Annotated in this window: 51 protein-coding genes and 1 pseudogene (1 of these 52 only partly in view); 32 read left to right on the forward strand and 20 right to left on the reverse strand. The window is 68.3% G+C overall.

The annotated features are described in order from the left end of the window. Positions 1-79: 79 nt before the first annotated feature. The 4 genes from QLQ15_RS16790 to QLQ15_RS16805 all read right to left on the reverse strand — a co-directional run bounded on the left by QLQ15_RS16790 (position 80) and on the right by QLQ15_RS16805 (position 6389). A complete protein-coding gene (locus tag QLQ15_RS16790; protein WP_283214054.1) occupies positions 80-634 on the reverse strand; it encodes a fimbrial protein in 555 nt (184 codons plus the stop codon). Positions 635-1046: 412 nt separating this feature from the next. Next, entirely contained in the window at positions 1047-2465 is a 1419-nt protein-coding gene (murD, locus tag QLQ15_RS16795) for a UDP-N-acetylmuramoyl-L-alanine--D-glutamate ligase (RefSeq protein WP_283214055.1), read from the reverse strand. Further along, positions 2446-3807: a UDP-N-acetyl-alpha-D-muramoyl-L-alanyl-L-glutamate epimerase gene (murL, locus tag QLQ15_RS16800; RefSeq protein WP_283214056.1), complete on the reverse strand. Its 1362-nt coding sequence runs from the start codon at positions 3805-3807 to the stop codon at positions 2446-2448. Before murL ends, murD begins: the two co-directional genes overlap by 20 nt. Then, entirely contained in the window at positions 3804-6389 is a 2586-nt protein-coding gene (locus QLQ15_RS16805) for a bifunctional aspartate kinase/diaminopimelate decarboxylase (protein ID WP_283214317.1), read from the reverse strand. Before QLQ15_RS16805 ends, murL begins: the two co-directional genes overlap by 4 nt. Before the next feature lie 193 nt (positions 6390-6582). On the opposite strand from QLQ15_RS16805, the gene QLQ15_RS16810 reads away from it, so the two are divergent. Then, a complete protein-coding gene (locus QLQ15_RS16810) occupies positions 6583-7479 on the forward strand; it encodes a PhzF family phenazine biosynthesis protein (protein ID WP_283214057.1) in 897 nt (298 codons plus the stop codon). Between the two features lie 9 nt (positions 7480-7488). On the opposite strand, the gene QLQ15_RS16815 is transcribed toward QLQ15_RS16810, so the two are convergent. The 3 genes from QLQ15_RS16815 to QLQ15_RS16825 form a co-directional block, all read right to left on the reverse strand. Beyond that, positions 7489-8100 (reverse strand): glycine zipper 2TM domain-containing protein, encoded by a 612-nt coding sequence (locus QLQ15_RS16815; protein WP_283214058.1) that lies wholly within the window; start codon positions 8098-8100, stop codon positions 7489-7491. 102 nt (positions 8101-8202) lie between these two features. Next, a complete protein-coding gene (locus QLQ15_RS16820; protein WP_283214059.1) occupies positions 8203-8889 on the reverse strand; it encodes an alpha/beta hydrolase in 687 nt (228 codons plus the stop codon). 9 nt (positions 8890-8898) lie between these two features. Next, positions 8899-9333 carry an OsmC family protein gene (locus tag QLQ15_RS16825; protein WP_283214060.1) on the reverse strand — a complete coding sequence of 145 codons (435 nt, stop codon included), beginning with the start codon at positions 9331-9333 and terminating at the stop codon, positions 8899-8901. 303 nt (positions 9334-9636) lie between these two features. Here QLQ15_RS16825 and fusA point away from each other — a divergent pair, with 303 nt between their 5' ends. From fusA to QLQ15_RS16855, 6 genes are all read left to right on the forward strand, one after another. Beyond that, positions 9637-11679: an elongation factor G gene (fusA, locus tag QLQ15_RS16830; RefSeq protein ID WP_283214061.1), complete on the forward strand. Its 2043-nt coding sequence runs from the start codon at positions 9637-9639 to the stop codon at positions 11677-11679. Positions 11680-11748: 69 nt separating this feature from the next. Continuing rightward, positions 11749-12975, forward strand: a complete 1227-nt coding sequence (locus QLQ15_RS16835) for a DUF2272 domain-containing protein (RefSeq protein WP_283214062.1) — start codon at positions 11749-11751, stop codon at positions 12973-12975. An 81-nt stretch (positions 12976-13056) separates the two neighbouring features. After that, positions 13057-13692 (forward strand): LysE family translocator, encoded by a 636-nt coding sequence (locus tag QLQ15_RS16840; protein WP_283214063.1) that lies wholly within the window; start codon positions 13057-13059, stop codon positions 13690-13692. Positions 13693-13863: 171 nt separating this feature from the next. Beyond that, positions 13864-14433: a YceB family lipoprotein gene (locus QLQ15_RS16845; RefSeq protein WP_283214064.1), complete on the forward strand. Its 570-nt coding sequence runs from the start codon at positions 13864-13866 to the stop codon at positions 14431-14433. Between the two features lie 2 nt (positions 14434-14435). Next, positions 14436-15134 (forward strand): Cif family virulence factor, encoded by a 699-nt coding sequence (locus QLQ15_RS16850; RefSeq protein WP_283214065.1) that lies wholly within the window; start codon positions 14436-14438, stop codon positions 15132-15134. Further along, on the forward strand, positions 15131-15598 hold the full coding sequence (locus QLQ15_RS16855; protein ID WP_283214066.1) for a PIN domain-containing protein: 468 nt from the start codon (positions 15131-15133) through the stop codon (positions 15596-15598). The genes QLQ15_RS16850 and QLQ15_RS16855 overlap by 4 nt, the downstream gene beginning before the upstream one ends. A 101-nt stretch (positions 15599-15699) precedes the next feature. Here the strand turns inward: QLQ15_RS16855 and QLQ15_RS16860 are convergent, their stop codons facing one another. From QLQ15_RS16860 to QLQ15_RS16870, 3 genes and pseudogenes are all read right to left on the reverse strand, one after another. After that, positions 15700-17925 (reverse strand): DUF5916 domain-containing protein, encoded by a 2226-nt coding sequence (locus QLQ15_RS16860; RefSeq protein WP_283214067.1) that lies wholly within the window; start codon positions 17923-17925, stop codon positions 15700-15702. A 234-nt stretch (positions 17926-18159) separates the two neighbouring features. Beyond that, on the reverse strand, positions 18160-18978 hold the full coding sequence (locus tag QLQ15_RS16865) for a 3-hydroxybutyrate dehydrogenase (protein WP_283214068.1): 819 nt from the start codon (positions 18976-18978) through the stop codon (positions 18160-18162). A 343-nt stretch (positions 18979-19321) separates the two neighbouring features. Next, positions 19322-19783, reverse strand: a pseudogene (locus QLQ15_RS16870) (SET domain-containing protein); the annotation flags it as partial. A 213-nt stretch (positions 19784-19996) separates the two neighbouring features. On the opposite strand from QLQ15_RS16870, the gene QLQ15_RS16875 reads away from it, so the two are divergent. The 14 genes from QLQ15_RS16875 to QLQ15_RS16940 all read left to right on the forward strand — a co-directional run bounded on the left by QLQ15_RS16875 (position 19997) and on the right by QLQ15_RS16940 (position 34269). Further along, a complete protein-coding gene (locus QLQ15_RS16875) occupies positions 19997-20446 on the forward strand; it encodes an SUF system Fe-S cluster assembly regulator (protein WP_283214069.1) in 450 nt (149 codons plus the stop codon). A gap of 16 nt (positions 20447-20462) precedes the next feature. After that, positions 20463-21911, forward strand: coding sequence for a Fe-S cluster assembly protein SufB (gene sufB / locus QLQ15_RS16880; RefSeq protein ID WP_283214070.1), 1449 nt, complete (start codon positions 20463-20465; stop codon positions 21909-21911). 109 nt (positions 21912-22020) lie between these two features. Continuing rightward, a complete protein-coding gene (gene sufC / locus QLQ15_RS16885) occupies positions 22021-22785 on the forward strand; it encodes a Fe-S cluster assembly ATPase SufC (RefSeq protein ID WP_283214071.1) in 765 nt (254 codons plus the stop codon). A 1-nt stretch (position 22786) separates the two neighbouring features. Next, complete coding sequence (gene sufD / locus QLQ15_RS16890) at positions 22787-24085, forward strand: Fe-S cluster assembly protein SufD (RefSeq protein WP_283214072.1); 1299 nt, start codon at positions 22787-22789, stop codon at positions 24083-24085. A gap of 11 nt (positions 24086-24096) precedes the next feature. After that, on the forward strand, positions 24097-25338 hold the full coding sequence (locus QLQ15_RS16895; protein WP_283214073.1) for a cysteine desulfurase: 1242 nt from the start codon (positions 24097-24099) through the stop codon (positions 25336-25338). Next, a complete protein-coding gene (locus tag QLQ15_RS16900) occupies positions 25335-25901 on the forward strand; it encodes a GNAT family N-acetyltransferase (RefSeq protein WP_283214074.1) in 567 nt (188 codons plus the stop codon). The genes QLQ15_RS16895 and QLQ15_RS16900 overlap by 4 nt, the downstream gene beginning before the upstream one ends. Further along, positions 25898-26224, forward strand: coding sequence for a non-heme iron oxygenase ferredoxin subunit (locus QLQ15_RS16905; RefSeq protein ID WP_283214075.1), 327 nt, complete (start codon positions 25898-25900; stop codon positions 26222-26224). Before QLQ15_RS16900 ends, QLQ15_RS16905 begins: the two co-directional genes overlap by 4 nt. A gap of 186 nt (positions 26225-26410) precedes the next feature. Further along, positions 26411-28798, forward strand: coding sequence for a TonB-dependent receptor (locus QLQ15_RS16910; RefSeq protein ID WP_283214076.1), 2388 nt, complete (start codon positions 26411-26413; stop codon positions 28796-28798). Between the two features lie 58 nt (positions 28799-28856). Continuing rightward, on the forward strand, positions 28857-29543 hold the full coding sequence (locus QLQ15_RS16915; protein WP_283214077.1) for a Fe2+-dependent dioxygenase: 687 nt from the start codon (positions 28857-28859) through the stop codon (positions 29541-29543). A gap of 7 nt (positions 29544-29550) precedes the next feature. Further along, entirely contained in the window at positions 29551-30195 is a 645-nt protein-coding gene (locus tag QLQ15_RS16920; protein WP_283214078.1) for a PepSY-associated TM helix domain-containing protein, read from the forward strand. Positions 30196-30215: 20 nt separating this feature from the next. Continuing rightward, on the forward strand, positions 30216-30725 hold the full coding sequence (locus tag QLQ15_RS16925; RefSeq protein ID WP_283214079.1) for a DUF2271 domain-containing protein: 510 nt from the start codon (positions 30216-30218) through the stop codon (positions 30723-30725). 114 nt (positions 30726-30839) lie between these two features. Beyond that, the gene (locus tag QLQ15_RS16930; RefSeq protein ID WP_283214080.1) at positions 30840-31649 is read left to right on the forward strand and encodes a DUF4198 domain-containing protein; all 810 of its coding nucleotides are present in this window, start codon (positions 30840-30842) and stop codon (positions 31647-31649) included. A gap of 68 nt (positions 31650-31717) precedes the next feature. Then, complete coding sequence (locus tag QLQ15_RS16935; RefSeq protein ID WP_283214318.1) at positions 31718-32629, forward strand: FAD:protein FMN transferase; 912 nt, start codon at positions 31718-31720, stop codon at positions 32627-32629. Next, entirely contained in the window at positions 32626-34269 is a 1644-nt protein-coding gene (locus QLQ15_RS16940) for a sulfite reductase subunit alpha (protein ID WP_283214081.1), read from the forward strand. Before QLQ15_RS16935 ends, QLQ15_RS16940 begins: the two co-directional genes overlap by 4 nt. Here QLQ15_RS16940 and QLQ15_RS16945 read toward each other — a convergent pair. The 3 genes from QLQ15_RS16945 to QLQ15_RS16955 form a co-directional block, all read right to left on the reverse strand. Then, positions 34263-34799, reverse strand: a complete 537-nt coding sequence (locus QLQ15_RS16945; protein ID WP_283214082.1) for a hypothetical protein — start codon at positions 34797-34799, stop codon at positions 34263-34265. The two genes, QLQ15_RS16940 and QLQ15_RS16945, sit on opposite strands and share 7 nt — an antisense overlap. A gap of 9 nt (positions 34800-34808) precedes the next feature. Further along, complete coding sequence (locus QLQ15_RS16950) at positions 34809-35417, reverse strand: HutD/Ves family protein (RefSeq protein ID WP_283214083.1); 609 nt, start codon at positions 35415-35417, stop codon at positions 34809-34811. A gap of 84 nt (positions 35418-35501) precedes the next feature. Continuing rightward, the gene (locus QLQ15_RS16955; protein WP_283214084.1) at positions 35502-35855 is read right to left on the reverse strand and encodes a ComEA family DNA-binding protein; all 354 of its coding nucleotides are present in this window, start codon (positions 35853-35855) and stop codon (positions 35502-35504) included. Between the two features lie 273 nt (positions 35856-36128). Here QLQ15_RS16955 and QLQ15_RS16960 point away from each other — a divergent pair, with 273 nt between their 5' ends. Together QLQ15_RS16960 and QLQ15_RS16965 are read left to right on the forward strand one after the other, a co-directional pair. Beyond that, complete coding sequence (locus QLQ15_RS16960) at positions 36129-37622, forward strand: M20 family metallopeptidase (RefSeq protein ID WP_283214085.1); 1494 nt, start codon at positions 36129-36131, stop codon at positions 37620-37622. Positions 37623-37783: 161 nt separating this feature from the next. After that, positions 37784-38029 carry a GlsB/YeaQ/YmgE family stress response membrane protein gene (locus QLQ15_RS16965; protein WP_283214086.1) on the forward strand — a complete coding sequence of 82 codons (246 nt, stop codon included), beginning with the start codon at positions 37784-37786 and terminating at the stop codon, positions 38027-38029. A gap of 78 nt (positions 38030-38107) precedes the next feature. On the opposite strand, the gene cysN is transcribed toward QLQ15_RS16965, so the two are convergent. Then, positions 38108-39991, reverse strand: a complete 1884-nt coding sequence (cysN, locus tag QLQ15_RS16970; protein ID WP_283214087.1) for a sulfate adenylyltransferase subunit CysN — start codon at positions 39989-39991, stop codon at positions 38108-38110. Then, positions 39991-40902 carry a sulfate adenylyltransferase subunit CysD gene (gene cysD, locus QLQ15_RS16975; RefSeq protein ID WP_283214088.1) on the reverse strand — a complete coding sequence of 304 codons (912 nt, stop codon included), beginning with the start codon at positions 40900-40902 and terminating at the stop codon, positions 39991-39993. The genes cysN and cysD overlap by 1 nt, the downstream gene beginning before the upstream one ends. Positions 40903-41104: 202 nt before the next feature. Between cysD and QLQ15_RS16980 the strand changes: the two genes are divergently transcribed. Genes QLQ15_RS16980 through QLQ15_RS16990 form a run of 3 tightly spaced genes read left to right on the forward strand, consistent with a single transcriptional unit; the run spans position 41105 to position 45383 of the window. Continuing rightward, the gene (locus tag QLQ15_RS16980) at positions 41105-42934 is read left to right on the forward strand and encodes an assimilatory sulfite reductase (NADPH) flavoprotein subunit (RefSeq protein WP_283214089.1); all 1830 of its coding nucleotides are present in this window, start codon (positions 41105-41107) and stop codon (positions 42932-42934) included. Further along, positions 42934-44649, forward strand: a complete 1716-nt coding sequence (gene cysI / locus QLQ15_RS16985) for an assimilatory sulfite reductase (NADPH) hemoprotein subunit (RefSeq protein WP_283214090.1) — start codon at positions 42934-42936, stop codon at positions 44647-44649. Before QLQ15_RS16980 ends, cysI begins: the two co-directional genes overlap by 1 nt. Then, the gene (locus tag QLQ15_RS16990; RefSeq protein ID WP_283214091.1) at positions 44646-45383 is read left to right on the forward strand and encodes a phosphoadenylyl-sulfate reductase; all 738 of its coding nucleotides are present in this window, start codon (positions 44646-44648) and stop codon (positions 45381-45383) included. The genes cysI and QLQ15_RS16990 overlap by 4 nt, the downstream gene beginning before the upstream one ends. Positions 45384-45487: 104 nt before the next feature. Here the strand turns inward: QLQ15_RS16990 and QLQ15_RS16995 are convergent, their stop codons facing one another. Then, the gene (locus QLQ15_RS16995) at positions 45488-45868 is read right to left on the reverse strand and encodes a tautomerase family protein (protein ID WP_283214092.1); all 381 of its coding nucleotides are present in this window, start codon (positions 45866-45868) and stop codon (positions 45488-45490) included. A gap of 40 nt (positions 45869-45908) precedes the next feature. Continuing rightward, positions 45909-46892, reverse strand: coding sequence for a LysR family transcriptional regulator (locus tag QLQ15_RS17000; protein ID WP_283214093.1), 984 nt, complete (start codon positions 46890-46892; stop codon positions 45909-45911). 239 nt (positions 46893-47131) lie between these two features. On the opposite strand from QLQ15_RS17000, the gene cysG reads away from it, so the two are divergent. The 4 genes from cysG to murU all read left to right on the forward strand — a co-directional run bounded on the left by cysG (position 47132) and on the right by murU (position 51430). Further along, complete coding sequence (cysG, locus tag QLQ15_RS17005) at positions 47132-48562, forward strand: siroheme synthase CysG (protein WP_283214094.1); 1431 nt, start codon at positions 47132-47134, stop codon at positions 48560-48562. 32 nt (positions 48563-48594) lie between these two features. Then, positions 48595-49572, forward strand: coding sequence for a cysteine synthase A (gene cysK, locus QLQ15_RS17010; protein ID WP_283214095.1), 978 nt, complete (start codon positions 48595-48597; stop codon positions 49570-49572). Between the two features lie 119 nt (positions 49573-49691). After that, a complete protein-coding gene (locus QLQ15_RS17015; protein ID WP_283214096.1) occupies positions 49692-50735 on the forward strand; it encodes an aminoglycoside phosphotransferase family protein in 1044 nt (347 codons plus the stop codon). Further along, positions 50732-51430, forward strand: a complete 699-nt coding sequence (gene murU, locus QLQ15_RS17020; protein ID WP_283214097.1) for an N-acetylmuramate alpha-1-phosphate uridylyltransferase MurU — start codon at positions 50732-50734, stop codon at positions 51428-51430. Before QLQ15_RS17015 ends, murU begins: the two co-directional genes overlap by 4 nt. A 144-nt stretch (positions 51431-51574) precedes the next feature. Here murU and hda read toward each other — a convergent pair whose 3' ends face one another. Genes hda through QLQ15_RS17035 form a run of 3 tightly spaced genes read right to left on the reverse strand, consistent with a single transcriptional unit; the run spans position 51575 to position 54541 of the window. Then, positions 51575-52282: a DnaA regulatory inactivator Hda gene (gene hda / locus QLQ15_RS17025; RefSeq protein WP_283214098.1), complete on the reverse strand. Its 708-nt coding sequence runs from the start codon at positions 52280-52282 to the stop codon at positions 51575-51577. Positions 52283-52289: 7 nt separating this feature from the next. Next, on the reverse strand, positions 52290-53453 hold the full coding sequence (locus QLQ15_RS17030) for an AI-2E family transporter (RefSeq protein ID WP_283214099.1): 1164 nt from the start codon (positions 53451-53453) through the stop codon (positions 52290-52292). An 11-nt stretch (positions 53454-53464) separates the two neighbouring features. Next, on the reverse strand, positions 53465-54541 hold the full coding sequence (locus tag QLQ15_RS17035; RefSeq protein ID WP_283214319.1) for a DUF2066 domain-containing protein: 1077 nt from the start codon (positions 54539-54541) through the stop codon (positions 53465-53467). Positions 54542-54755: 214 nt separating this feature from the next. Here QLQ15_RS17035 and purM point away from each other — a divergent pair, with 214 nt between their 5' ends. Both purM and QLQ15_RS17045 read left to right on the forward strand, forming a co-directional pair. Continuing rightward, on the forward strand, positions 54756-55802 hold the full coding sequence (gene purM, locus QLQ15_RS17040; protein ID WP_283214100.1) for a phosphoribosylformylglycinamidine cyclo-ligase: 1047 nt from the start codon (positions 54756-54758) through the stop codon (positions 55800-55802). A 31-nt stretch (positions 55803-55833) separates the two neighbouring features. Next, positions 55834-56334, forward strand: partial view of a DUF2238 domain-containing protein gene (locus QLQ15_RS17045; protein WP_432277863.1) — the 5' portion only. 192 nt of this gene lie beyond the right edge of the window; the window shows 501 of its 693 coding nt (coding positions 1-501); its start codon is at positions 55834-55836; the stop codon falls past the right edge of the window.

Genomic DNA, 56334 nt, shown 5'->3' on the forward strand with positions numbered 1-56334 from the left:
TTCATGGGGGAATCTCGCTGCAAAGCTGGACCGCGAAAGGTGCGGTGGTGCCGGCCACGCCGGCACCACCTGGTCTGCATCAGTTGTACGCGACGGTGTAGCTCACGTAGGTGTTGACCGTACCGGCCGAGGCGCCGCCGGCCTTCGAGAAGTACTGGGCGGCATACTTCAGGACGCCCGGCGTACCGGCAGCCGGGGTGGCCGTCGGGTTGTTGGCCGCCGTCTTCAGGTTGATCGGAGCACGGCTGACACCGTTCAGCAGGCGGACGCCCACGTTGGTAGCGGTGCCGGTGTTGTCCAGGAAACCGTCAGCGTTGATCATCGAACCGCCGGCCACGTCTTCGTACACCAGCTGCGAGACCTTGCCGTTGCAGGTGTCACCGGCGCCGCCGCCGACCTTGATGTCGAAATCCTTCGTCATGGCGTAGCTGGCAGCGGCGGCCAGGTCCGACGTGTGGGCCGTGTCCAGAGCGACGGTCAGGTCGCCGCCGGTGCCGGTGGTGTTGGTGCCCGCGGCCACGGTGCAGGTGCCATCGACGATCAGGCCGGTGATGGTGATCTTGCCGCTGGACGCGAACGCCGACGGAGCAGCCAGGACTGCAACCAGAGCGGTGGAGAGAAGAAGCTTGTTCATTACTGTGAATCCTGAGGTTGATTGAGACAGAGAGATGGACCGTCGCAATGGAACCAGCGGAGACATGCGCGCCACCGTCCAACGACGGGGGGCATCGTAGGTTTCGAGTTCTCCTGCGGGCATCAGACGAATCTGGGAAGCAAATTTCCCGGGGGACGCCGATTCATGTGACGTTTCGCCACGTGACGCTCGGGTGCGGCACGGTGGGAGCATGCGATCAGTTGGCTGCTGCACGACGCATTCAGAGGCCAAGGCTACGCGCATGCATGCCCGCGGCGGTTCACGCCGCTACAGCCTATTTGCGGCTTCATGGAGTTGCCCGGGAGGCTCTCTGGCATTGATGCCGCGGACACGCGGCGTCGCCGCGATCAGGGCGTCCGTCCGGCTGCGGTGATTCCCGCAGCTGGTGGGGTCAGGCGATACCCAAACCGGGAATTGCGCTGATCGTGTCCGGGTCGAAGCCGGCGAGTTCAGCGAAGTGGCGCCCGCGCGCGACGTAGTCGCGATACGCGCCGAAACTGGGTGCGCCCGGCGACAGCAGGACGACACCCTCGCCGCCCAGCGCTGCACGCGCCTTGGCCATCGCATCGGAGAGGTCGGTCGCGGCATCGAGCACGAAACCAGCCTGCGCCACCAGCGGCTCCAGCAATGCGTGGATGCGCGGCCCGTTCTGGCCCATGGTGACGATGGCGACCGGCGCGTGCGTACGCATGGCGTTCGCGAAGTCCTCCCATGGCAGGCCGCGATCGTGGCCACCGACGAGGATCGCGACGCGGCGCTCACGGAAGCAATCCAGCGCCGCGAGGCTGGCGTGCGGCGTGGTGCTGATGGAATCGTTGACGAAGGTGACGCCGTCGCGCGTGCCCACGGTCTGCAGGCGGTTCGGCAGTGGGCGGAAGCTCGCCGCATTCGGCGCCAACGCAGTGGCGTCCAGGCCCAAGGCTTCGATCGCCGTGAGCACGGCGCACAAATTGCCGCGGTTGTGACGGCCCGGCAGCGGCAACGCGCGCGTGTCCATCACGAACGTATCGCCACGATGGAGATCGTCTTCGCGCAGATGCCAGCCCGCGGCATGGCCAAACCAGCGCACGTCCACGTCGCCCTGTGCGATGAGCTGCGCGCCGATCGCGGTCAGGCGCGCATCATTGGCGTTGAGCACCGCGATGCGCGGCCGTGCACCGGTCAGCAGGCGCAGCTTGTCCTCAACGTAACGCTCGTGCGAGCCGTGCCAGTCCAGGTGTTCCGGAAAGATGTTGAGCGCAATTGCGACCTGCGGCCGCACGCCGCTTTCGGCGACATCGCCGGTCTGGTAGCTCGACAGCTCGATGGCCCAGAACTCCGGCGTCACGCGCGGTTCCAGCACTTCCAGCAGCGGCAGACCGATGTTTCCGGCCAGCGCGGTCACATGGCCGCCCGCACGCAACAGGTGCGCGAGCAGCGCGGTCGTCGTGCTCTTGCCCTTGGTCCCGGTGACGCAGACCGTACTGACGGCGGTGCCGTGCTCGTCGGCATGTTCGCCGAACCAGAGCGCGGTGCCTCCGATGAAACGCGTGCCCTGCCCTGCCGCGGCGACCGCTTCGGGCTTGTACGGACTGATCCCGGGCGACTTCACGACGACGTCGAAGGTGGACAGACGTTCTGCGTTCGCGTCGCTTTCCGTCACCAGCGCCGCATCACCCATCGACTCGGCCTCGAGCGCCTCATCGGCCGAACAGAACAGCGTCAGCGGCAGGGCCGGCAGGCGGGTACGGATCGCATGGTAGGCGGCGCGGCCCTCGCGGCCCCACCCCCACAACGCGACCTTGCGACCTTCAAGCTGCGAGATGCGCACGCAGGCGGGTCCACAGTGCAGGTGGAATGCGCTGCTCGTCGTCGATGGCCAGCAGCGGCTCGATACGCAGTTCGGCTGCATCCAGCTGCGGGCGAATCTCGCGCGCGAAGCGCTTGACCAGTGCGTCCTCGCGCCACTCCGGGCGTTCGGCCAGCGCGGCCATGGCGGCGCGCGACTCGCGCCCTTCGCCGACGCATTCGAACGGCTTGTGGTCCTGGAACTCCAGCAGTGCGTCGTAACCGCCGGTCTGCGCCGGATCGTCCAGCAGGTTGCGGCCGAAGATGCCCATCAGGCGCGGCTTGGGCATGAACGGCGCCAGTGCCAGGAACACGAAGTGGCACTTCGGGCACACGCCGCACCAGCGGCTGGCCGGGCGTTCGCCGAGGATGTGGAAATTGCGGTTGCAGCTGCTGAAGTGCGAATCGTAGCGGTCGGTCTTCGCGAACTGCCGCGCCACGGCCAGCTCGCTGAGCGGGCGCAGCAACGAGTAGTAATGCAGGTCCGAGGCGACCTCGCGCTGCACGTACTCGCCGAACGCCTGCTCGCAGGCCCAGCCCTTGGACCACTGGTGGTTCACTTCGCCCGTGCCTTCGATCAGGCTGCCGTAGCTGGCCGAACGCTCGTTGGAGAACACCACCTGGTCCACGCCCAGCAACACCGCGGCGAAGACCATGATCGCGGAGTTGAGCACGGTGACCGGGATGTGCCCGTTCCATGCGCCTTCGCGGTTGTAGTCGAACAGCTGCGGCGCCAGCGTGCGGCCCAGGTTGAGTGTGGCCAGCCCGGTGCGTTCGGCGCAGGCGCGGATCAGCTGCGAGCCACCGATCCACGTGACCGTCTGCTCCACGCCCAGCGCGCGCAGCGCTTCGATGCTGACCAGCGAATCCTTGCCGCCGCCGATGGCAACCAGCGCGTGCTCGCGCAGGCCCAGCGCCGGCGCTTTCGCGCCTGCCTCCTGCCCCACCGGGAAGCGGATCTTCCCGTGCAGGTTCAGGCCGTTGCGGTAGGCGAACTCGCCCAGACCATTGACGTAGATCAGCTCGATCAACGCCGCGGTGTCTGCACCGATCGCATACGAATCGATGCGGATTTCCTCCGGCACCGCCGCCTTGTAGTAGCTCACGCCGGCGATCAGGTGCAGCAGGCGCAGCGCGCGCTCGGCCGCCTGTGCTCGCGCATCGTCCAGCACGAACGGCGCGCCGGGCACGGTGACGGTCTCGATCATCTCGGGACCGTCGTCGAAGGCATACACGAGTTGCGCCACGCCGGTGGCCGCATCGAAACCGCAGCGCACGAAACGGAACGCGCGGATCGCGTCGCGGTTGAACTTCCACTCACTCATTCGATCACGTCCTCGGCCGGAAGGGCCCGCAGGTTGTAGGTGTTGGCCATCGCCATGCCGTATGCGCCGGCATCGGCGACCAGCATCACGTCGTCTTCGCGCGTGTCGGCGGGCAGCGTGCGGGCACGGCCGATCACGTCGCTGCTTTCGCAGATCGGACCGACGACGTCGAACACGGCGTTCTCGCCATCGCCCAGGCGACTGAGGTTGAAGATGCCGTGGTAGGCCTCGTACATCGCCGGGCGCATCAGTGCGTTCATGCCGCCGTCGCAGCCGACGCGCCGCACGCCGTCCTTCTCGATGGTCTGCGTCACGTGCAGCAGCAGCGCGCCGCTTTCGGCCACGAGATAACGACCCGGCTCGATGACCAGTCCGTAGCGCGGATAGGCCGACTTGATTTCTTCCAGCCCGGCGCGCCACAGCGGCAGGTCGAACTGCGGCGCTTCCGGCGTATAGGGAATGGGCAGGCCGCCACCGATGTCGATGGTCTCGATGGTGCCCACGCTGTCGGCCAGACCGGCCAGGTGCGCGTACACGCCACGCCAGTGCTGCGGATCCTCGATGCCGCTGCCCAGGTGCGCGTGCAGACCGCTGATGCGCACGCCCAGCTTGCGCGCTTCCTCGACGAAGGCGTCGAAACGCGTCATCGGCAGGCCGAACTTGGCGGCGACGCCGCCCGTACGCACCTTCTCGTGGTGGCCTTCGCCATGGCCCAGGTCGATGCGCAACCAGATCGTGCGATTGCGGAACACCTCGGGCCAACGCTGCAGCGCCTCGATGTTGTCGAGCGTGACGATGATGCCGCGCTCGAAGGCGGCTTCGTATTCGCGGCGCGGCGCGAAGCTCGGCGTGAACAGCACGCGTCCGGGCGCGAGGTCGGGCAGCGTGGCGAACACGTGCTCGAACTCGCCCTGCGACACGCATTCCAGACCGAAGCCCTCGCCCACCAGCGTGCGCAGGATGGCCGGGTGCGGGTTGGCCTTGATTGCGTAGAAGCAACGGTCCACCGCGTTCGTCGCGATCAGCGAACGGGCGCGCTCGCGCACCGTCGCCAGGTCGTAGACGTAACGCGGCGTGCCCTGCGCGGCCCGTTGCAGCAGCGCATCCTTTCGACCGATCCACCACGCCGGCGCACGCTGCGCCTTGCCGTGCGCGATCTCGCGCCAGCTCGGGCCGAACACCGTCGCATCGCGCACGGGCATCGCGCGCGAGCGGATCAGCTCCGCGTGCAGGTGCGGCAGCAGGCCGTCGGCATCGGTCTCGTCGATGACGAAGGTGAGGTTGAGGTCGTTGGACGACTGCGAGATCAGATGCACGCGCTCGCGGCCGAACGTCGCCCAGATGTCGCTGAGCCGGTGCAGCAGCGAACGCATGCCGCGGCCGACCAGGGTGATCGCCGCGCACGGCGCGATCACCTTCACGCGGCACACTTCGGCCAGGTCGGCGCTGAGTGCTTCCAGCACGTTGGTGGTGACCAGGTTCTCGCTGGGATCCAGCGACACGGTGACGTTGGTTTCCGACGAGCCGATGAGGTCGATCGACAGGCCGTGGCGCTTGAAGCGTTCGAACACGTCGGCGAGGAAGCCCACCTGCTGCCACATGCCGATACTTTCCATCGACACCAGCACGATGCCGTTGCGGCGGCTGATGGCCTTCACGCCGGGCACCGTCGCCGCGGTCGCGTCAATGCGGGTGCCGGGAAGCTCGGAGCGTTCGGTATCGAGGATGGCCATCGGCACGCCGGCGTCGCGGCACGGCGCGATCGAGCGCGGGTGCAGCACCTTGGCGCCGGTGGTGGCGATTTCCTGCGCCTCGGCGTAATGCAGCCGTGTGAGCAGCCGCGCTTCGGGTACCTCGCGCGGATTGGCGCTGAACATGCCGGGCACGTCGGTCCAGATCTCCACGCGCTGCGCCTTCAGCAGCGCGCCGAAGTACGCGGCCGACGTGTCGGAACCGCCGCGCCCCAGGATCGCCGTGCCGCCGTCGCCATGGCGCGAGATGAAGCCCTGCGTGATCAGCATCGGCGCGCCCTGCGTGGAGAAACGCTGCGCGAAGCCATCGCTGTCCAGGCGGCAGTTCACCGACAGGCGCTGCGACCACGGGCTGGCGTTGGGCAGCGAAACGGCATCGAGCCATTCGCGCGCATCGCACCAGCCGAAGTCATGGCCCTGCGTGCGCAGGTACGCGGCGCCCAGCGTGGACGACAGCAGCTCGCCTTGCGCCAGCACTTCGGCCTGCCACTCCAGCGGGCGCGATGCGGCACGCGATTCCGTCGCCAGCGCCTGCAGCGCGGCCAGACGTTGGCCGAGCACGGCATCGGGATCCAGGTCGAGTTCGCCGCAGAACGCGCGGTGGCGTTCGACCAGTGCGGCGACGCGTGCCTCGATGCCATCGCCGTTGGCGATGGCCTGCAGCTCGTTGGTGACGCCCGACAGCGCGGAGACCACCACCAGCACACGTACGCCTTCCTCGGACATGCGTTTTCCGGCGAGGCGTCCGATGGTGTCCCAACGGTTCCGGCGAGACACCGATGTGCCGCCGAACTTGAGTACTACCCAGCGATTCGCTTCCGCCACCGCAATTGCCCTCGTAATGGTCGTTGTGTGTGAGATATCAGGGAGAAAAATCGGGAACAAACGGGTTGTTACGCCTGCAACCATGCGGGCGCGCGGCCCGCACAGAACCTAGAATGGCGCGCTTCCGCCCCCACCGGCTCGGAAATGCGGCCATAAAGGCGGCAATTCTAGTCGAATAATCCCCCCGGACCCCCGCCGAATGACGCTTCGCCGCTATTTGCAACTGGACGTGTTCGCCGATCGCCCCGGCGCCGGCAATCCGCTGGCTGTCGTACTCGATGCCGAAGGCCTGGACGAGGCGCGCATGCAGGCGATCGCCCGCTGGACCCGGCTGCCGGAAACCACGTTCGTGTTCGCGCCGAGCGGGCCCGACGCGAGCTACCGCATCCGCATGTTCAGTCCGCGCCGCGAGGTGCCGTTCGCCGGCCATCCCAGCGTGGGCACCGCGCATGTCGTGCTGGAGGCCGGGCTGGCCATGCCGGTGAACGGACGCCTGCTGCAGGAAGGCGTCGTGGGCACGCTACCGCTGTCGGTGGAAGGCGAAGGCGCGTCGCGCAGCATCGCCGTGCGCACGCCGCGTGCGCGGGTGGTCGAAGTGGCAGAAGCGGGCGACGCGCGCCTGTCCGCCGCTCTGGCCGGGTTCCCTGCGGGCAGGCTACCGACGGCGCTGATGGACGGTGGCCGCCGCTGGTGGCTGGCCGAACTCGCCGACGAGGCCGCGCTGCGCGACGCCAAACCCGACTGGGACGCCATCGCCCATCTGGCCGAAACCACCGAATCCATGGGCCTGTGTGCGTTCGCGCGGGCCGATGTCGGCCGCGACTACGACCTGGTCGTGCGCGCGTTCGTCGGCGCGCCGGCACGGTTCGAGGACGCCGCCTCCGGTGCGGCGAATGCCACGCTGGCCGCATGGCTGGCACACAACCAAGCCCTGCCCGGCCGCCCGCACGCGGACGGCACGCGCCGCTACACCGTCAGCCAGGGCCGCGAAGTCGGCTTCGACGCGCGCCTGCAACTGCGCGTGGACGCCGACGGCGAGGTGTGGTCCGGCGGCCGCGTGTGCAACGTGGTCCGCGGCACGATCGACTGGCCCTGAGCCCGCGCGTCATTCCGGGATGACATCGACCCGCACGCGGATGCGGTCGCCGGGGTCGTAGTTCGTGCGCGTGGTGTAGGTGCGGCCCGCGTATTCGTAGGTGACGTCGTAGGCGCTGACCGTGCGGTCGTCGCCGCGTCCGCGCGAGTAGTAGCCGTCGCCTTCGTAGACCGGGTCGCACACGCGCACCGTGCCGACGCGTTCACGCCGGCTCTGGTCGTAGATCTGGCGCCCGGCCATGCCGCCGATCATCGAGCCGATGGCCGAGGTGGCGTAGCGCGCACTGCCACCGCCGACCTGGCTGCCCACCGCGGCGCCGACGATGCCACCCACCACGGTCGCCACATTGCGTCCGGTTTCGGTCCCGGCCCGCTGCGAGCCGTAAGGGTCGTAGCCCTCGTCACGACGGTAATAGTCGTCATCGCCGCCGACGTACGTGGGACGCTCGTAGCAGCGCTGGCCGTTCGAGCTGGCATACGAATCGAACACGGGATCCACGCGCACCACGCGCGCGTAGTCGCTGCTGCTGGTCGAACCGTAACGCGGGTAGGACTGTGCGGATGCCGTGCCGCCCGCGACGGCCAGGGCCAGCGCGAGGGCAACGACAGGAAGGCGGTTCATGGGGGGACTCCCGCGCCGGAATGGCGTGAGGCGATGGTCGGTCCGGCGTGAAAAATGGCCGCTGAACCCGGCCGTTCAGGCGCGACCCCGCGACGGCGGCATTTACCTCGCTGACAGCCACGCCGCGACGCGCCCGGCGACGTCGGCCGCCTGCCGTCCCAGCAGCGGCCCGACGTGCGAGCCGGACAGCCGCATCGCGTCGGCCTTCCATTCCGTGGCGAGCGCCAGCGTCAACGCGGCCGGGACATCTTCATCCCCGTCCGAAGCCAGGCACAGCAGGGGGCACGACGGCGCGTGGACGGCCACTCCGCCATGGGCATGGCGCAAAACGGCGCCGGATTCGTCGCGCCATCGGCGGAATGCATGGAGCGCCGTGGCGTCATCGGCCTCCGGCAGTGCGCGGCGGGTCGAGGCCAGGCGCGCGTCGCGTTGCCAGGGCACGCGGTCCGGCCAATCGCGCGCGGGCATCGCCGATGCCCACGGCGTCGGCGGAACCGGATTGACCAGCACCAGCGCGTCGGCACGTTCGGCGCAGGCCATCGCGAGCAGGCCGCCGAGGCTGGCCCCCACCAGCGCGCACGGGCGCGGCTGTGCCGCGAGTGCATCCTGCACCTGGGCCAGGTAGTCGTTGAAGGTGGTCGCCGGCAATCCCGCGGCGACCGGACACAGGTCCGGCGCGGCGACGTCGATCCCCTGCGCGGCGAACACGCGTTGCCATACGTTCCATTCCCAGCCGCCGCCACCGGCGCCGTGCACCAGCACGGCGCGCGTGATCCCCCGTGGCTCCATGGGCGCCGGTCAGCCCAGCGTTGCGGTCGCGGTCACCGGCACGGACAGCGCGCGAGAGATCACGCAGCCGGCCTTGGCGGCATCGACGAACTGCTGGAACTGGGCCTGGTCGATGCCCGGCGCCTTGCCGTTCACGATCAGGTGCACGCCGGTGACGGTCGGGCCCGGGTCGGCGCCCGGTTCCATCGTGACCTCGGCGCGCGTCTGGATGCGCTCGGGCGTCACGCCGGCCTTGCCCATCACCGCCGACAGCGCCATCGAGAAGCAGCCCGCGTGGGCGGCGGCCAGCAGTTCCTCCGGATTGGTGCCCTTCTCGTCGCCGAAGCGGGTCTTGAAGGAATAGTTCTGGTCGGCGAACAAGCCGCTCTGCGGCGTGCTCATCGCGCCTTTGCCGTTCTGCAGGTCGCCCTGCCAGACCGCTTCGGCGAAACGCTTGAAGGCCATGGTGCCACTCCCGTCGCTGTGAAGGACGGCCAGCCTAGCGCGGCAACCGTTAGCCCGGCATGGCGGCCCACGTGACCCAGCCCTCGTCTTCGCCCATGCGCCTTCACGCCTTGCGAAGAATCCGCAGCGATGTCCGTTCCGCCACATCGCGAGCTTGACCACCCCTCCCCCTTGCGCGAGGCTTGCGATCCCGGCTACGCCGGAGTTTTCCGCCATGACCGCCCGCCGGAGCGCCCACGCGCAGGCGCCGCGGACAGCCATGACGGCCTTCAGACCCTGATCATCCAAGGGAGAAGTCCGCTCATGTCCTACAGCACACAATCCATCCGCAACGTGGCCCTGGCAGGCCACCCCGGCGCCGGCAAAACCACTCTGTTCGAAGCCCTGCTGCAGGCCGGCGGCGCACTCCAGACGGCAGGCAGCATCGAACGCGGCAGCACCGTTTCCGATTTCGATGCCATCGAGAAGCAGCGCGGCCATTCCATCGACGCGGCCATCGCCTCCATCGACCACGCAGGCATCCACGTCAACCTCATCGATACGCCCGGCTATCCGGATTTCCGCGGCCCCGCGCTCTCCGCACTAGCCGCCGTGGAAACGGTGCTGGTGGTGGTCGATGCCGCCAGCGGCGTGGAATACGGCACACGCCGGATGATGGAGTACGCGAAGGGGCGGAATCTCTGCCGCGCCATCGTCATCAACAAGATCGACCACGAAGGCGCCTCCGTCGAAGGCGTGCTCGCCGACGTGCGCGAAGCCTTCGGCGCCGAATGCCTGCCGCTCAACCTGCCCGCCGATGGCGGCAAGCGCGTGGTCGACTGCCTGCTCAACCCCGGCGGCGACAGCGATCTGGGACCGGTCGCGGACTGGCACCAGAAGATCATCGACCAGATCGTCGAGATCAACGAAACGGTGATGGAGCATTACCTGGACCTGGGCGAGGACGGCCTGTCCGGCGAAGAACTTCACGACGCCTTCGAGCAATGCCTGCGCGAAGGCCACCTGGTGCCGGTGCTGTTCTGCTCCGCGCGCACGGGCGTGGGCGTTCCGGCCTTGCTGGACGTGGCCGAGCGCTGGCTTCCCAACCCCGCCGAAGCCAACGCACCGCCGTTCGAGAAGGGCGCGCAACGCCAGCGCATCGAAGCCGTTCCCGACCCGAAGGCGCACGTGGTGGCGGACGTGTTCAAGATCGTCAACGACCCCTTCGTCGGCAAGCTCGGCATCTTCCGCGTCTACCAGGGCACGGTGAAGAAGGACACGCAGCTGTTCGTGGACGACGGCAAGAAACCGTTCAAGGTCGGCCACCTGTTCAAGCTCAAGGGCAAGGACCACATCGAGATCGAGCAGGCCATTCCCGGCGACATCGCCGCGGTGGCGAAGGTGGACGAACTGCACTTCGACGCGGTGCTGCACGACAGCCACGACGAGGACGAGATCCGCCTGTCGCCGCTGGATTTCCCACGCGCGATGTTCGGCCTGGCGGTCGACGCGGCCAGCAAGGGACAGGAACAGAAACTCTCCACGGCGCTGCACAAGCTGGCCGAGGAAGACCCCTGCTTCATCGTCGAGCACGAGGCGGAAACCAACGAAACCGTCATCCGCGGTCTTTCCGACCTGCACCTGCGCATCAACCTGGAACGTTTGAAAGACCGGTACGGCGTCGAGGTGACCTCGAGACCGCCGCGCATCGCGTACCGCGAGACCGTCGCCGGGAAGGCCGAGGGCCATCACCGCCACAAGAAGCAGACCGGCGGTGCGGGGCAGTTCGGTGAAGTCTTCCTGCGCATCGAGCCGCTTCCGCGCGGCGGCGGCTTCGAGTTCGTGGACGAGGTGAAGGGCGGCACCATCCCGGGACAGTTCATGCCCGCGGTCGAGAAAGGCGTGCGCCAGGTGCTGCGCAGCGGCGCCGTCGCCGGTTACCCCATCCAGGACGTGCGCGTGATCGTCTACGACGGCAAGCACCATCCGGTGGACAGCAAGGAAGTGGCCTTCGTCTCGGCCGGCAAGAAGGCCTTCCTCGACGCCATCGGCAAGGCGCGCCCGCAGGTGCTTGAACCCATCGTCGAGCTGGAAGTCAGCGCGCCGGAGCAGCACATGGGCGATGTCAGCGGCGGACTGGCGAGCAAGCGCGCGCGCATCAGCGGCACCGACAGCGTGCGCGGCAACGAGATACTGGTGAAGGCGCAGGTGCCGCTGTCGGAGCTGGAAGGCTACGCGGCCGAACTCAAGTCGGTCACAGCGGGACGCGGTCGCTATTCGCTGGATTTCAGCCACTACGAGCCCGTCCCGGCCAACGTGCAGCAGAAGCTGGTGGAGGCCTACAAGCCACATCCCGACGAGGACTGAGCGCGACAAGGACTGCGCCGCTTTCACGCGGGGGTCCGCAAGCTGCTTCCAGCCAACCGGGAGCGGCATATGCGATCGGGTCTGTGGAGCTTCGCCATTGCGCTTTCGTTGACCCTGCTGTGCGCCACTGCCGGCGCGCAGCAGGCCCCTGGCTCGAGCCGGGGCATTCCCGCCTTCCCGCGCCCGCCCGGCTTCCCGGATCCCGCGTGGCGCGTCACCTATTCGAGTGGCGAGGACGCACCGCCGATGATGGTGCGCGTGGGGCCCAACGCATTCGAGCCGCTGTACCGTCGCGCGGGCAACGGATACACGCCGGTGCGCGCGTCGGGCTACCGCATCGGGATCACCAGTTGCCCGTCGAGGCCGGTGAGTGGCGATCCGCGCACGCGCATGATCGATCTGGCCGCCGCCGAATGGGCTTACTTCGGCCTGCCGGTGCTCGATCTGGCGGCGGAACCGTCGGCGATCGTGCCGCGCGTGTCGCAGCCCGACGGCGTGGTCGACATCATCGCGCCTGACCGCAACGCGTCGATTGGCAGCCGCGTGCTGCGCCAGGCGCCGCGCCTGGGCCTGATGGAAAGCGACGACGCCGTGAGCGGAACCATCGCCGGCTACTGGGCCGCCACCGGCAGCGAGGAAGCGATGCGCGTGCAGAGCATCGTCAACTTCGGCTGGGACGGCGCCGGTTGGGCGATGCCGTGGTCGGCCGCCTTCATCTCATGGCTCGCCTGCGAAGCGGGATTGTCGACGTCGCAGTTCGCGCGCAGCGGGGGCCACATCGACTACGTGCGCGCCGCCGTGCGTGCGCGCGACGGACAGGACGGTTCGCAACTGTTCCTCGCCTACGACCTCGGCGAGGCCACGCCGGCAGCGGGCGATCTGCTGTGCACCGCGCGCGCCGACAGCACCTTCGCCTCCATCGCCGACGTGCGCAACGGCAACAGCGACTCCAACGCGCTGCACTGCGACCTGGTGGTGAAGACCGACCTCGACCGCCGACGCCTGTTCGCCATCGGCGGCAACGTCAACCAGGCGGTGACGCTCTCGATCATCGCCACCGATGCGAAGGGCCGACCGCTCACCGACCGGGACATCGTGGGCGCGCATCGCTGGTTCGCGGTGCTCAAGCCGCGCAGCGGCGGAAAGGTGGCCCACGACCTCGATGGCACGCCCACCGTGCAGACGCTCTACCGGGACTACGCACGCTACGCCGCCAGCCGCCGTGCGCCACCGCCGATACCGCTGCAGGCCCGCGGCAAGAAATCCAAGCCCGCGGCGAAAGACGCCACGCCCTGATGGAACGGTGCATCGCGCGTGATCCCGCCTGCATTGCCGGCGGTCCGCGTAGCCTATGCAACCCTCACGTATCCGCGCGCCATGTCCCTGTTCGACACGCAGACGCTGCTCGCCTACCTCACCGCGGCCGTGGTGCTGGTGATCCTGCCCGGGCCCGGCACGGCGTGGATCGTCGCGCAGAGCCTTGGCGGTGGCGTGCGGCGCGGGCTGCAGGCGGGCCTCGGGCTGGAGACGGCGACGCTGCTGCATGCGCTCGCGGCAGGCTTCGGGCTGTCGGCGGTGCTGGCGACCTCGGCCCTGGCCTTCGAGGCCATCAAGTACCTCGGCGCGGCCTATCTGGTGTGGCTGGGCATCAAGGCCTGGCGCGGTGGCGACACGCCCGCGGAATCGACGACACCGGCGCCGACGACCGGGCGCGGCGTTTACCTGCGATCGGTGGTGACCGGCGTGCTGAACCCCAAGGTCGCGCTGTTCTTCCTCGCCTTCCTGCCGCAGTTCGTTCACCCCGAACGCGGCTGGGTGTGGCTGCAGTTCCTGCTGCTGGGCGCGCTGCTGGCGATGGTGGGCCTGTGCAATGACGTGCTGCTGAGTTTCGCGGCGGGCCGATTCGGGCGGCGCGCGATGGACCGCGGCCGCGCCAATCCCTGGATGCAGCGCGCGACCGGCACGCTGTTCATCGGCCTGGGGCTGCGGCTGGCGTTCCAGCAGCGCGCGTGAGGCGAGGCCCCGGCCGCTGGTCGGGCCACGACCTTCGCGGGTGCGACCGGGGGGTAGCATCGGTCTTGCCGGCCGCGTCCCTGCGATGAACTCTGGCGCGGCGAAGGACGAAGGGTCCTGTTCTTGTTCGTGCGGCGCGGGTATCGTCCCGGCAAACCCGTGGAGTCCCGGATGTACCCGCGCCGCTTTTACCGAATCCTCATCGCCGCCGTCCTTGGCCTGTCCCTCGCCGCCTGTTCGACCCTCAACGGTCTGGGCGCTCTGCTCGGCAACGAAGTCCGCTTCACGCCGATGCAGCTGCAGGGCTCGCTGGACCGCAACTTTCCCAAGCATTACGACAAGCTCGGCGGCCTCGTCTCGATGACGCTGCTGAACCCGCGCCTGTCGATCCCGCAGGGCTCCGACCGCCTGCGCCTGGACTTCGACGTCGGCCTGGGCGCGCTCGGCAGCGACAGCAGCCGGCCGTCGGGCCATTTCGCCCTGACCAGCGCGCTGCGCTTCGACACGGGCACGCGCGGGCTGCATCTGAAGGAGCCGCGCATCGAGGAAGTGAACGTGCCCGGCCTGGGCGGTGCGATGAACGCCAGTTCGCGCGCCCTGCTCAACTCGTGGCTGAGCGAGTACGCGCGCGAGGAGCCGGTGTACCGCTTCGACAACAGCCTGCTCGACAAGCTCGGTTCGCGCCGCATCGGCAGCACCGTCATCGAGCAGGGCATGGTGGTGGTGCAGCTGGATCAATGAGCATGACGAAGTCGATGCACCTTGCCGCCGCGCTGGCGCTGTGCGCCCTGCTGGGCGCGTGCGGCGACAAGGCCGCCAGCGGCGGCCCGGCCAGCGCCGGCGACACCGAAACGTTGCCGGCGCCGGAGAACGATGGCGGCAGCGTCACCGGCATGCCCGACAAGCCCGGCCCGGGGCAGATCGGGCCGCCCCCCGTCGCGACCGGTACGGTGGCGCTGGACGAAGAAGGCAACCCGATCCTCCCGGACGCTTCCGCGGTCGATCCCGCGTCCGCGCCCGCCGATGCTGCGAACGGCACCGATGCACCTGCACCGGATGCGGCGACCGAACCCACCGTGCAGGACGCCGTGGCGGTCGTGCGCGACTACTACGCCGCGATCAACCGCCGGGATTTCGCGCGAGCGTATGCGCTGTGGTCCGACGGCGGCCGCGCGAGCGGGCAGAGCGCACAGCAGTTCGCCGGCGGGTTTGACGACACGCAGGGCGTGTCGGTCGAGATCATGGCGCCAGGACAGGTGGATGCCGCTGCGGGCTCGCGCTATGTGGAAGTGCCGGTCGCACTGACGACCACGCACACCGACGGTCGCCAGCAACGCTTCGTCGGTGCCTACACGCTGCGCCGCGCCGTGGTGGATGGGGCGACGGCAGAACAGCGCGCCTGGCGCATCGGCTCGGCGGACCTGCGCGAAGTCGCGCCATGACCGCGCCCGCGCCGCGGCCCTCGGGGCCGCCGCGCATCGCGCTGGACACCAACGTCTGCCTCGACCTGTTCGTGTTTCGCGACCCCGTCGTGGCGACGCTGCGCGAGGCGCTGGATTCCGGCGCGGTCGCCGGCGTAACGGACGACGCTTGCCGCGAGGAGTGGCTGCGCGTGCTGGCCTACCCGGCGCTGCGTCTGGACGAAGCCGAGCAGGCCCGACACGCCCACGCGTACGACACGGCTCTGCGATGCATCGCGATGGCGCCTGTTCCGCATCCCCTGCCCCGGTGCGCCGATCCGGACGACCAGAAGTTCCTGGAACTCGCGGCGCGCTGCGAAGCGCATTGGCTGCTCAGCCGCGACGATGCGCTGCTGAAACTGGCGCGGAGGATGCAGCGCGAGGAATGGTTCGCGATCCTGTCGCCGGCGCAGTGGATTGCGCAGTGGGCTTCCCGCACTGCGTGAACGATCATGCGCGTTGCCGGATCCGGCGATCTGGCCCGTCGTGACGTCTCCGCCCCCTCACCCCAAGCCCTCTCCCGTGGGGAGAGGGGCTTGATGCCTGATCACAGCTCGAGCCGGTAGCTCAACTTCACCAGCAGCTGTTCGTCGTCGCGCAGCTCCAGGCTGTCGCGCAGCGCACGGTCGGCGCCCTGGCCGAACGGCTGCTGGTCGAATCCACCGCGGCCGTACACCACGTACAGGTACGACAACGGTGCGAGCTCGTAGCGGTAGCGGATCTGGAAGCCCAGGTTGCTCACGCTGAAATCGTCCACCGCGTCGGCGGTGGGAATCGACGCACCACTTTGCGCAACGCGATACGCCTGTTCGAGATCCGCGTTCAGGCCGATCGCCTGCAGCTTCACGCGCAGTTCCTGCTTGTTGGTGATGGTCCAGTCCATGCCTGCATCGAGCTGCACGCGCTCCTCGTCGAACTCGCCGATGAGGTTGTCCTGCTGCCACACCAGCCAGCTGGGGATGCGTTCGTAGTAACCGCCCAGGTACACGCTGAAGGCGTCGCTGATGAAGTACGTGGGCTGCACGCGCAGGTCGTAGCCGATCTTGTCGTTGCCGGCCAGGCCACCACTGAACAGGTCCGCTTCGAACTCCCAGGCCCAGTCGCCCTTGCGCGGCCGGTTGAACTCGAAGTAGGCATTGAAGTTCGGCGGCTTGTCGACCAGGCCGTTTCCACGGGTGATCAGGTCATCGATGCCGGCACTGTTGATGTTGATCTGCGCGTACTCGTAGCTGCCGTTGCGCAGGTTGCCCTCGCGACTGATGCGCAGCTGGCGCTGCAGGCGATCGCCGTGGTCGTTGTCGGTACCACTGATGCGGCCGCGCCAGTCCTTGGAGGAATAGCGCGAGGTTTCCGGCAGGTCGGTGAAGCGGCGCAGCACTTCGTAGTTGAGGTAGTTGGTGCTGTTGCGCTGCAGGTAGCCGAAGTCGTTGATCTCCAGCTCGTTGCCGAAATGCATCGCGAGCCAGCGCTGGCGCCAGCCGTGGTCCATTTCGTAGTTCACCCACATGGTCGCGCCGGTGTCGTCGGTGGTGCGGCCGGATTCGTCGACCTGGCTGCCGATCAGGCGGGTCTGCACGTTCCAACGCTGGGTTGGGCGCCAGTTGTGGTCCACGCCCAGTACGGTGGCGTCGCGGTCGAGGAACGGGCGATCCACATGGGTCACCATCGCGCCCAGGTTCTGCTTGTCCAGGTCGCGCACCACGCGCAGCGCGCCGAACGTGCGGCCGACCTCGTCGGCTTCGTCGGCAGCGAACACGCCGTACTTGGTGCCACCCACGCTGCCGTTGAGCTTCACCGCCGCGGTGATGTCGCCGGCGCCGTTGCCGTCGTCGGCGGGACCGCCCACGCGGCGCGTGTACAGCAGCTGGCTGTAGTCCGACGGCGTGGTGAATTCGAAGATGCCCTGGTTTTCGGTGAAGAACGGGCGCTTGTCGCTGATGAAGATCTCGGTGGCGTCGAAGTTGACGACCAGGTCGTCGCTCTCCACCTGGCCGAAGTCCGGATTGAGCGTGGCCGACAGCTGGAACTGGCCGTTGGGTTTCCAGAACAGGTCGACGCCGCCATCGAAATCACTGGAGTGGTTGACGTTGTCGTACAGGCCGGAGACGTACGGCGTGACCGCCAGCAGCGACTGGCTGTACTGCGCCATCTCCACCGGCGCGAAGTCGGACAGGAACCGCGAACGCTGGAAACTGGCACCCGGCCAGGCCGAGCGCTCGCCGGTGGAGCCGATCACGCGGTCCAGGTAGATCTTGACCGTGCGCATGCCGTTGTCGCCCTGGCGCATCGGCGCGATGTACCAGGGGATCAACATTTCGACGTACCAGTTCTGCTCGTCCTCGCTGACGGCGTGGCGCCAGTTGCCGTCCCAGTCGTCGTTGAACTGGCTTTCGTTGGTGATGACCGCGTCGGCGATGCCATCAGTGGACGACACGGTGAAGTTGTAGCCGGTGCGCCCGTCGCCGTCGTAATCGATCATCAGGTTGACGCGGTCCACCTGTTCTTCGAAGTCGCGCTGCACGCGCTGGCGCGTGCGCGGCACGCTGGCCGGCTGCTCGTTGCGGAAGGCGATGGCCAGGCCCTCGGGCGTGGCGAGGATCCAGGCTTCGGTCGGCAACGAGGCCGGATCCAGCGACAGCGGCTGTACCTTGCGGAAGTCGGTGATGTGGCGCGCCCCCTGCCATTCGGCCGGATCGACGCGGCCATCGACCTCCACGGCGTAAGCGGGGGCGGACAGGGCGGCCAGGATGGCCAAGGTCAACGGAACGCGCATGCGGGCGGAGGATCTCGTCAGGCCATGGTCGCCGGCACGAGCGTCGTGGGTGCGCGTCTTCACGCAGTTCCGGCGGTCCGTGCAGGTGTTTCAGCGTCGAAGCTGGCCCGGGAACGAAGCACCCCGGGCGACGCGCAGCCTAGTCGCCCCGGGCGCGTGGCCGAACTGGCGGAAGTCATGGCAACCCTTTCGTACCCACCTGCATCGAAGGCAGGTGGCAGGGTATGCCCGTGGCTACTGCATGTGCCAGCCGTGGCTGACGACGAAGCTCTGCCCCGTGAATGCGGCCGTGGGGAATTCCGCAAGGAAGCGCACCGTGCGGGCCACGTCCTCCACCGTGGTGAAGATGCCGTCCACCGTGTTGCCCAGCATGACGCGGCTGACGACCTCGTCCTCGCTGATGCCCAATTCCTTCGCCTGCTCCGGGATCTGCTTGTCCACCAGCGGCGTGCGCACGAAGCCGGGGCACACGACATGGCTGCGCACGCCATGCTTCGCCCCCTCCTTCGCCAGCGTGCGCGACAGCCCCAGCAGGCCGTGCTTGGCGGTGACGTAGGCGGACTTGAGCGGCGAGGCCAGGTGCGAGTGCACCGAACCCATGTAGATGACCGTGCCGCCGCGGCTCTTGCCGTCCGCGCCTTGCCCGTACATGTGCGGCAGGACGGCCTTGGTGGTGAGGAATGCGCCGTCCAGGTGGATGGCCAGCATCTTCTTCCAGTCGGCATAGGCGAACTGCTCGATCGGGTTGACGATCTGGATGCCCGCGTTCGACACCAGGATGTCCACGCCGCCGAAGCGCTCTGCCGCGAGCGCGACGCCCGCCTGGACCGCGCCTTCGTCCGTGACGTCCATCGCCACGCCCAGCGCGCGTGCGCCGATGCCCTCGATCTCCGTCGCCACCGCCTGTGCGCCCTGGGCATTCAGGTCGGCGATGACCACCGCCGCGCCGGCGCGCGCGAGTTCGAAGGCGATCTCCTTGCCGATGCCGCTGGCGGCGCCAGTGACGAGGGCGACCTTGCCTTCAAGCGGACGTGGGCTGGACGGCGTGCTCATGCGTGACTCCCGATGCTTGGACTGGACACGCCTGCCGGCGCGCATGGGCGCAGTCTGGCGGCGCCTCTGTGACACCGCCATTGCCCGATGGTACGGGTTGGAGATGTCCGTCTGCCTCTTCCCTTCTCCCCTTGTGGGAGAAGGTGGCGCAAAGCGCCGGAAGAGGGGAGCGCGCGAAGCGCGCCAGCGCCCTACCCTCTCCCTGGCCGCCGATGGCGGCCTGTCCCTCTCCCGCAAGGGGAGAGGGGAACGGGCTTCAGCGCTTGGCCGCCTTCTTGGTGCCCTTCTTCGCGCCGGCCTTCTTCGCCTTCGCCGCCTTGGCAGGCTTCTTCTTCGGCGGATTCTTCGGCTGCAGCATCGTCCCGGTGCAGTTGCGCGAACCGCAGCGGCATTCCCAGATCTTCTTCAGCTCGGTCGTGTGCTTCTCGTCGAGCGTGATGCCGTAGTTGTACGACAGCTCCTCGCCCGGCTTGATGTCGCGGATCGCCTCGATGAACACGCGATCGCGGGTGCGGTCGTCGCCATCGTCCTCGTCCAGCACAGCCTCGCAATTGGGCGAGCAGCTGTGGTTGATCCAGCGCGCGGTGTTGCCCTGGTGGTTCGCGTCGATCACGTACTCGTCGTTGAGCGTGAACAGGAAGGTATGGCCGGAATCGATATCGCCGGTGGTGTCGGCGTCCACGGCCTCGTGCGTGCGGCGGCGGCCCTTGTACTCGATGACGCGTTCGCCCTTGGCGATCGGTGCGACGGCGAAAACGCCGTTGCCATGGATGGCGGAACGACGGGCGACGATCTTGCGCGGCATGCAGGAATCCGGTTCGAGGAAAAGAAAGACATTCTGTACGGATCGGTGCGACATCGCCATCGCGAGTCCGTCACCTGCGCGCCGGAGTGCAGGCTCGCCTTCGCCGGGCGGCCGCCGCTTCGAAGCTGAACCACTGCCGGAATGGCGGCCCTTGGCCTGCCCGGCCATAAACCGTACAATTCCGGTACGGATTAACTCCCACCCCCTGTTCCGATGCTCCGCGTCACCAAGCTCACCGACTACGCCACCGTCGTCATGACGGTCCTGGCCCATGGCTCCGAAGGCGTCCTCAGCGCGTCGGAACTGGCCGAGCGTGCCGGTCTGGAGGCCACGACGGTGGCCAAGGTGCTCAAGCCGCTGGCGCAGGCCGGGCTGGTGGAAGGCTTCCGCGGCGCCAACGGCGGATACCGCCTGGCCCGCGCCGCCGAGGACATCGGCCTGATCGAGATCGTCGAGGCCATGGAAGGGCCGCTGGGCATGACCGAATGCAGCGTGCACACCGGCAATTGCGGCATCGAGCAGTCCTGCGGCGTGCGCGCCAACTGGCGGCGCATCAACGACGTGGTGATCGAAGCACTGCGCGGGGTGACCCTGGCGCAGATGCTCACGCCGCCACCGCCCCCCGATTCACCAACCCGGCGCATCGACCTGCGCCTGGCATGACGAGTAGGCAGCCCCCATGGCCACCGAAATCCTTGAAAACCGCGAAATCCACGAACAGCTCGGCCGCAAGTACGAGGCCGGCTTCGTCACGGACATCGAATCCGACAGCCTCCCGCCCGGCCTGAGCGAGGACATCATCCGCGCGCTCTCGGCCAAGAAGGACGAGCCGGAGTGGATGACTCAATGGCGCCTGGACGCGTACCGGCACTTCCTGACGATGCCGATGCCGCATTGGGCCAAGCTCAACATTGCCCCGATCGACCTGCAGGCGCTGAGCTACTACTCCGCCCCCAAGGCCAAGTACGCCTCGCTGGACGAGGTACCGCAGGAACTGCTGGACACCTACGAAAAGCTGGGCGTGCCGCTGCACGAGCGCGCCAAGCTGGCCGGCGTCGCGGTGGACGCGGTGTTCGACTCGGTCTCCGTCGGCACGACCTTCCGCAAGGAACTGGCCGAGAAGGGCATCATCTTCTGCTCGATGTCCGAGGCGATCCGCGAACATCCCGAGCTGGTGAAGCAGTACCTGGGCACGGTCGTGCCGACCGGCGACAACTACTTCGCCGCGCTGAATTCGGCGGTGTTCTCCGACGGCAGCTTCGTGTTCATCCCCAAGGGCGTGCGCTGCCCGATGGAGCTGAGCACCTACTTCCGCATCAATGCCGGCCACACCGGCCAGTTCGAGCGCACGCTGATCATCTGTGAGGAGAAGGCCTACGTCTCCTACCTCGAAGGCTGCACCGCGCCGATGCGCGACGAGAACCAGCTGCATGCGGCGGTGGTGGAACTGGTCGCGCTGGAAGACGCGGAGATCAAGTACTCCACCGTGCAGAACTGGTACCCCGGCGACGAGAACGGCGTCGGCGGCATCTACAACTTCGTGACCAAGCGCGGCGAGTGCCGCGGCGCGCGCAGCAAGATCAGCTGGACGCAGGTGGAGACCGGCTCGGCCATCACCTGGAAGTACCCGTCCTGCGTGCTGCTGGGCGACGACTCGGTCGGCGAGTTCTATTCGGTGGCGCTCACGCACCACCGCCAGCAGGCCGATACCGGCACCAAGATGATCCACGTCGGCAAGCGCACCAAGAGCAAGGTCATCAGCAAGGGCATCAGCGCCGGCCGCGGGCAGAACACCTATCGCGGCCTGATCAAGGTGCTCGGCAACGCCGAAGGCGCGCGCAACCATACCCAGTGCGACAGCCTGCTGATCGGCAAGAAGTGCGGTGCGCACACCTTCCCGTACATCGAGGTCAGGCATCCCAGCGCGACCGTCGAACACGAAGCCACCACGTCGAAGATCAGCGAGGACCAGTTGTTCTACTGCCGCTCGCGCGGCATCGGCGAGGAAGACGCGGTATCGATGATCGTCGACGGCTTCTGCAAGAGCGTCTTCCGCGAACTGCCGATGGAATTCGCGGTGGAAGCCAAGAAGCTGCTCGAAGTCTCGCTGGAAGGCTCGGTGGGGTGAACGAGCGCTGCTTGCGAGGCACTGCCTCGCGCGCTCGTGAACGCCCAATCGCCATGCGATTGGGCCGGGGCTTCAGCGCCGAAACAGAACAACAGGATTGATGACGAACATGCTCAAGATCGAAAACCTCCACGTCAGCGTCGCCGGAAAAGAGATCCTCAAGGGTCTCTCGCTCGACCTGCAGCCCGGCAAGGTGCACGCCGTGATGGGTCCCAATGGCGCCGGCAAGTCCACGCTCGGCAACGTGATCGCCGGCCGCGAAGGCTATGAGGTGACGGCCGGAAGCGTGACGTTCCAGGGCCAGGACCTGCTCGCACTGGAGCCGGAGGAGCGCGCCGCCACTGGCGTGTTCCTCGCGTTCCAGTACCCGGTCGAGATCCCGGGCGTGAACAACACCTATTTCCTGCGCGCCGCGCTCAACGCCCAGCGCAAGGCGCGCGGCGAGGCGGAACTGGATTCCATGCAGTTCCTCAAGCTGGTGCGCGACAAGCTCGCCGTGCTGCACCTGAAGGACGAACTGCTGCACCGCGGCGTCAACGAGGGTTTCTCCGGCGGCGAGAAGAAGCGCAACGAGATCTTCCAGCTCGCGCTGCTCGAGCCGAAGCTGGCGATCCTGGACGAGACCGACTCGGGCCTCGACATCGACGCGCTGAAGGCGGTCGCCGACGGCGTCAACGCGCTGCGTTCGCCGGACCGCGCGTTCCTCGTGATCACGCATTACCAGCGTCTGCTGGACTACATCCGGCCGGACGTCGTGCACGTGCTGGCCGATGGCCGCATCGTCGAGACCGGCGGGCCGGAGCTGGCGCTGGAGCTGGAACAGCACGGCTACGCGTGGGTGAAGGACCGCATCACGCCGGCAGCGGGCGCCTGACATGAGCGCACTGCTCGATTCCTTCGCGACCGCGTTCGACGCGCTGCCCACGCGCGAAGCCGCTGGCCTGGGCGAGAGCCGCCGCGCCGCGCTCGATGCCGTCCTGCGTGACGGCCTGCCGCACGCACGCGTGGAAGCCTGGAAGTACACGCCGCTGCGCTCGCTGGAGCGACGCGCTTTCGCCGCAACGTCCGACGAAATCGCCCCGTTCGACGATGCGCTTCTGGACGGCATCGCCGCGCCGCGTATCGTGTTCGTCAACGGCCGTTTCGACGCGGCGCACAGCGACGTCACCGGTTTGCCGGACGGCATCACGCTGCAGCCGCTGTCGCGCGTGCTGGCCGAGGGCGACGCGCGGGAATCGAACTTCCTCGCGCGCCGCTTCGACCGTGCCGATGAAATCTTCGCGCGCCTCAACGCCGCCCTTGCCGATGACGGCGTCGTGCTGCGCGCCGATGCCGGCGTGCAACATGGCTCGCCCATCCATCTGGTCTTCATCGGTGCGGCGTCCGACACCGACCGCGCCTGGCACCTGCGCCACCTGATCGAGCTGCGCCAGGGCGCGTCGCTGACGGTGGTCGAGCACCACCTGGGCCAGGGCGCTCACCAGCATCTGGGCAATGCCCTCGCCCACGTCCATCTCGGCCCCCATGCCACGCTGCGTCACGCGCGCGTGCAGGACGAGGCCATCGGAGCGACGCTGGTGACGCGCACGGATGCCGTCCTCGCCGCCGACGCCGACTACCGCCGCATCGACCTCGAACTGGGCGCCGCATTGTCGCGTCACGAGCTCAACGTCGCCCTGCATGGGCAGTCCGCGCGGCTGCATGCCAACGGCGTGCTGCTGGCGACGGGCAAGCGTCATCTGGACACGCGGCTGGGCATCGACCACGTCGGCCGCGACACGGCCTGCGACCTGGTCTGGCGCGGCATGGGCGCGGGGCGTTCCAAGGCCGCATTCCACGGCGGCATCCTCATCCGCGAGGGCGCGGACGGGACCGCGGCCATGCTGTCGAACAAGAACCTGCTGCTCAGCGAGGGCGCGGAGATCGACACGCAACCGGTGCTTGAGATCCACGCCGACGAAGTGCAGGCCGCGCACGGTGCAACGGTAGGCCAACTCGATTCGACCGCCCTGTTCTACCTGCGCAGCCGCGGCGTGCCGGCCGAACAGGCACGCGCGCTGCTCACGGCCGCGTTCTGCCGCGAAACGCTGGCGGTGGTGTCCGTCGATGCCGACCTGCGCCGCACGTTGGAAACCCGACTGGATGCCGCGCTGGCGCGGCTGGGCACCGCCTGACTGGAGCACGCATGAACCTTCCCGCCGCTTCGTCCGCCGCCATCGACTGGGCCCATGTCCGCGCGGATTTCCCGCTGCTGACGCGCCACGTCCACGGCAAGCCGCTGATCTACTTCGACTCGGCCAACACCGGCCAGAAGCCGGAATCGGTGATCCAGGCGGTGGACGACTTCTACCGTCATCACAACGCCAACGTCAGCCGCGCAGTACACGCGCTGGGAACGGAGGCGACCGACGCGTATGAAGCCGCGCGCAACAAGCTGGCGAAGTTCCTCAACGTGCGCGGCGACGAGCTGGTGCTGTGCAGCGGCACGACCTTCGCTCTCAACCTGGTGGCGTACTCGTGGGCGCTGCCGCGCCTGCAGCCCGGCGACGCCATCGTGCTCACGCGCATGGAGCACCACGCCAACATCGTGCCTTGGCAGCTGGTCGCGCAGCGCACTGGCGCCATCATCAAGGTCGCCGAGCTCAACGAACGCGGTGAACTGGACCTGGCGCACCTGTACTCGCTGCTCACGCCGGAAGTGAAGCTGCTTTCGCTCACCCATGTCTCGAACGTGCTGGGCACCGTCAACCCGGTGCGCGAGATCTGCCGCGAGGCGCGCAAGCGCGGCATCGTCACCGCCATCGACGGTTCGCAGGCGGCGCCGCACCGCGCGCTCGACGTCGCCGCCATCGGCTGCGACTTCTACGCCATCACCGGCCACAAGATGTCCGGCCCCACGGGCACCGGTGCACTGTGGGCACGACGCGAGCACCTGGCCGACATGCCGCCCTTCATCGGCGGCGGCGAGATGATCAAGGAAGTGCGTTTCGAAGGCACGGTCTTCAACGACCCGCCGCACAAGTTCGAAGCGGGCACACCCAACATCGCCGGTTTCATCGGCTTGGGCGCAGCAGTGGACTACCTCTCCGCGCTCGGCATGCATAACGTGGAAGCGCGCGAGCAGGAATTGCTGGCGCATCTCAACGAGGCGTTGTCCCAGGTCGATGGCCTGCGGATCTTCGGCCAGGCCAGGGAGAAGGCCGCCGTCGTCAGCTTCCTCGTCGAGGGCGCGCACGCGCACGACCTGGCCACGCTGCTGGACCTGGAAGGCGTCGCGATCCGTTCCGGACACCACTGCGCGCACCCGCTGATGCAGCACTTCGGTGTGCCGGCCACTTGCCGCGCCTCGCTTGCTTTCTACAACACCCACGACGAGATCGACGCCTTCGTGGCGGCGCTCCACAAGGTGCGTAAACTGCTCGGATGAACGCGACCACCGTTTCCGCCCCCGCCGATGCCGGGTTGACCTTCCGCCATGCCACCCATGCCGACGTCGACACGCTTGTCGCGCTGGTCGAATCCGCCTACCGCGGCGATGTCAGCAAGCAGGGCTGGACCACCGAAGCCGACATGCTCGGCGGCCGCCGCACGGGCCCGGACGATATCGTCGCCTGCATCGACCGCGCGCGCAGCGTGATCCTGATCGCCGAGCGCGTCGGCGAATCCGGGAACGAGCTGATCGCCTGCGCACACGTCGCGGTCGAGGACGGCGCGGGCTACTTCGGCATGTTTTCGGTGCAACCCACGCAGCAGGGTGGCGGCATCGGCAAGATCGTCATCGCCGAGGCCGAACGCGTCGTACGCGAGGACTGGGGCCTGCCGGCGATGCGCATGACGGTGATCGACATCCGCGAGGAACTCATCGCCTTCTACGAACGCCGCGGCTATCGGCGCACCGGCATCAAGAAGCCGTTCCCGTACGGCGACGCGCGCTTCGGCGAGCCCAAGCGCGACGACCTGCGCTTCGAGGTCCTGGAGAAGGCCCTGTGAGCGAGGCGTGGGTCTTCGTCTGCGCCACCTCGCAGCTGCTGCCCGGTGAACGCACGGTGGCCTGGGACGGCGACACGCCGATCCTGGTCGTCAATTACGACGGCGACTACTACGCGCTCGAGGACAAGTGCTCGCACGAGGACTTCGAGCTGTCCGCCGGCAATTACGACGGCGACGAAGCCACGGTCGAGTGCGTCCTCCACGGCGCCAAGTTCGATGTCCGCGACGGCCGCCCCCTGTGCGCGCCCGCCTATGAGCCCGTCGTCCGCTTTCCGGTGAAGGTCGAGGACGGCGGCGTCTGGACCCGCGACGACCGCGGCTGATCCCCCTGGCAAAACCCACCTGAGCTTCGTCCGGCCAGCCGGATGGTGGCCCGTGCGCACCTTTCACGCAGCGCGCGAAGGCAGCCGCTCGTCGTTCTCCGTTCAAGTTTCGTTGTAAATGCGAATCTTTCTCATTAAGATTGTCGTCTGACGCGGCTGGAGCCGCACCTCGACATTGGGATTCGCATGTCCAACAGGAAGTTCGTCGTCTCGCCGCTCGCCGGCGCTCTGGCCCTGGCCACCGTCACCCCGGCCCTGGCCGACCCCGCTGGCGCCGACCGCGCGACCAATCTCGACAAGATCGAAGTCCATGGCGAGTTCGTGGAGAAGCCCTCTTCGGTGAAGTACACCGAACCGCTGCTCGACACGCCGCAGACGATCACCGTCGTGACCAAGGAAGTCATGTCGCAGCAGAACCTGCTGGGCCTGCGCGACGTGCTCTCCACCCTGCCGGGCATCACCTTCGGCGCGGGCGAAGGCGGCGGCGGCTACGGCGACAGCATCACCCTGCGTGGCTTCAATGCCAGCAGCGACATCACCACCGACGGCGTGCGCGACAGCGCCCAGTACACCCGCAGCGACACGTTCAACCTCGAAGCCATCGAGCTGATCAACGGCGCCAATTCGGTGTATTCCGGCGCGGGCTCGGTGGGCGGCAACATCAACCTGGTGAGCAAGTCCGCGCGCCTTGGCGACGCCACCTCGGTCCAGATCGGCGCCGGCACCGACAGCTTCAGCCGCATCACGATGGACAGCAACACGGACTTCGACAACGGCACCGCGTTCCGCGTGAATGCGATGGTCCACCAGAACGACGCACCGGGTCGCGACTACGAGACCTTCGACCGCTGGGGCATCGCGCCGTCGGTCGCGTTCGGCCTCAACAGCGACACGCGCTTCACGCTCAGCTACCTGCACCAGAGCGACGACAACATCCCGCAGTACGGCGTGCCCTACTTCAGCAGCTTCGGCGGCCCGCTGCCGGGCGTGGATCCGGGCAACTACTACGGCTACCACAACATCGACACGCAGGACATCGACGTCGACATGCTCACCGGCGTGTTCGAACACGATTTCAGCGACGATGTGATGCTGCGCAGCCTCGCGCGCTACCAGCAGGTGGACCAGCTCTCCATCGTCAACGCTCCGCAAGGCACGTGGTGCCTGCCCGGCGGGGTCAACCCCGCAGGCGGCGCGTGCACGGCCACCATCAACAACGTGGTGATCCCGGTGCCGCCCGGCAACTTCCAGCCCAACGGCCCGCGCGGCTTCAAGCGCGACACGCGCAACACGATCGCGATCAGCCAGACGGACGTGATCTCGCACTTCACGACGGGCTCGATCGCGCATTCGCTGGTCGCCGGCGTGTCCCTCTCGCGCGAGGATTTCGACCTCGACACCGGCAACCTGTTCCGCACCGAGACCGGCGCCAGCTTCCCGCTGCCGCAGATGTCGATCACCGATCCGTTCTCGCGCTACACAGGCCCGATCAACTACATCCGCAGCGGCATCACCGAAGGCAGCCTGGACAACCAGGCGGTGTACGCCTTCGACACGCTGGAGTTCAGCGAGCGCTGGATGCTGAACATCGGCGCGCGCTACGAACACAACAAGGGCGACACCGTCGCGTACACGTTCAACACCACCGCCGGATCGCCGGCCCTGGGCCAGGTGACCGGGCGCACCGGTTCGGAGAACGAGGACGACCTGTTCTCGTACCGCGCAGGCCTGATCTTCAAGCCGGTCGAGAATGCGAGCCTGTATCTGTCGTACGCCAACAGCAAGACGCCGTCCAAGGCCTCGGTCAACGGTTCGTGCACGCCGGTCAGCAGCACCACCGGCGCCACCGGCACGGCGAACTGCAACGTCGATCCGGAAAGCGCCGTCAACATCGAGCTGGGCGGCAAGTGGGACATCAACAACCGGTTGGCATTGACCGCCGCGGTGTTCCGCAACGACCGCGAGGACTTCAAGGTCGCCGATCCGGGCAATCCCGCCAATCCGAGCGGTGAGCAGCAGTTGGATGGTCAGGCGCGTGTGGATGGCGTGGCACTCGGCGTGGCTGGCCAGTTGGCGGACCACTGGTCGATCTTCGCCAACGTCACCTTCCTGGACAGCGAAGTGCTGCAGGGCGTGTCTGACAACTGCATCGCCAATCCCGATCGTCCGGCCATTCCCGCCACGCCGACGACGCCCGCCATCCCCGCGCGCACCGGCTGCGGCAATTCCATCGCGAACCCCGATCCGCTGCGTGGCCGCCCCATCAGCGGCACGCCGGAACGTGCCGGCAGCGTGTGGACCACCTATGCGCTGTCGCAATGGACCTTCGGCTACGGCGTGACCTATCAGAGCAGCTACGAGTACTACACGGGCACGGGCGCCAACGCGGGCACCATCAAGGGATACACCACGCACCGCGCGATGGTGGCCTTCGACGTCAACGAACAACTGAGCCTGCAGCTCAACGCCAACAACCTGTTCGACAAGGAGTACTACACCCGCGTGCGCAACAACGGCTGGGCCACGCCAGGCGATGCGCGACAGGTGGTGCTCAGCGCCACTTACAGGTTCTAATCCGGTCCAACCGGTCCCGCGCCGCCCGATGGCCCGGGCGGTGCAAAGGAAACAGACGATGCTGCTGCAGGTTCCGCAGGTCCTCAACGCCGAACAGCTCGCGCACTTCCGCTCGCGCCTGGCCGCCGCCGGCTGGGCGGACGGTCGGGCCACCGCCGGCTACCAGTCGGCGCAGGCGAAAGACAACGCACAGCTGCCGGAAAGCGACCCGGTGGCGCGCGAACTCGGCGGCCTGATCCTGGATGCGCTGTCGCGCAACTCGACGTTCTTCTCCGCGGCGCTGCCGCAGCGCATCTATCCGCCGCTGTTCAACCGCTACAGCGGCGGGCAGTCGTTCGGGTTCCACGTCGACAACGCGATCCGCTACGACCGCAGCGAAGGCGGCGCGGAACCCATCCGCACCGATCTGTCCGCAACGCTGTTCCTCAACGCGCCCGAGGACTACGACGGCGGCGAGCTGGTCATCGAAGACACCTACGGCATGCAGCGGGTGAAGCTCGCCGCTGGCGACATGGTGCTCTACCCGGGCACGAGCCTGCACAAGGTGACGCCGGTGACGCGCGGTGAGCGGCTGGCCTCGTTCTTCTGGATCCAGAGCCTGCTGCGCGAGGACGCGCAGCGCCGCCTGATGTTCGAGCTGGACGTGTCGATCCGCCGCCTCACGCAGGACGTGCCGGAGCATCCCGCACTCGTGCAGCTGACCGGCGTGTACCACAACCTGCTGCGTCGCTGGTCCGAGACCTGAGGCCGACGTGACGCCGCAACCCGCGACACCCGACATCGCCGCGCGCCAGCAGCGTCGCGGCTTCTGGCTGCGTACGCTGCACTCGTGGCACTGGATCAGCTCCGCGATCTGCCTGGTCGCGATGCTGATGTTCACCGTCACCGGCATCACGCTGAACCACTCGGCGGCGATCGAGGCCAAGCCGCAGACGCTGACGCGCAAGGTCGAGATGCCGGCGTCCTTGCTGCGCGCGCTCGGCCCGCGCGAGGACGGCAACGCACCGCTGCCGGCGACCGTGAGCGATTGGTTGAACGACGTGCTGCCCGTTTCCATTGGCAGACAGACCGCCGAATGGTCGGCGGACGAGATCTATCTGTCGCTGCCGCGACCCGGCGGCGACGCGTGGCTCAGCATCGACCGCGCAAGCGGCGCGGTGGAGTACGAGCGCACCACGCGCGGTGCCATCGCCTACCTCAACGACCTGCACAAGGGTCGCAACGCGGGCACGGCCTGGCGCTGGTTCATCGATGTGTTCGCGCTGGCCTGCCTGGTGTTCTGCATCACCGGACTGTTCCTGTTGCAGATGCATGCCCGCCAGCGTCGCTCGACCTGGCCCTGGGTGGCGCTGGGCCTGGCCCTGCCGCTGCTGCTCGCCCTGCTCTTCATTCATTGACCACGAACCACGGAGTTTCCATGCGCGTCAAGATGACCATCGTGCTGAGCGGCCTGCTCGCACTGCCGGCGTACTCGGCCGAGTTGAACGTCAACGTGCAGATTCCACAGCTCAACGTCGCCGAATACCACCGCCCCTACGTGGCGATCTGGGTCGAAGGCGCCGACCAGAAGGCCGTCGCCAACCTCGCCGTGTGGTACGCGCAGAAGGCCACCAACGAAGGCGCGGGCACGAAGTGGCTGCCCGACCTGCGCCAGTGGTGGCGCCGCAGCGGACGCACGCTGAAGGTACCGGTGGACGGCGTAACCGGGCCGACGCGTCCGGTCGGCCAGCATGCGTTGCGCTTCACCGATTCTCACCCGGAGCTGGGCAAGCTCCCGGCCGGTGAGTACACGCTGGTTGTCGAAGCCGCGCGCGAAGTGGGCGGACGCGAGCTGCTGAAGATCCCCTTCACATGGCGCGGCGCCGGCGGCGGGAAAGCGCAGGGCTCGTCCGAGCTCGGCACCGTCACGCTGAACACCAAGTCCTGAAACCCTTCGTCATTCCCGCGGGAGTGGATAACGCAACGCCCCTCCCTTCCGTCGCCGGCCCGCTCGCGCGGGGATGACACCCGATACGACACCGATCCGCCACGGAGCATCGCCATGAAACGTTCCCTCATCCCCGCCGCGCTCGTGCTGGCCCTTTCGCTTCCCTTCGCCGCGCAGGCGCACAAGGCCTGGCTGCAGCCGTCGCAGACCGTGCTTGCAGGCAATACCCCGTGGGTGACGGTGGATGCGGCGGTGTCCAACGACCTGTTCTATTTCAACCACGTGCCGCTGAAGACGGACAACCTCACCATCACCGCGCCCGACGGCAGCACCGTCGCGCCGCAGAACAGCGCCACGGGCAAGTACCGCACCACGTTCGACGTGGAGCTGAAGCAGCCCGGCACCTACCGCATCGGCGTGGTGAACAACTACGCGACCGCGAGCTGGGACGAGAACGGCCAGCCCAAGCGCTGGCGCGGCACCGAAGCGACCTTCGCCACCGAGGTGCCGAAGAACGCGAAGAACCTGCAGGTGGGCCAGTCGGTCAGCCGCGTGGAAACCTTCGTCACCAGCGGCTCTCCGAGTGAGACCGCACTCAAGCCCAGCGGCGTCGGCCTGGAACTGGTGCCGGTGACGCATCCCAACGACCTGTTCGCGGGCGAGGAAGCGAAGTTCCGCCTGCAGGTCGACGGCAAGCCGGCGTCGGGGCTGGATGTCGAGATCGTGCGTGGCAACACGCGCTATCGCAACGCGCAGGACGAGCTCAAGGTGAAGACCGACGCGAAGGGCGAGTTCACCGTGACCTGGCCCGAAGCCGGCATGTACTGGCTGGAAGCGAACACGCAGGACAACAAGACCACCGTGCCGGGCGCGAAGCAGCGTCGCCTGGGCTACGTGGCCACGCTGGAAGTCCTGCCGCAGTAATCGTCGAAGTGGCTTCACACGCGCACATCGCCGCTCCACGCGCCGTCGACACGCTCGGCGGCGCGACCATGGGCACCACCTGGTCGGTGAAGTTGGTCGCACCCGCTCACATGGATCTGCATGCGTTGCACGCGAGCGTGCAATCGCAGCTCGATGGCGTCGTCGCGCAGATGAGCAACTGGGAGCCGGACTCGGACCTCAGCCGCTACAACGCGTCCCCTGCGGGCACCTGGCAGGCGGTGCCCGATGGTTTCTGGACGGTGCTCGCGTGCGCGTTGAACATCGCCCACGAAAGCGCAGGCGCCTACGATCCAACGGTCGGCCCGCTCGTGGACGGCTGGGGCTTCGGCCCGCCCGGTCGTCGCGAGGGCACGTTCTCGCCCGATGCGGTGCGTGCGCAGGTGGGCTGGCAACGCGTGATCACCGACGCACAGACACGACGCGTGCTGCAGCCGGGCGGTACGTGCCTGGATCTGTGCGCTATCGCGAAGGGCCACGGTGTGGACGCGGTTGCACGCCATCTGCGCTCGCAGGGCGTTGAGGCGGCGCTGGTCGAGGTCGGCGGCGAACTCTATGGTTACGGACGCAAGCCCGACGGCACGGCATGGCGCGTGATCGTGGAAGGCTGGGCCGGCGATGAGGACGATGCGAACGACGCGCGCATCCTCGCGCTCGATGGCCTGGCGGTGGCCACGTCGGGCGATCGCTGGCATCGGCGGCACGACGGTTCGCACGACATCAGCCACACGCTCGATCCGCGCAGCGGTCGCCCGGTCGTCAACGCACCCACGGCGGTCAGCGTTGCCGCCACCGATGCCATGCATGCGGACGCGTGGGCCACCGCGCTGACGGTGCTCGGCATGCGCGAGGGCTTCGATGTCGCCTGCGCACGTGGACTGGCCGCGCGCTTCGTCGATGCGCGCGACCCACACGCCGTCGAGGAGCGCGTGACGCCCGCCTTCCAGGCGCTGCTGGCATGACGGCGATAGTGGGCAACGGTTCGCTGCGCACCCGGGTCGGCAATGGCCTGGTGCTGGCCGGGTTGTTCGCCATCGTCCTGGTGTTCGCACGATGGCAGACCGACCCCTGGTGGATGGCTTCGCCGCGTGCGGGCAGCTGGGTGCTCGCCACGCTCGTCGCGCTGGCATTCCTCGGGTTGTGCGTGGCCACCTGGGCGAACGCACGCCAACACGACGACGACGCCGCGTCCGACGACACGGTTTCCGCGCACGACAGCGTATTGCTGACATGGGCCAGCCAGACCGGCTTCGCCCAGCAGCTGGCGCAACACACCGCCGACGCATTGCGTGGCGCGGGCCTGACGGTTCGTGCGCTGCCGTTACACCGCGTCGACGCTGATACCTTGCGCACCCATCGTCGCGCCTTGTTCATCGCCAGCACCACGGGCGAGGGCGACCCGCCCGATCACGTACTCGGATTCACCCGCCACGTGCTCGGCCAGCCGCTGGCGCTGGGCGGCCTGCAGTACGCGGTGCTCGCACTGGGCGATCGCGCCTACGATCATTTCTGCGGGTTCGGCCGACGTCTGGACCAATGGTTGCACCACAACGGCGCGCAGCCGCTGTTCGATCGCATCGACGTCGATGCGGGCGACGCCGGCGCGCTGCGGCACTGGCAGCACCGGCTGGGGCAGATCAGCGGGAATGTCGCGTTGGCGGACTGGAGCGCGCCCGCGTATCGCCCGTGGCGCCTGCACGAACGCGAATGGCTCAACCCCGGCAGTGTCGGCGGCCCGGCGTATCACCTCGCGCTGGTGCCGGTGGACCCGCGCGACCTGCAGTGGCAGGCCGGCGACATCGCCGAGATCGGTCCGCGCCATGCGCATGCAGAGGTGGACACGTGGGTTGCGGCGGCACGGGCCGACGGCACCGCACTGGCCCGTTGCGACGATGAGTCGCTCGAACTGTCGCAGCTGCTGCAACGCTCGCAGCTTCCGCTGCCGCTGGACATGCACGGCATGTCGGCGCAGGCGATCGCCGACACCCTGCGCCCGCTGCCGCATCGTGAATATTCGATCGCCTCATTGCCCTCCGACGGCAGCCTGCAGCTGTTGGTGCGCCAGATGCGTCACGCCGACGGGCGGCTCGGCAGCGGCAGCGGCTGGCTCACCGCGCATGCGGTTCCGGGTTCGCGCATCGACGTGCGTATCCGTCGTAATCCATCGTTCCATGCGCCGCAGGACGACCGCCCGATGGTGCTCATCGGCAACGGCACCGGTCTGGCCGGGCTGCGCGCACTGATGAAGGCGCGCATCGCCGCGGGCCACCACCGCAACTGGCTGCTGTTCGGCGAACGCCAGCGCGCGCACGACTTCCACCATCGCGACGAGGTCGAAGGCTGGCTGCGCGAAGGCAAGCTCGAGCGCGTCGACCTGGCGTTCTCCCGCGACGACGCTATGCGGCGCATCTATGTGCAGGATCGCCTGCAGCAGGAGCTTCCCCGACTGCGCGAATGGATCGCCGAAGGCGCTGCCGTCTACGTCTGCGGCAGCCTCGAAGGCATGGCGCCTGCGGTCGATGCCGTATTGCGCGATGCGGTGGGCCTGGACGCGCTGGAGACGATGGCGGCCGAAGGCCGGTATTGCCGCGACGTTTACTGACGGCCGATACCGTCGGGCAACCTGACAAAAACGTAGCGGGACCTTCTCCTCCGCTGTCGGCGCGCCAGCAGACCCGTGTAGACGGCGCACAGTGCCATCACGACACCCACGACACCGCCGACACGCGCCTCGAACAGGCGCGATGCACCGATCTGTTCGTGCGTGCGCACCGCGCGTCCGGCCACGCGCAATTCGTAGACATCGCGGCGACCGCCCACGTCACGGGTGTCGGCAGGCTCGACCAGCACCGTGACCGTGTCCCTGCCTGCCTGCATGAGCGCGTCCGTCGCGACGCCCATGCCGCCGTTGATGCTTCCGTACGCGAAGGTTCCGTCCACGCCCTCCAGGCCGAACTCGATGCGGTATCCCGAGTCCTTCACCCAACTGACGGGCGCGTGGAGTGCCTGCAGTCGCGACCGGGTCGGGATGCCATCGAAGTTCAGCCATGCGTACAAGCCCAGCGCACCGATCGCCGCGCCCAGCAGCGTGCAGATGAGCAGCCCTCTGGTTCCCAACCGGCCGGTGATCATCAGTTCGCCTTACGCGACCGGTTCGATGCGGATCAGCAGCGCCTCGCCGCCCCCATCGATGACATGACGCAGCCGTGCTTCCCCGGTTTCGAAGATCGCCGTGTCCGCGGCCGCGAGCGGTGGCAGGCCGGAGTCGTCGTCGAAACTCGCCTGCCCCGCGATGAGGTGCACCGCCCAGGTCGTGCCCGGATCGGCGAACACCACCATCGGCCCCACCAGCGGTCGGTGCCACAGCGTCGCCCTCACGCGATCGCGGCGCCACATCAGGTTGAAGTCGTGGGTCGGCCCGTCGATCAGTTCGCCCACGAGCCTGCGTTCGCCCGCAAAGCGAAGCCGGTCGTGCGGCGGGAGGAGTTCATGCGCCTCGCCATCGTCGAAGCGCAGGCGCACGCCGTTTCCGGACAGCAGCACCAGTTCGCGGTCGATGCCGGGGAACGAGGAGAACTCGGCGTCGCGCTCGATCTCGGCAATGGACAAGCGCCAGTCCCAACTCTCGTTTTCCACGGCCCCGGGCAGTTGGCCGGCATGGATCTGGCGCGTCCAGCCCAGCTGGTTGCGCCAGCGCTCGCGCCGGTACTCGTTGGCGGGAATGACCCAGGAGCGGCTGCCGTGTGCCATCGCTGTTTCCGCGGTTGGTTGCCGCACAGTCTAGCGGTGGCGTGGCCGGCCCATCGCATGCATGGGCCGGCGTGGCGTGGGTCATCAACGTTTCGGTGGTGCTTTCGGCGGGGCCCCCTTGCCCGCCGCTCCGTTGGCCGGCGGTGCGTTGCGCGGTGGCGCGCCGCCACCACTGAGAACGATGCGGTCGAGATTCTTCTCGACGGTCTTCAACCCGATGCCCTGCACCTGCGCCAGCTGTTCGGCCGAGCGGAACGGACCATTGGCCTTGCGATAGGCGACGATGGCCTCGGCCTTGGCGGGCCCCACGTTGACCAGCACGCGGTCGATGGTGGCGGCATCGGCCGTGTTGATGTTGACCTTCTCCGCCGCCAGGGCCGAACCGGCCAGCAGCAGCGACAGCATCAGGGATTTGGCGATCAGCAAAACGGGGTTCATCGGTGCTCCTGGAGGTTGGGTTGGGACGCGCCTCGTCGCCGGCCGGCGACGGGCGATCCACTCTCGGTCGCGCGATCCGGTCGGCCCATCGCCATGCAGGCCGCCGTGCAGGTAGCGTGATGCCCTGCCGCGCGTGGGTGAATTCCGAGCGTTGGCCTTGCCATGGCGACGGACACACGGGGCCGTACGTGGCGGAGACGGTCCGATTCCGCACGGGGCCCGGGGCCGCGGAGGCGTAAACTTGTCGTCCCCCCGCTACGAGGCTGCATGGCCATGGATACCAGCAAGGTCGACCGCTACGTCGGCGACAAATGGGACGACGAGATCGTTCCCCAACTCGTCGAATACATCCGTATTCCCAACAAGTCCCCGATGTTCGACGCCGACTGGGTCAAGCACGGTTACATGGACGATGCGGTGAAGCTGATGGAGACCTGGGCGAAGGCCCAGCCGATTCCCGGCATGCAGGTCGAGGTGGTGCGCCTGGAAGGCCGCACGCCGCTGATCTTCATCGAGATCCCGGCCTCCAACGGCGGCAGCAACGACGACTGCGTGCTGCTCTACGGCCACCTGGACAAGCAGCCGGAGATGACCGGCTGGGATCCGGAATTCGGCCCGTGGAATCCGGTCATCAAGGGTGATCGTCTGTACGGCCGCGGCGGCGCGGACGACGGTTACGCCATCTTCGGTTCGCTCACCGCCGTGCTCGCGCTGCAGGAACAGCAGCTGCCGCATGCGCGCTGCGTGATCCTGATCGAAGCCTGCGAGGAATCCGGCAGCTACGACCTGCCCGCCTACGTCGACCACCTGTCGGCGCGCATCGGCAAGCCATCGCTGGTGGTGTGCCTGGACTCGGGCTGCGGCAACTACGAGCAGCTGTGGTGCACCACGTCGCTGCGCGGCCTGGCCGGCGGCAACTTCACCGTGAAGGTGCTGAGCGAAGGCGTGCACTCGGGTGATGCGTCGGGCATCGTCCCGTCCAGCTTCCGCCTGCTGCGCCAGCTGCTGTCGCGACTGGAAGACGAAGCGACCGGAAAGATCCGCATCGACGGCCTGTACGTCGACGTTCCCGCCGAACGCATGGCGCAGGCGCGCGAAGCGGCCAAGGTGCTGGGCAAGGCGGTGTTCGACAAGTTCCCGTTCCTGCCGGGCATGACGCCCATGGCGGACGACCTCGCCGAGCTGGTGCTCAACCGCACCTGGCGCCCGGCGCTGTCGGTGACCGGCGTGGACGGCATGCCGGCGCTGGCGTCGGCCGGCAACGTGCTGCGTCCGCATACCTCGGTGAAGCTGTCGCTGCGGCTGCCACCCACGCTGGACGGCAAGAAGGCCGGCGAACTGCTCAAGGAAACGCTGCTGCGCGATCCGCCCAACGGTGCGCAGGTCAGCCTGGACCTGGAGAAGTCGTCCAGCGGCTGGAACGCGCCGGCGCAGTCGCCGTGGCTGACCAAAGCCATCGATGCGTCCAGCCGCGAGTTCTTCGGCCAGCCTGCCATGTACATGGGCGAAGGCGGCTCGATTCCCTTCATGGGCATGCTCGGCGAGAAGTTCCCCGGTGCGCAGTTCATGATCACCGGCGTGCTCGGCCCGCACAGCAACGCGCACGGCCCGAACGAGTTCCTGCACATCCCGATGGGCAAGCGCGTCACGGCATGCGTGTCGCGCGTGATCGCCGAGCACCACCACGCCAGCCAGCGCGGCGAAACCACCGGTGCCGCCGTCGCTCCGGACAGTGGCGACCGCCACGGCGACCACGGCTGCTGCTGAGGAAACCCCTTCGCTGCGTCATGCAGAACCCCCGCTCCGGCGGGGGTTCCTGTTTCGGGCCCCACCCGCGCGACGCCCGTGCCATCCGTCGAACGGTAGGCGTGCCGCCGCCGGCCCACTGCTACGATCCCCCTCGCATCACCCACCACAAGGAGGACGCTATGGGCAGTCTGCTCTATACGATCATCATCGGTGCGGTCATTGGCGTGCTGGCGCGCTTCTTCAAACCGGGCGCGGACCCGATGGGCTGGATCCTCACCATCGTGCTCGGCATCGTGGGCGCCTACATCGGTCGCTGGTTGTATCCCGCCGGCGGTCCCCTCGGCTTCGTGGTCTCGATCATCTGCGCGGTCGTGCTGCTCTTCCTGTACGAGCTGGTGCGCAAGAAGACCTCGCGACCCGCCTGATCCCCGGCGCGCTCCTGCAACAAAAAACCCCGGCGGTTGCCGGGGTTTTCGTTTGGCGCGTCCGCAGGACGCCGGAGGCTAGTCGACCAGGTAATCGATCACCTGCTGCGCCAGCCGTTCGGCCGACTCGCCCACGGTGTCCAGCTGCAGTTCCGCCGCATCGGGGGCTTCGTACGGCGAATCGATGCCGGTGAAGTTGCGCAGCTGGCCGGCGCGCGCCTTCGCGTACAGGCCCTTCACGTCGCGCTGCTCGGCCACGGCCAGCGGCGTGTCGACGAACACTTCCACGAACTCGCCGGGTGCGAACAGCTCGCGCGCCATCTGGCGCTCGGCGCGGAACGGCGAGATGAAACTCACCAGCACGATCAGGCCGGCATCGCTCATCAGCTTCGCCACTTCGGCCACGCGCCGGATGTTCTCCACGCGGTCCTCGTCGGTGAAGCCCAGGTCCTTGTTGAGCCCATGGCGCACGTTGTCGCCATCGAGGATGAAGGTGTGGAAGCCCATCGCGTGCAGGCGCTTGTCGACCAGGTTGGCGATGGTCGACTTGCCCGAACCCGACAGACCGGTGAACCACAGCACGCGTGGCTTCTGCCCCTTGATGCGCGCACGCGCGGCCTTGTCCACGTCCAGGTGCTGCCAGTGGATGTTGCCCGCACGGCGCAGCGCGAACGACAACGTGCCCGCGGCAACGGTGGCGTTGGTCTGCCGGTCGATCAGGATGAAACCGCCGAGCGTGCGGTTGTCGGCGTACGCCTCGAACGGCACCCCGTGGTCGAGGTACAGGTTGCAGTAACCGACCTCGTTGAGCTCCAGATGCTTGGCCGCCAGCGCTTCCTGCGTGTTCACGTCGATCTTGTGCTTGATCTCGGTGACGCTGGCGCTGACGGTCCGCGTGCCGATCTTCAGCCAGTACGGGCGCCCGGGCAGCAGCGGCTGCTCGCCCATCCACAGCACGTGCGCGGCGAACTGGTCGGCCACCTGCGGCGGGTCGTGCGCGCCGGCCAGCAGATCACCGCGACTGATGTCCAGCTCGTCCGCCAGCGTGAGGGTGACCGCCTGACCTTCACGCGCGACCGCAAGGTCGCCGTCCGCGGTGACGATGCGTTCCACCTTCGAACGGCGGCCCGATGGCAGCGCCACGACCTCATCGCCCGGCCGCACTTCGCCTGCGGCAACGGTGCCCGCGAAGCCACGGAAATCCTGGTTGGGTCGATTGACCCACTGCACCGGCAGGCGGAAGCCGGCCGTGCCGCCATCGCGCGAAACGTCGACGTTCTCCAGATACTCGAGCACCGCCGGGCCGTCGTACCAGGGCGTGTTGTCGGAACGCCGCAGCAGGTTGTCGCCCCGCAAGGCCGACATCGGCACCGCCTGCACGTCGTCGATGCCCAGCTGCGTGGCGAGTTCGCGGTAACCGGCGACGATCTCGTCGAACACCGCGAAGTCGTAGCCGACCAGGTCCATCTTGTTCACCGCCAGCAGCACGTGGCGGATGCCCAGCAGCGAGACGATGTAGCTGTGCCGGCGCGTCTGCGGCAACAGGCCCTTGCGCGCATCGACGAGCACCACCGCGACGTCCGCGGTGGACGCGCCGGTGGCCATGTTGCGCGTGTACTGCTCGTGTCCCGGGCAATCGGCGACGATGAACTTGCGCTTGTCGGTGCTGAAGAACCGGTACGCGACATCGATGGTGATGCCCTGCTCGCGTTCGGCCGACAGGCCGTCCATCAGCAGCGCGTAGTCGATGTCCTCGCCCTGCGTGCCATGGCGACGGCTGTCGGCTTCCAGCGCGGCGAGCTGGTCGGAGAACAGTGCCTGGCTTTCGTACAGCAGCCGGCCGATCAAGGTGCTCTTGCCGTCGTCCACACTGCCGCAGGTGATGAAGCGCAGCAGGCCCTTGGTTTCGTGCTGGGCGAGGTAGGCCGCGACGGCGGCGCCGGCATCGTGTGCGCGCGTCATCAGAAGTACCCCTCCTGCTTCTTCTTCTCCATCGAGGCGGAAGGATCGTGGTCGATGACGCGCCCCTGGCGTTCGGACGTGGTGGCTACGAGCATTTCAGCGATCACCTTCTCCAGCGTGTCGGCCTCGGATTCGATCGCGCCCGTCAGCGGGTAGCAACCGAGCGTGCGGAAACGTACCCGCCTGTGCTGCGGCGACTCGCCTTCGCGCAGCGGCAGGCGTTCGTCGTCGACCAGGATCAGCGCGCCGTCGCGCTCGACCACCGGCCGCTCCTCGGCGAAGTACAGCGACGGCACCGGAATCTTCTCGCGGTAGATGTAGAGCCACACGTCCAGCTCGGTCCAGTTGGACAGCGGGAACACGCGCACGCTCTCGCCCTTGTGGATGCGGGTGTTGTACAGGTTCCACAGCTCCGGGCGCTGCGTCTTCGGGTCCCACCGGTGCTGCGCGGTGCGGAACGAGAAGACGCGCTCCTTCGCACGCGATTTCTCCTCGTCGCGACGCGCGCCACCGATGGCCGCGTCGAAACCGTGCTGGTCCAGCGCCTGCTTCAGCGCCTGCGTCTTCATCACGTCGGTATGCACGGTGGCGCCGTGGCTGATGGGACCGATGCCCTGCGCCACGCCGTCCGGGTTGGTGTGCACGTGCAGCGACACCCCGGTTTCGGACGCGCGCCGGTCGCGGAAGGCGATCATCTCGCGGAACTTCCAGCCGGTGTCCACGTGCAGCAGCGGGATCGGCGGGCGGGCGGGATGGAAGGCCTTCAACAGCAGGTGCAGCAGCACCGAACTGTCCTTGCCGATGGAGTACAGCATCACCGGGTTGCGGAATTCGGCCGCCACTTCCCGCAGGATGTGGAGGCTCTCGGCTTCGAGGCGGTCGAGGTGGCTCAGGTCGACAGGCAGGTTCATCGGGTCTTGATCTGGCGGAACCGCGGTTGAACACGGCGGCGTGCGGGCGCGCCGGTGGTCGCGGCTAGTTGACCACATTGTAGGAACGGCGGTGCTTTGCGGCGGAAATAAGCCAGCGGCATGAGCGCATAACCCGAGTTCCTTTCCCCTGGTGGCGACGCGGTCCTAGCCTGCGAGCATCCCCACCGCGTACCCGTTGCCGATGTCGGCCTCCCAGCCCAGTGTTCCCGCCGGACTCGCCACGCCCCTCACCGAGGACCGCCTGGCGGCGCTGGCCCGTGTCACCGATGGTCTGGACAACAACGGCCTGTGGTGGCTGTCGGGCTACGCGGCTGGTCTGGCCAACCGCGGCGGCGGCCTGCAAACGCTTCCAGTGCCCGCGGTCGAGGCGCAGCCGGCGGGGCGTCTCACCATCGTCTACGGCAGCCAGACCGGCAACGCGAAGCGCCTGGCCGAGCAACTGGCGAAGCAGAGCGAAGGCGCCGGACTGTCCGTGCGTCTGGTGCGCGCCGACGCCTACCCCACGCGCGAGCTGAAGGACGAGCGCACGCTGTATGTCGTCATCAGCACACAGGGCGACGGCGATCCGCCGGACGATGCGCGCGGCCTGGTCGAGTTCATCGCCGGCAAGCGCGCGCCCGAACTCAAGCAACTGCGCTACGCCGTGCTGGCGCTGGGCGACTCGAGCTATCCCCAGTTCTGCGCCATCGGCCAGAAGCTGGATACGCGGCTGGCGGAGCTGGGTGCGACCCGCATTCTCCCGCGCGCCGATGCCGACCTCGACCTGGAAACCGTCGCCACGCCGTGGCTCGCCCAGGCGCTCGCTAAGGCGAAGGAAGCACTGAAGCCCACCGCACCGCTGGCCACCGTGACGCCGCTGCGCCCGTTGCCGGCCGCGCCCGCCTTCGGCCGCGATGCGCCGTTCGCCGCGGAACTGCTGCTCAACCAGCGCATCACCGCACGCAGCAGCGCCAAGGACATCCGCCACGTCGAGCTGTCGCTGGAAGGCTCGGGCCTGCAGTACGAGCCCGGCGATGCGCTGGGACTGTGGCCGGTCAATCCGCCGGCGCTGGTCGAAGCCGTGCTGCGCACGCTGGAACTGGACGGCGACAGCGTCGTCGAACACGGCGGCCAGCGTCTGGCGCTGCGCCAATGGCTGGGCGAGAAGCGCGAGCTGACGCAGCTGGCGCGGCCCTTCGTGGCGCGCCATGCCGCGCAGTCGCGCAGCGAAGACCTCAACCGCCTGCTCGCCCCGGACCAGCAGCCCGCACTGATACGACTGCTCGACGAGTCGCAGGTGCTGGACCTGCTGCGCAGCCATCCGGCCGCGTGGGAAGCCGAGGAACTGGTCGCCGCACTGCGCCCGCTCACGCCGCGCCTGTACTCCATCGCGTCCAGCCGCAAGCACGTGGGCGACGAAGTCCACCTCACCGTGGCGCACGTCGAGTACGAGAACGACGACGGCCTGCGCTGGGGCGCGGCGTCCAACCACTTCGCGCGCTCGCAGGAAGGCGATCGCCTGCCGGTGTTCATCGAACACAACGAGCGCTTCCGCCTGCCGGCCGATGCCTCGCGCGACGTGATCATGATCGGCCCCGGCACCGGCGTCGCGCCGTTCCGGGCCTTCGTCCAGGAGCGCGCGGAGACGCGTCCGGTGACCACCGGCGCCGCCGGCCGCAACTGGCTGCTGTTCGGCAATCCGCATTTCCGCAGCGACTTCCTCTACCAGGTCGAATGGCAGCAGGCATTGAAGGACGGCACGCTGCACCGCCTCGACCTGGCCTTCTCGCGCGACCAGGACCGCAAGATCTACGTGCAGGACCGGCTGCGCGAGCATGGCCGCGAGCTGTTCGACTGGATCGAGTCCGGCGCGCACCTGTACGTGTGCGGCGACGCCACGCGCATGGCGAAGGACGTGCACGCGACGCTGCTGGCGGTGATCGCCGAGCACGGCGGGAAGTCCGACGACGACGCCACCGAATACCTCAACACCCTGCAGCAGCAGGGCCGCTACGCCCGGGACGTGTACTGATGAGCAGCCATTCCGTCGAGGACATCAAGCAGCAGAGCGCGCGTCTGCGCGGCACGCTGCTGGAGTCGCTCGCCAATCCCGTCACCGGCGCGCTCAACGAAGACGACCAGACGCTGATCAAGTACCACGGCAGCTACCAGCAGGACGACCGGGACGTGCGCGAGGAGCGCCGCCTGGCGAAGCTGGAGCCCGCGTACGCCTTCATGATCCGCACGCGCACGCCCGGCGGCGTGGTGTCGCCGAAGCAGTGGCTGCAGCTCGATTCGGTCGCGACCGCCTACGCCGAACGCGGTCTGCGCATCACCACGCGCCAGGCCTTCCAGTTCCATGGCGTGATCAAGACCGAGCTGAAGGCCACGATGCAGGCGATCAACGCCGCGTTGATCGACACGCTTGCCGCCTGCGGCGACGTCAACCGCAACGTGGCCGTCGCCGCCAACCCGCTCCAGTCGCAGGCGCACGCCGCCGTGCATGCGCAGGCTGCCGCGTTGTCCGAGCACCTGCTTCCCAACACGCGCGCCTACTACGAGATCTGGCTGGACGAGGAACGCGTGGCCGGCAGCGGCAGCGAGGACGAGCCGGTCTACGGCGCGACCTACCTGCCGCGCAAGTTCAAGATCGGCTTCGCGATTCCGCCCTACAACGACGTCGATGTCTTCGCGCAGGACCTGGGTTTCATCGCCGTCGTCGAAGGCGACGCGGTGGTCGGCTACAACGTCAGCGTCGGCGGTGGCATGGGCGCCACCCACGGCGATGCGGAAACGTATCCGCGCCTGGGCGATGTGATCGGCTTCGTCACGCCCACGCAGCTGACCGCCATCGCCGAAGCCGTGGTGACCACGCAGCGTGATTTCGGCAATCGCGTGCTGCGCAAGCGCGCGCGCCTGAAGTACACCATCGACGACCGTGGCCTGGACTGGTTCAAGTCCGAGGTCGAGCGACGCGCGGGCTTCACGCTCCCGCCTGCGCGCGCGTTCGGGTTCGTACACAACGGCGACCGCTTCGGCTGGGTCGATGGCGCCGACGGTCGCGCCCACCTGACGCTGCGCATCGTCTCCGGCCGCATCTGGGACCGCGACGGCCTCACCCATCTGTCGGGCCTGCGCGAGATCGCGCGCGTGCTGGACGAGGCGGACGACGGCGCGCAGTTCCGCCTCACGCCGAACCAGAACCTGGTCATCGCCGGTGTGCCGGCCGCATTGCGCGCACGCGTGGACACACTGGTCGCGCAGTACGGCCTGGATACGCACGCCAACGCGACGGCGCTGAAGAAGAACGCCATCGCCTGCGTCGCGCTGCCCACCTGCGGCCTGGCGATGGCCGAGGCCGAGCGCTACCTGCCGGACTTCACCGACCGAGTGCAGGAACGGCTGGACGCGCACGGCCTGCGCGAAGCGCCCATCCACCTGCGCATCAGCGGCTGTCCGAACGGGTGCTCGCGCCCGTATCTGGGCGAGATCGCGCTGATCGGCAAGGCGCCGGGGCGCTACAACCTGATGCTGGGCGCCGACCATCGCGGCCAGCGCCTCAACACGCTGTTCCGCGAGAACGTGGACGAGGCGCAGATCCTCGACGCGCTCGACCCGGTGCTCGCGCGTTACGCCGCCGAACGCGATACCGATGAAGGCTTCGGCGATTTCCTGGTCCGCGCTGGGATCGTCATCCCGCCCAGGCCGTCCATTCCCCTGCAACTGCGCACCGAGAACGCAGCATGAGCACGCCGCCCGATCCGATCACCGCCGCCGAATCCCCGCGCGCACTCGCCGAGCTGAACCAGTGGCTGGGCGAGCGCAGCGCGGAAGAACGCATCGCCTGGGCCCTGGAGCACACGGCCGGCGAGCACGCACTGTCGTCCAGCTTCGGCGCGCAGGCCGCGGTATCGCTGCATCTGACCACACAGAAGAAGCCCGGCATCCCGGTGATCCTGGTCGACACCGGCTACCTGTTCCCCGAAACGTATCGCTTCGTCGACCAACTGACCGAGCGGCTGGACCTGAACCTCAAGGTCTACCGGCCGAAAATCGGCATCGCGTGGATGGAAGCGCGCTTCGGCAAACTCTGGGAAGGCGGACTGGACGGCATCGAGCGCTACAACCGCATGCGCAAGGTCGAACCCATGCAGCGCGCACTCGACGAACTGGGCGTGCGCACGTGGATCGCCGGCCTGCGCCGCAGCCAGGCGCGCACGCGGGCGAACATCGATTTCCTGCAACTGCGCGACGGTCGCTGGAAACTGCATCCGATCGCCGACTGGAGCGACCGCGACGTCTGGCAGTACCTGGAGCGGCACGACCTGCCCTACCACCCGCTCTGGCACCAGGGCTACGTGTCCATCGGCGATGTGCACACCACGCGACCGCTGGAGGCCGGCATGAACGAGGAAGACACGCGTTTTTTCGGCCTGAAGCGTGAGTGCGGCCTGCATTTCGACGAGCCGAACGCGGCCTGAGCCGGCGGTTCCCAGCCGGCGAACGGCACTCGCGCGATTACTGCCAGACACGCCGCGGCTCGATGCCGAGCGCGCGGGCAATCGCGCTGGTTTGCGCGGCGACCTCAGGTATGGATCAGGCGCCCACCGGCGAACGACCAGTTTTCCCAGGTGGTTTCCTTGAAGGCCACCATCACGTGCTCCGGATCGAGCCCGGCCGTTGCCAGGCGCTCCATCAGGTCGGCGAGCAGCTTCTTCTTCACCTTGACGCTGCGCCCCACCGACCAGAGCACTTCGATCAGCACGAAGTCGTCGCCGCGCGGCGAGGCCGCATCGGGATAACTTGGATCGAAGCGGAAGTCCGCGGCATCGAGTTCGAACACGCGCTGGAAGCGGTCGGTCTCCGGCACGCCGGAGGCGACGAGCGCGCCGTGCACGGCGTCCAGGACGGCGCTCTTGAAGTGTTCGGCCTTGGGCTTGCGGACGGTCAGGGTGACCAGGGGCATGCGGGCTCTCCTTTGTTTCGCGGCGACGCGTCGCCGGGCATCAGGTGGTGATCGGCTGGCTGAGCTCGCGCCACGTCGGCACCTGCGGCCAACGCGGCTCCAGGTTGCCTTCCAGTACGCGGCGCAGGTCGCGTCGGTCGAGCTGCGGCGCAACGCCGTGCAGCAGCGCCAGTGCGTACTCGCGCAGCACGCGCGCGCGGGGGATCACTGCCCAGGTGATGCATTCGGGCAGCGCATCCGGTGCGAGCAGCGCCTTCAGGTCGTCGTCGCGGGAACCCACGGCCATTTCCGCCAGCACGCCCACGCCGAGACCGGCGCGCACATAGGTCTTGATGAGGTCCGCGTCGCGCGCGGTCATCGCCAGTTGCGGTTCGAGGCCGGCATCGAGGAAGGTGCGACGCAGCGACGATTCCGCGCGCGTGGACGATTCGTAGCTCACCAGCGGATGCGCGGCCAGTTCGGCGAGCGTCGGTGCGCGCTGCAGCGACGCCAGCGGGTGCGTGCGCGGCACCAGCACCACGCGGCGCCAGCGGTACAACGGCACGGGCACGCCACCTTCGGGCTCGCTGCCGGCGGTACTGATCACCGCCAGGTCCGCTTCGCCGCGCGCCAGCAGTTCCAGCACTTCGTCGCCGGCCACTGCCTGCAGATGCATGCTGACCTGCGGGAACTCGCGCTTCACCGCGGCGATCACGCCCGGCAGCACGAAGCGCGCCTGCGTGTGCGTGGTGGCCAGCACCAGCTGACCGCTGTGCTGGCCGCGTTCGTTGGCGGCGTAGGCGCGGATGTTGCCGGCTTCCTCCAGGATGCGACGCGCGTGCATCAGCACGCGTTCGCCGGCCGGCGCGATCGATTCCAGGCTGCGCCCCTTGCGGGTGAACAGCTGGAAGCCCAGTTCGTCCTCCAACTGCTTGAGCTGTTTCGACAACCCCGGTTGCGTCGCGTGCACGCGTTCGGCGGCCAACGTGATGTTGAGGCCGGAATCGGCGATGGCGACGAGGTAACGCAGCTGGGTGAGGGTCATGAGGGGAGCCGTGGGGGCGGTCGGAGGCGGCCGGCACCATGGGCCCGGCCTTCTCCCTTCATATATATCTCTCGATACGAATAAAGGGATGGACGAAAACTACCCCGCGCCGCCCGCCCTGTCCAGCGCAACGGCGGGACATTCCGGATTGGCATGTCGCCAGACGGTGGCGTCATTTCCGCCGCCGGTGGCGCGTGGGTAGCGTCACGGTATCGCCCCTGCGCCCCGCTTTCGACGCCATGAGCAGCCCGCTGTTTCCTGTTTTCGCCGATCTGCGCGGCCGCGCCGTGCTGGTCGTGGGCGGCGGCACGGTGGCACTGCGCAAGGTGACGGCGCTGATCGACGCCGGAGCCCTGGTTCGCGTGGGCGCGCCCACGCTGAATGTGGAACTGACCGCACTCGCAGCGCAGGGCCGCATCGAGCATCTGAACGGCACCTTCGCGCCGCGCTGGCTGGACGGCGCATGGCTGGCCATCGCCGCCACCGACGACGACGAAGTGAACCGCGCCGTCGCCCAGGCGGGCGAAGCGCAACGCATCTGGGTCAACGTGGTGGACGACGCGCAGGCGTCCAGCGTGCAGATACCGGCGCGCGTCGACCGCGGTCCGGTGCAGATCGCCATTTCCAGCGCCGGCGCCGCACCGATGCTGGCCCGCCATCTGCGCGAACAACTGGAAACGCAGCTGGACGAATCGCTGGGCGAACTGGCCAGCCTGCTGGGTCGCGAACGCCACCGCATCCGCGCACGCCATCCGCAACTGGGCGAGCGCCGCCGCTTCTTCGATCGTCTCTTGTCCGGCGCAGTGCCGCGCTTGCTGCGCCAGCGCCAGCGGCTTGCCGCCGAGCGCGAATTCAGCGCGCTGCTCAATGCACCGGCCGCGACGGCGCGTGGCTCGGTCGCGCTTGTCGGCGCCGGCCCGGGCGACCCAGGCCTGCTGACGCTGCGCGCGCTGCGCGTGCTCAACGAAGCCGACGTGATCCTGCACGACCGTCTGGTCAGCGATGACGTCCTGCAGCTGGTGCGCCGCGATGCGCAGCGCATCGAAGTGGGCAAGCAGGCGGGCAACCATCACGCCACGCAGGATCGTATCCACGAGCTGATGCTGGAGCACGCACGCGCCGGCAAGCGCGTGGTGCGGCTGAAGGGCGGTGATCCGTTCGTGTTCGGCCGCGGCGGCGAGGAACTGGAAGTGCTGCGCGCGCACGGCATCGACTACGAAGTCGTGCCCGGCATCACCGCGGCACTGGCGTGCGCGGCCTACGCGGGCGTGCCGCTCACGCACCGCGACCACGCGCAGTCGGTACGCCTGGTCACCGCGCACGCCAGGGACTCGATGGACAGCATCGACTGGCGCGCGCTCGCACAGGAACGGCAGACGCTCGCCGTGTACATGGGCGTGGCCGGGCTGGATCGCCTGAGCGAACGCCTGATCGAACACGGCCGCGCGGCGTCCACTCCGTTCGCGCTGGTCGAGAACGGTTCGCGCGCCAGCCAGCGCGTGATCACCGGCACCCTCGCCGATCTCGCGCAGCGCGCGCAGGCGCACGACGTGCAATCGCCGGCGTTGCTGATCGTCGGCGAAGTCGCCGCGCTGGCCGGCACGCTGCACTGGTTCGGCGACGCCCCACTGGGCGCACCGGCCACCGCCACCGTCGCCGAAGCGGCGTGAGCCCCCCACACGCATCCACAAGGAATCCGGTCATGGCCCTGTACGACAGCATCCTCGACACCATCGGCAGCACGCCCATCGTCAAGCTGCACCGCATCGCGCCGAAACACGTGACGCTCTACGCGAAGGTGGAGGCGTTCAATCCCGGCGGCTCGGTGAAGGACCGCCTCGCGCTGGCCATCGTGCTCGATGCCGAGCGCCGCGGCCTGCTCAAGCCGGGCCAGACGATCGTGGAAGCCACCTCGGGCAACACCGGCATCGCGCTGGCGCTGGTCGCGGCGGCGCGCGGGTATCCGTTCGTGGCGGTGATGACCGAGACGTTCTCGGTCGAGCGCCGCAAGCTGATGCGCGCCTACGGCGCGAAGGTCATCCTCACGCCGGCCGCCGAGCGCGGCAGCGGCATGGTGCGCAAGGCGAAGGAACTGGCCGAGAAACACGGCTGGTTCCTCGCGCGCCAGTTCGAGAACGAAGCCAACCCCGCCTACCACCGCAACACGACGGGGCCGGAGATCCTGCGCGATTTCGCCGGCAAGCGGCTGGACTATTTCGTCAGCGGCTGGGGCACCGGCGGCACCATCACTGGCGCCGGCGAAGTGCTCAAGCTTGCACGACCGGACCTGAAGGTGATCGCCAGCGAACCGGCGGGCGCGGCGCTGTTGTCGGGCAAGGAATGGCAACCGCACAAGATCCAGGGCTGGACGCCGGACTTCCTGCCGGACGTGCTCAGCCGCACGATCGCCGACGAGATCCATCCGATCGACGATGTGCTCGCGCGCGACACCTCGCGTCGCCTGGCGGCGGAAGAAGGCCTTTTCGTCGGCATTTCGGCCGGCGCGACGGTCGCCGCCGCGCTGAAGGTGGCCGAACAGGCGCCGGAGGGCTCGGTGCTGCTGGCGGTGCTGCCCGATACCGGCGAGCGATATCTGTCCACGTTCCTGTTCGAGGGCGTGGCCGAGGGTTCCGACGACGAATGGCTGGCGTCGCTGGAACGCGAGGCGGTCGCGGCCTGACCGGGGCGAAGGCCGCCTGTATGGGGCCGGACGCTACGAGGTCGTGATCGCCGTGCATTCCCCGGCGCACAGGGGCCCGTTACCCTGTGCGCCTGCGGCCGTTGCCGCACGGAGAATGCATGTCCGTTGTTCCCGGTTCGAACCAGGTGTCCGCCGATCCCAACGCGGCCGAGCGCGAGGCCGCACGCCTGGCCTGGGCCCGCGGCGCGACTGGCGAGCCCGATCTGCAGCTTCAGCGCGCATCGGTCGACGCCGGGTTCCGCAGCTATTGGCGTGCACTGACCGCTGACGGCAGCCGCATCGTGATGGATTCTCCGCCGGCGCTGGAGGACGTGCGCCCGTGGTTGCGCATGCGCGCACTGCTCGCCAGCGGCGGCGTGCGCGTTCCGCAGGTGCTGGTGGAGGACGCCACCGCCGGCTTCCTGCTGCTCGAAGACCTGGGCGGCCCCACGCTGGCGCAGACCATCGACGCCGACAGCGCCGACGCGCATTTCGACGCCGCCATCGAACAACTGCTCCGCCTGCAGGCGATCCAGCCACCGCTGGGCACCGGCGAGTTCGGCGAAGCGCTGCTGCAGCGCGATGCGGGCCTGTTCGAGGAATGGTTCCTGCGTCGTCATCTGGGCCTTGCGCCGGACTGCGACGACCTGGACCGCCTGGAGCTGGTACAGCGCCGGCTGATGGACAACGCGCTGCATCAGGCGCGCGTGCTCACGCACCGCGACTTCATGCCGCGCAACCTGATGCCGGTGGCCGATGGACCGGCCGTCCTGGATTTCCAGGACTGCGTGATCGGCCCGGTCGCCTACGACCCGATCAGCCTGTTCAAGGACGCGTTCCTCAGCTGGCCGCTGGAACGCGTGGACGAATGGCTGGCGCGCTATCACGAGCGCGCGGTGGCCGCGCGCATCCCGGTGCCCGCATTGCACGTGTTCCAGCGCGATGCCGACTGGCTGGGCGTGCAGCGCCACCTGAAGATCCTGGGCATCTTCTCGCGCCTGCACTACCGCGACGGCAAGACGAAATACCTGCCCGACGCGCCGCGCTTCATCACCTATCTCGACGAAGTGCTACCGCGTTACCGCGAACTCGAACCGCTGCGCGAAGTGCTGGATGCGCGCATCCGTCCGGCGATGGAGCGCGTCGTGGTGCCGTCGCCATGAAGGCCCTGATCTTCGCCGCCGGCCTGGGCGAGCGCATGCGCCCGCTGACCAACCACACACCCAAGCCGCTGCTGCCCGTGGGCGGCAAACGTCTGATCGAATGGCACCTGGAGAAACTGGCCGAGATCGGCGTGCGCGAGGTGGTGATCAACACCAGCTGGCTGGCGGAGCAGTTCCCGCGCACGCTGGGCGACGGTGCGCAGTGGGGGCTCTCGCTGGCGTATTCCTACGAAGGCACCACGCCGTTGGAAACCGGCGGCGGCATGCTGCACGCGTTGCCGTTGCTGGGTGACCAACCCTTCCTGCTGGTCAACGGCGACATCTGGACCGATTACGACTTCGCGCGTCTGCCGCGCGAACCCGACGGACTCGCGCACCTGGTGATGGTGGATCGCCCGCCGCAGGCGACGCAGGGCGACTTCGCGCTCGACGCCGATGGCCACGTGCGCAGCGACGGCGAGCAGCGCCTGACCTACTCCGGCCTTGGCGTCTATCGCCCGCAACTGCTCGACGGCTGGCACGAATACACGAGCGATGCCGGTGCGGATGAAACGCCGCCGCGCTTCCGCCTCGCGCCGATCCTGCGCGCGCACATGGCGCTGGGTCGCATCACGGGTGAACACCACCGTGGACGATGGACGGATGTGGGAACGCCGGAGCGGTTGGCGACGCTGGATCGGGAGCTGGGTGGCTGAAAGAGCTGACCGCCTTGAGCCCCTCTCCCGCCGGGAGAGGGGTTGGGGTGAGGGCCGGGACGGGCGGGCGTGGCACCGGTCGCCGGTTCTTCCAGCAACGTGCGCTTGAAGTTGGATTCCCGCCTTCGCGAAGACGAGGGCAGATCAGCCCTCGCCGCGTTCGAGCGTCTGCCTCAGGAACGGCACCGTGATGCGCCGCTGCGCCGCCAGCGATGCGCGATCGAGTTTGTCGAGCAGCGCCGTCAGGCCGCCCAGGTCGCGCCCAACGCGCTTGAGCAGCCAGTCCAGCGCGGCATCTTCCAGCACCACGCCGCGACGCTGCGCACGCTGGCGCAGCACTTCGCGGCGACCTTCCTCGTCCAGCGGCGACAGCGTGATGCGCGTGCACTGGCCCAGCCGCGAACGCAGGTCTGGAAGGCCCAGGCCGATGGCGTCGGGAATGTCGCGCGCCGCGTAGAGCAGCACGACACCCGCGGCGCGCGCGCGGTTGTGCACGTCGAACAACGCGACTTCGTCCTCGCGTTGTCCTGCGATGGCATCCAGCCCGTCGAGTGCGATGAGGTGATTGCCTTCCAGCGATTCCAGCGCGTCGCGCATGCGGCCGGTGGCGGCCATCAGCGGCAGGTAGGCGGCGCGCCGGCCTGCGGCTTCGGTCGCGGCACAAGTCGCCAGCAACAGATGCGTCTTGCCCACGCCGGCAGGACCGGCGAGGTACACGCTGTCGCGCGCGTCGGCGGCACCATCGGCCAGCGCGCGCAGGTGTTCGAGCGCACCCGCCGGTGCCTGCACGAAGGTGTCGAGCCGCTGGTCCGGCGGATAACGCAAGGCCAGTGGCAACTGCGGAACACTCACGGGCCACTCACTCCGGCTTGCGATCCACCGGCGGCGGCAGGTGCGGATCGGCGAGCGGATCCGGCACGGCCTGTGCCGGCGACGGGCTCTCGCCGACGTACAGACGGCTGCGGCGGTAGCGTTCCTGCGCGTAGCGCAGCAGGACATTGACCACGGCCGCCACCGGCAACGCCAGCAGCATGCCGAGGAAACCGAACAGCTGGCCGCCGGCGAGCACGGCGAAGATCACCGCGACCGGATGCAGGCCGATGCGGTCGCCGACCAGCTTGGGCGTCAGCACGTAACTCTCGATCACCTGGCCGATTCCGAAGACCACCAGCACGCCGGCGACGTGCTGCCAGTCGCCGTACTGCACGAGTGCGGCGATCACGCCCAGGATGATGCCGCTGGCCGGGCCGAGGTACGGCACGAAGGTCAGGATGCCGGCAACCAGACCGATCAGGATGCCCAGGTCCAGGCCCACGGCCCACAGGCCCAGGCCGTACATCACGCCCAGCACCAGCATCACCAGGAACTGCCCGCGCAGGAACGCGCCGAGCACATCGCTGGACTCACGCGCCAGGCGGCTGGCCGTGGGCAGGTGATCGCGCGGGATCAGCGAGGCGACGCGCTCGACGATCAGGTCCCAGTCGCGCAGGAAGAAGAACGTGATGATCGGCAGCAGCGCCACGTTGGCGACCAGCCCGATCACCGCGAAGCCCGAACGCGACAGGTAACCCAGCACCGTCGCCGCGATGCCGCCGGCACGATCCCAGTTGTCACGGATCAACTGGTACATGTGGCCGAAGTCGAGCCAGTCGGTGATCTCCACGCCGGTGCGGCGTTCCACCCATGGCAGCGCGGTCAGCATGAACCAGTCGCGGTAGTGCGGCCAGGATTCGACGAGCGTGGCGATCTGGCGTTCGATGAGCGGCACCAGGATCAGCAGGCCGGCCAGCACGATCAGCGCCATCGCGGTGAACACAAGCGCCACGGCGGTGTTTCGCGATCGCCCGGCGCGCTCGAGGCGATCCACCAGCGGATCGCCCAGCCACGCCAGGATCAGCGCGAACACGAACGGCGACAGGACAGGCGCCAGCAGCCAGATCACCCACAGCACACCCAGCCCCAGCGCCGCCCACTGCAGGCGACGCAGGAATCGCGCGATGTCGTCCAGTGCTTCCGATTGCATGGGCTTCCCCGTCAACGCAGCCGGTATTCCGGCGGCTGGCCTTCCAGGCCTTCGATTACTTCGACCACCTCGTCGCGTGCGAGCACGCGGTGCAGGCCGGGCAGGCCGCTGACGAGTTCCAGTTCGTACTCCAGGCCCTGCGGGGTTGCACGCGTCGGAGTGTGGCGGCGCACCACCGACAGCTTCTGCAGGTAACCGGCCAGGCGGATGAAATCGTCGCTGCTGTCCACGCCGGTGAAGGTGACGTGGTACACGCCCGGCTCGCCGGTCGGCGCGCGCTTGGCGTAGCGCTTCATCAGCGCATCGGCCGCGCCGTCGGCGCCACCCGCCATCAGCTGGCGAGCGTCAGGGCCGGTCTGCGACCAGTTCGCCAGCACCTTGCCGGTGTCGACGAACGTCCAGTCGGCCTTCCAGCCGGCGGTCGGGTCGCGGTAGAGCTTGCCGATCAGCTGCATCGGTGGGCTGTAACGGGCGGAGGCACGCGCGACGGCCGCGCTGTCGCCACGCCAGATCGCGCCGACCGCGGCCTGCTCGGCGGCATTGCCGGTCGGCAGGCCGAGCTTGTAGCCGCGCTCGACCGCGCGGTTCAGCGCCGGACGCGCCGCATTCACCTGCGGCAGGCCCACCAGGCGCGGGCCGCTGCCGTCGTCGATGGCCAGCCACAACACCGGCTTGGGACGCGGCTGCGGCCACACGGGAATGCCCAGCGTGCCGGCCAGGTCGTTGACGGCGTCCTCGTCGAACTGCACCACCAGCGTGGTGCGGAAGCTCGGCGCGCCGGTCGGGCCCACGCCCTCGTCCTGGCGGTAGTCGTACGCCTTCACGTACGTCCTGGCCTGGCGGAGCTCCTGTCCCACGCCCGGCCGCGAGGCGGCACCGCGATCGCCCGACAGCTTGCCCAGCACCTGGGCCAGCGCGCGGGCGAAGGCGGTGTTGCGCTCGGCCTCGCCCTGCCCATTCACCTGCACTTCGGTGGCGTAGATGCCCTCGGCCTGGGCGCGATCGCCCTCCACGCGCTGGGCGGACGCGGCAAAGCTGGCCAGCGCCAGAGCGGCGGCTGCGATCAGCACGTGGATCTGCCGCCACATCGTCGTGAGGCCCGTCGTGCGCGGAGTTCCCGTGCGGAATACCCGAACCATCGCTATCCCTGAGCTACGTATCAGGTCGAAATGGTGCCGCAGCGGCGCCTGCCCGTCCATTCACGCCGCTCCGGGCCGGGTCGGCGATCACGCCAAGGCCGTAGCGGGGCGCCTGCGACTGTTAAAATCGCCGCTTCACTTTCCGCGACCGCCGAGGCCGCCCGTGTCCAACTCCCCCACCCCGCCCACTCCGATCACCTACCGCGACGCCGGCGTCGACATCGACGCAGGCAACGAGGTCGTCGAACGCATCAAGCCGCTGGTCAAGCGCAGCTTCCGTCCCGAGGTGATGGGCGGACTGGGCGGATTCGGCGCGCTGTTCGACCTGTCGGGCAAGTACAAGGAGCCGGTGCTGGTCTCCGGCACCGACGGCGTGGGCACCAAGCTCAAGCTGGCGCAGCAGCTGAACCGGCACGACACCATCGGCATCGACCTGGTGGGCATGTGCGTGAACGACGTGCTGGTGCAGGGCGCCGAGCCGCTGTTCTTCCTCGACTATTTCGCAACCGGCAAGCTGCACGTGGACACGACGGTCGCGGTCGTCGGCGGCATCGCCAAGGGCTGTGAGCTGTCCGGCTGCGCGCTGATCGGTGGCGAGACCGCCGAAATGCCCGACATGTACCCGCCGGGCGAGTACGACCTGGCCGGCTTCTGCGTCGCCGCGGTGGAGAAGTCGAAGCTGCTCGACGGCAGCAAGGTGCGCGAAGGCGACGTGCTGATCGGCATCGCCTCCAGCGGCCCGCATTCCAACGGTTACTCGCTCATCCGCAAGATCTACGACCGCGCCGGCCGGCCGGCCGACCTGGACGTCGGCGGCGTGACGCTGATCGACGCGTTGATGGCGCCGACCGCGCTGTACGTGAAGCCGGTGCTGGAACTGCTGGGCAAGCACGACCTGCATGCGATGGCGCACATCACCGGCGGCGGCCTGACCGAGAACATCATCCGCGTGATTCCCGACGGCCTGGGTCTGGATATCGAGGCTTCGGCCATCGTGCTGCCGCCGGTGTTCGACTGGCTGCAGCGCGAAGGCGCGGTGCCGGCCGAAGAAATGTGGCGCACGTTCAACTGCGGCGTCGGCTTCGTGCTGGTGGTCGCACCCGACGATGTGGCCGCGGTGAATGCGGACCTGGACCGCCTGGGACTGGCGCATCGCCCGATCGGCCAGGTCGTGAAGGCGACCTCGGCCGAGCGCGTGCGCATCGGCTGATCCTCGCGTTCCTGCGAGCCTGCGAGATCCGATGACCGCCGACGCCCTGCCGGGGGAATCCCGGACGCAAGGACCACGCAACGCCCTGTCGCCGCACAAGCGATGGGTGCTGTCGGCGCTGCTGGTCGTGTTCGTGCTCACCTGGCTCCGGCCGATCTGGCCGAAGGAACAGGCGCTGCACAGCGTGGGCACCGTCATCGCGGTGTTCTGGCTGTGGTGGCACGACCGCCACTGGCCCACGCGCACGCGCGACTTCGCGCTGGTCTGCGGCTTCCTGGCCGTGCACTGCCTGGCCGCACGCTGGCTGTATTCGAACGTTCCCTACGACGACTGGTTCCGCGCCGCATTGCACTGGTCGCCGCAGGAAGCCTTCGGCTGGCAGCGCAACCATGCCGACCGCTTCATCCACCTGATGTACGGCCTGTGCCTGACACCGTTGCTGTCGCTCCATGCGGCACAGCGTTGGCCGCGCATATCCGCATCGCAGGCCTTCGTACTCGCGGTGATGGCGATCATGTGCACCAGCCTGGTG

Origin of the sequence: Lysobacter stagni (assembly GCF_030053425.1) — a bacterium.
Classification (GTDB): Bacteria; Pseudomonadota; Gammaproteobacteria; order Xanthomonadales; family Xanthomonadaceae; genus Lysobacter_J; species Lysobacter_J stagni.

Coding starts and splice junctions, on each gene's coding strand:
- QLQ15_RS16790 (WP_283214054.1), bottom strand. CDS start 634: ATGAACAAGCTTCTTCTCTCCACCGCTCTGGTTGCAGTCCTGGCTGCT.
- murL (WP_283214056.1), bottom strand. CDS start 3,807: ATGAGTGAGTGGAAGTTCAACCGCGACGCGATCCGCGCGTTCCGTTTC.
- QLQ15_RS16810 (WP_283214057.1), top strand. CDS start 6,583: ATGACGCTTCGCCGCTATTTGCAACTGGACGTGTTCGCCGATCGCCCC.
- QLQ15_RS16815 (WP_283214058.1), bottom strand. CDS start 8,100: ATGAACCGCCTTCCTGTCGTTGCCCTCGCGCTGGCCCTGGCCGTCGCG.
- QLQ15_RS16820 (WP_283214059.1), bottom strand. CDS start 8,889: ATGGAGCCACGGGGGATCACGCGCGCCGTGCTGGTGCACGGCGCCGGT.
- QLQ15_RS16825 (WP_283214060.1), bottom strand. CDS start 9,333: ATGGCCTTCAAGCGTTTCGCCGAAGCGGTCTGGCAGGGCGACCTGCAG.
- fusA (WP_283214061.1), top strand. CDS start 9,637: ATGTCCTACAGCACACAATCCATCCGCAACGTGGCCCTGGCAGGCCAC.
- QLQ15_RS16835 (WP_283214062.1), top strand. CDS start 11,749: ATGCGATCGGGTCTGTGGAGCTTCGCCATTGCGCTTTCGTTGACCCTG.
- QLQ15_RS16840 (WP_283214063.1), top strand. CDS start 13,057: ATGTCCCTGTTCGACACGCAGACGCTGCTCGCCTACCTCACCGCGGCC.
- QLQ15_RS16845 (WP_283214064.1), top strand. CDS start 13,864: ATGTACCCGCGCCGCTTTTACCGAATCCTCATCGCCGCCGTCCTTGGC.
- QLQ15_RS16850 (WP_283214065.1), top strand. CDS start 14,436: ATGACGAAGTCGATGCACCTTGCCGCCGCGCTGGCGCTGTGCGCCCTG.
- QLQ15_RS16855 (WP_283214066.1), top strand. CDS start 15,131: ATGACCGCGCCCGCGCCGCGGCCCTCGGGGCCGCCGCGCATCGCGCTG.
- QLQ15_RS16860 (WP_283214067.1), bottom strand. CDS start 17,925: ATGCGCGTTCCGTTGACCTTGGCCATCCTGGCCGCCCTGTCCGCCCCC.
- QLQ15_RS16865 (WP_283214068.1), bottom strand. CDS start 18,978: ATGAGCACGCCGTCCAGCCCACGTCCGCTTGAAGGCAAGGTCGCCCTC.
- QLQ15_RS16875 (WP_283214069.1), top strand. CDS start 19,997: ATGCTCCGCGTCACCAAGCTCACCGACTACGCCACCGTCGTCATGACG.
- sufB (WP_283214070.1), top strand. CDS start 20,463: ATGGCCACCGAAATCCTTGAAAACCGCGAAATCCACGAACAGCTCGGC.
- sufC (WP_283214071.1), top strand. CDS start 22,021: ATGCTCAAGATCGAAAACCTCCACGTCAGCGTCGCCGGAAAAGAGATC.
- sufD (WP_283214072.1), top strand. CDS start 22,787: ATGAGCGCACTGCTCGATTCCTTCGCGACCGCGTTCGACGCGCTGCCC.
- QLQ15_RS16895 (WP_283214073.1), top strand. CDS start 24,097: ATGAACCTTCCCGCCGCTTCGTCCGCCGCCATCGACTGGGCCCATGTC.
- QLQ15_RS16900 (WP_283214074.1), top strand. CDS start 25,335: ATGAACGCGACCACCGTTTCCGCCCCCGCCGATGCCGGGTTGACCTTC.
- QLQ15_RS16910 (WP_283214076.1), top strand. CDS start 26,411: ATGTCCAACAGGAAGTTCGTCGTCTCGCCGCTCGCCGGCGCTCTGGCC.
- QLQ15_RS16915 (WP_283214077.1), top strand. CDS start 28,857: ATGCTGCTGCAGGTTCCGCAGGTCCTCAACGCCGAACAGCTCGCGCAC.
- QLQ15_RS16925 (WP_283214079.1), top strand. CDS start 30,216: ATGCGCGTCAAGATGACCATCGTGCTGAGCGGCCTGCTCGCACTGCCG.
- QLQ15_RS16930 (WP_283214080.1), top strand. CDS start 30,840: ATGAAACGTTCCCTCATCCCCGCCGCGCTCGTGCTGGCCCTTTCGCTT.
- QLQ15_RS16935 (WP_283214318.1), top strand. CDS start 31,718: ATGGGCACCACCTGGTCGGTGAAGTTGGTCGCACCCGCTCACATGGAT.
- QLQ15_RS16940 (WP_283214081.1), top strand. CDS start 32,626: ATGACGGCGATAGTGGGCAACGGTTCGCTGCGCACCCGGGTCGGCAAT.
- QLQ15_RS16945 (WP_283214082.1), bottom strand. CDS start 34,799: ATGATCACCGGCCGGTTGGGAACCAGAGGGCTGCTCATCTGCACGCTG.
- QLQ15_RS16950 (WP_283214083.1), bottom strand. CDS start 35,417: ATGGCACACGGCAGCCGCTCCTGGGTCATTCCCGCCAACGAGTACCGG.
- QLQ15_RS16955 (WP_283214084.1), bottom strand. CDS start 35,855: ATGAACCCCGTTTTGCTGATCGCCAAATCCCTGATGCTGTCGCTGCTG.
- QLQ15_RS16960 (WP_283214085.1), top strand. CDS start 36,129: ATGGATACCAGCAAGGTCGACCGCTACGTCGGCGACAAATGGGACGAC.
- QLQ15_RS16965 (WP_283214086.1), top strand. CDS start 37,784: ATGGGCAGTCTGCTCTATACGATCATCATCGGTGCGGTCATTGGCGTG.
- cysN (WP_283214087.1), bottom strand. CDS start 39,991: ATGACGCGCGCACACGATGCCGGCGCCGCCGTCGCGGCCTACCTCGCC.
- cysD (WP_283214088.1), bottom strand. CDS start 40,902: ATGAACCTGCCTGTCGACCTGAGCCACCTCGACCGCCTCGAAGCCGAG.
- QLQ15_RS16980 (WP_283214089.1), top strand. CDS start 41,105: ATGTCGGCCTCCCAGCCCAGTGTTCCCGCCGGACTCGCCACGCCCCTC.
- cysI (WP_283214090.1), top strand. CDS start 42,934: ATGAGCAGCCATTCCGTCGAGGACATCAAGCAGCAGAGCGCGCGTCTG.
- QLQ15_RS16990 (WP_283214091.1), top strand. CDS start 44,646: ATGAGCACGCCGCCCGATCCGATCACCGCCGCCGAATCCCCGCGCGCA.
- QLQ15_RS16995 (WP_283214092.1), bottom strand. CDS start 45,868: ATGCCCCTGGTCACCCTGACCGTCCGCAAGCCCAAGGCCGAACACTTC.
- QLQ15_RS17000 (WP_283214093.1), bottom strand. CDS start 46,892: ATGACCCTCACCCAGCTGCGTTACCTCGTCGCCATCGCCGATTCCGGC.
- cysG (WP_283214094.1), top strand. CDS start 47,132: ATGAGCAGCCCGCTGTTTCCTGTTTTCGCCGATCTGCGCGGCCGCGCC.
- cysK (WP_283214095.1), top strand. CDS start 48,595: ATGGCCCTGTACGACAGCATCCTCGACACCATCGGCAGCACGCCCATC.
- QLQ15_RS17015 (WP_283214096.1), top strand. CDS start 49,692: ATGTCCGTTGTTCCCGGTTCGAACCAGGTGTCCGCCGATCCCAACGCG.
- murU (WP_283214097.1), top strand. CDS start 50,732: ATGAAGGCCCTGATCTTCGCCGCCGGCCTGGGCGAGCGCATGCGCCCG.
- QLQ15_RS17030 (WP_283214099.1), bottom strand. CDS start 53,453: ATGCAATCGGAAGCACTGGACGACATCGCGCGATTCCTGCGTCGCCTG.
- QLQ15_RS17035 (WP_283214319.1), bottom strand. CDS start 54,541: ATGTGGCGGCAGATCCACGTGCTGATCGCAGCCGCCGCTCTGGCGCTG.